The organism is Burkholderia sp. Cy-637, from assembly GCF_011753175.1.
Lineage (GTDB): Bacteria > Pseudomonadota > Gammaproteobacteria > Burkholderiales > Burkholderiaceae > Burkholderia > Burkholderia gladioli.
The window spans coordinates 1-41,838 of record NZ_VWWC01000046.1 but is presented as its reverse complement, the minus strand read 5'-3'; the positions used below and the strand labels follow the sequence as shown (position 1 = coordinate 41,838).

39 protein-coding genes and 1 pseudogene are annotated in these 41,838 nt (G+C 68.5%); 19 read left to right on the top strand and 21 right to left on the bottom strand.

Annotation, left to right across the window (positions count from 1 at the left end):
• From F3J10_RS15045 to andAc, 4 genes are all read right to left on the bottom strand, one after another.
• Positions 1-291 (bottom strand): FAD-dependent oxidoreductase (locus F3J10_RS15045; protein WP_167242391.1); only part of this gene is annotated, 291 nt, incomplete at its 3' end.
• Positions 281-607: an anthranilate 1,2-dioxygenase ferredoxin subunit AndAb gene (andAb, locus tag F3J10_RS15040; RefSeq protein WP_025100420.1), complete on the bottom strand. Its 327-nt coding sequence runs from the start codon at positions 605-607 to the stop codon at positions 281-283. The genes F3J10_RS15045 and andAb, both read right to left, overlap by 11 nt.
• 23 nt (positions 608-630) lie before the next feature.
• The gene (gene andAd / locus F3J10_RS15035; RefSeq protein ID WP_025100419.1) at positions 631-1,107 is read right to left on the bottom strand and encodes an anthranilate 1,2-dioxygenase small subunit AndAd; all 477 of its coding nucleotides are present in this window, start codon (positions 1,105-1,107) and stop codon (positions 631-633) included.
• 20 nt (positions 1,108-1,127) lie between these two features.
• Positions 1,128-2,399: an anthranilate 1,2-dioxygenase large subunit AndAc gene (gene andAc, locus F3J10_RS15030; protein ID WP_013690993.1), complete on the bottom strand. Its 1,272-nt coding sequence runs from the start codon at positions 2,397-2,399 to the stop codon at positions 1,128-1,130.
• A gap of 210 nt (positions 2,400-2,609) precedes the next feature.
• On the opposite strand from andAc, the gene F3J10_RS15025 reads away from it, so the two are divergent.
• Positions 2,610-3,641 carry a helix-turn-helix domain-containing protein gene (locus tag F3J10_RS15025; RefSeq protein WP_025100418.1) on the top strand — a complete coding sequence of 344 codons (1,032 nt, stop codon included), beginning with the start codon at positions 2,610-2,612 and terminating at the stop codon, positions 3,639-3,641.
• Positions 3,642-3,828: 187 nt separating this feature from the next.
• On the opposite strand, the gene F3J10_RS15020 is transcribed toward F3J10_RS15025, so the two are convergent.
• Positions 3,829-4,734, bottom strand: a complete 906-nt coding sequence (locus F3J10_RS15020) for a LysR family transcriptional regulator (RefSeq protein ID WP_017920582.1) — start codon at positions 4,732-4,734, stop codon at positions 3,829-3,831.
• Positions 4,735-4,824: 90 nt separating this feature from the next.
• Between F3J10_RS15020 and F3J10_RS15015 the strand changes: the two genes are divergently transcribed.
• From F3J10_RS15015 to catC, 3 genes are read left to right on the top strand one after another with little or no spacing between them, the layout of a single operon-like run.
• Positions 4,825-5,952 (top strand): muconate/chloromuconate family cycloisomerase, encoded by a 1,128-nt coding sequence (locus tag F3J10_RS15015; protein WP_098182058.1) that lies wholly within the window; start codon positions 4,825-4,827, stop codon positions 5,950-5,952.
• Between the two features lie 49 nt (positions 5,953-6,001).
• A complete protein-coding gene (catA, locus tag F3J10_RS15010; protein WP_167232556.1) occupies positions 6,002-6,910 on the top strand; it encodes a catechol 1,2-dioxygenase in 909 nt (302 codons plus the stop codon).
• 15 nt (positions 6,911-6,925) lie between these two features.
• Positions 6,926-7,216: a muconolactone Delta-isomerase gene (gene catC / locus F3J10_RS15005; protein WP_013690998.1), complete on the top strand. Its 291-nt coding sequence runs from the start codon at positions 6,926-6,928 to the stop codon at positions 7,214-7,216.
• Between the two features lie 88 nt (positions 7,217-7,304).
• Here catC and F3J10_RS15000 read toward each other — a convergent pair whose 3' ends face one another.
• The 8 genes from F3J10_RS15000 to F3J10_RS14965 all read right to left on the bottom strand — a co-directional run bounded on the left by F3J10_RS15000 (position 7,305) and on the right by F3J10_RS14965 (position 17,787).
• Positions 7,305-8,552, bottom strand: a complete 1,248-nt coding sequence (locus F3J10_RS15000; RefSeq protein WP_025100415.1) for an ATP-binding protein — start codon at positions 8,550-8,552, stop codon at positions 7,305-7,307.
• On the bottom strand, positions 8,536-9,279 hold the full coding sequence (locus tag F3J10_RS14995) for a response regulator (RefSeq protein ID WP_025100414.1): 744 nt from the start codon (positions 9,277-9,279) through the stop codon (positions 8,536-8,538). The genes F3J10_RS15000 and F3J10_RS14995 overlap by 17 nt, the downstream gene beginning before the upstream one ends.
• A gap of 295 nt (positions 9,280-9,574) precedes the next feature.
• Complete coding sequence (gene cyoD / locus F3J10_RS14990; RefSeq protein ID WP_025100413.1) at positions 9,575-9,916, bottom strand: cytochrome o ubiquinol oxidase subunit IV; 342 nt, start codon at positions 9,914-9,916, stop codon at positions 9,575-9,577.
• The gene (cyoC, locus tag F3J10_RS14985) at positions 9,917-10,528 is read right to left on the bottom strand and encodes a cytochrome o ubiquinol oxidase subunit III (protein WP_025100412.1); all 612 of its coding nucleotides are present in this window, start codon (positions 10,526-10,528) and stop codon (positions 9,917-9,919) included.
• Complete coding sequence (gene cyoB / locus F3J10_RS14980) at positions 10,528-12,540, bottom strand: cytochrome o ubiquinol oxidase subunit I (protein ID WP_025100411.1); 2,013 nt, start codon at positions 12,538-12,540, stop codon at positions 10,528-10,530. The genes cyoC and cyoB overlap by 1 nt, the downstream gene beginning before the upstream one ends.
• 2 nt (positions 12,541-12,542) lie before the next feature.
• A complete protein-coding gene (gene cyoA, locus F3J10_RS14975; protein ID WP_013691004.1) occupies positions 12,543-13,433 on the bottom strand; it encodes a ubiquinol oxidase subunit II in 891 nt (296 codons plus the stop codon).
• A 246-nt stretch (positions 13,434-13,679) separates the two neighbouring features.
• Positions 13,680-15,233, bottom strand: coding sequence for an NADH-quinone oxidoreductase subunit M (locus tag F3J10_RS14970; protein ID WP_036036816.1), 1,554 nt, complete (start codon positions 15,231-15,233; stop codon positions 13,680-13,682).
• 520 nt (positions 15,234-15,753) lie between these two features.
• Entirely contained in the window at positions 15,754-17,787 is a 2,034-nt protein-coding gene (locus F3J10_RS14965) for an NADPH-dependent 2,4-dienoyl-CoA reductase (RefSeq protein ID WP_167242390.1), read from the bottom strand.
• Positions 17,788-17,892: 105 nt separating this feature from the next.
• Between F3J10_RS14965 and F3J10_RS14960 the strand changes: the two genes are divergently transcribed.
• Complete coding sequence (locus F3J10_RS14960; RefSeq protein WP_167242389.1) at positions 17,893-18,930, top strand: AraC family transcriptional regulator; 1,038 nt, start codon at positions 17,893-17,895, stop codon at positions 18,928-18,930.
• A 351-nt stretch (positions 18,931-19,281) separates the two neighbouring features.
• A complete protein-coding gene (locus F3J10_RS14955) occupies positions 19,282-19,467 on the top strand; it encodes a hypothetical protein (protein ID WP_013691008.1) in 186 nt (61 codons plus the stop codon).
• 51 nt (positions 19,468-19,518) lie between these two features.
• Here F3J10_RS14955 and F3J10_RS14950 read toward each other — a convergent pair whose 3' ends face one another.
• From F3J10_RS14950 to F3J10_RS14930, 5 genes are all read right to left on the bottom strand, one after another.
• Positions 19,519-20,685, bottom strand: a complete 1,167-nt coding sequence (locus tag F3J10_RS14950) for an ABC transporter ATP-binding protein (RefSeq protein WP_025101492.1) — start codon at positions 20,683-20,685, stop codon at positions 19,519-19,521.
• Positions 20,682-21,335 carry an ABC transporter permease gene (locus tag F3J10_RS14945; RefSeq protein ID WP_036036807.1) on the bottom strand — a complete coding sequence of 218 codons (654 nt, stop codon included), beginning with the start codon at positions 21,333-21,335 and terminating at the stop codon, positions 20,682-20,684. The genes F3J10_RS14950 and F3J10_RS14945 overlap by 4 nt, the downstream gene beginning before the upstream one ends.
• A 13-nt stretch (positions 21,336-21,348) precedes the next feature.
• Complete coding sequence (locus tag F3J10_RS14940; RefSeq protein ID WP_025101494.1) at positions 21,349-22,275, bottom strand: glycine betaine ABC transporter substrate-binding protein; 927 nt, start codon at positions 22,273-22,275, stop codon at positions 21,349-21,351.
• Positions 22,272-22,988: an ABC transporter permease gene (locus tag F3J10_RS14935; protein ID WP_166913473.1), complete on the bottom strand. Its 717-nt coding sequence runs from the start codon at positions 22,986-22,988 to the stop codon at positions 22,272-22,274. Before F3J10_RS14935 ends, F3J10_RS14940 begins: the two co-directional genes overlap by 4 nt.
• A gap of 716 nt (positions 22,989-23,704) precedes the next feature.
• The gene (locus F3J10_RS14930; protein WP_166913474.1) at positions 23,705-25,237 is read right to left on the bottom strand and encodes an amino acid permease; all 1,533 of its coding nucleotides are present in this window, start codon (positions 25,235-25,237) and stop codon (positions 23,705-23,707) included.
• Between the two features lie 269 nt (positions 25,238-25,506).
• On the opposite strand from F3J10_RS14930, the gene F3J10_RS14925 reads away from it, so the two are divergent.
• The 3 genes from F3J10_RS14925 to F3J10_RS14915 all read left to right on the top strand — a co-directional run bounded on the left by F3J10_RS14925 (position 25,507) and on the right by F3J10_RS14915 (position 27,515).
• Positions 25,507-26,139: a helix-turn-helix transcriptional regulator gene (locus F3J10_RS14925; RefSeq protein ID WP_017919138.1), complete on the top strand. Its 633-nt coding sequence runs from the start codon at positions 25,507-25,509 to the stop codon at positions 26,137-26,139.
• Between the two features lie 199 nt (positions 26,140-26,338).
• Positions 26,339-26,788 (top strand): response regulator, encoded by a 450-nt coding sequence (locus F3J10_RS14920; RefSeq protein WP_025101498.1) that lies wholly within the window; start codon positions 26,339-26,341, stop codon positions 26,786-26,788.
• Positions 26,751-27,515 carry a helix-turn-helix domain-containing protein gene (locus F3J10_RS14915; RefSeq protein ID WP_017919139.1) on the top strand — a complete coding sequence of 255 codons (765 nt, stop codon included), beginning with the start codon at positions 26,751-26,753 and terminating at the stop codon, positions 27,513-27,515. Before F3J10_RS14920 ends, F3J10_RS14915 begins: the two co-directional genes overlap by 38 nt.
• 129 nt (positions 27,516-27,644) lie before the next feature.
• On the opposite strand, the gene F3J10_RS14910 is transcribed toward F3J10_RS14915, so the two are convergent.
• Positions 27,645-28,331, bottom strand: coding sequence for a TetR family transcriptional regulator (locus tag F3J10_RS14910; RefSeq protein WP_205195458.1), 687 nt, complete (start codon positions 28,329-28,331; stop codon positions 27,645-27,647).
• Positions 28,332-28,433: 102 nt separating this feature from the next.
• Between F3J10_RS14910 and F3J10_RS14905 the strand changes: the two genes are divergently transcribed.
• The 4 genes from F3J10_RS14905 (at position 28,434) to F3J10_RS14890 (ending at position 32,611) form a co-directional block, all read left to right on the top strand.
• On the top strand, positions 28,434-29,342 hold the full coding sequence (locus tag F3J10_RS14905) for an SDR family NAD(P)-dependent oxidoreductase (protein WP_025101500.1): 909 nt from the start codon (positions 28,434-28,436) through the stop codon (positions 29,340-29,342).
• A complete protein-coding gene (locus tag F3J10_RS14900) occupies positions 29,339-30,949 on the top strand; it encodes an NAD(P)/FAD-dependent oxidoreductase (RefSeq protein WP_167233421.1) in 1,611 nt (536 codons plus the stop codon). The genes F3J10_RS14905 and F3J10_RS14900 overlap by 4 nt, the downstream gene beginning before the upstream one ends.
• Before the next feature lie 18 nt (positions 30,950-30,967).
• A complete protein-coding gene (locus F3J10_RS14895) occupies positions 30,968-31,942 on the top strand; it encodes an alpha/beta hydrolase (protein WP_013691020.1) in 975 nt (324 codons plus the stop codon).
• A 246-nt stretch (positions 31,943-32,188) separates the two neighbouring features.
• The gene (locus F3J10_RS14890) at positions 32,189-32,611 is read left to right on the top strand and encodes a hypothetical protein (protein ID WP_025101503.1); all 423 of its coding nucleotides are present in this window, start codon (positions 32,189-32,191) and stop codon (positions 32,609-32,611) included.
• Between the two features lie 37 nt (positions 32,612-32,648).
• Here F3J10_RS14890 and F3J10_RS14885 read toward each other — a convergent pair whose 3' ends face one another.
• Positions 32,649-33,857: an aminotransferase class I/II-fold pyridoxal phosphate-dependent enzyme gene (locus F3J10_RS14885; RefSeq protein ID WP_167242388.1), complete on the bottom strand. Its 1,209-nt coding sequence runs from the start codon at positions 33,855-33,857 to the stop codon at positions 32,649-32,651.
• A 179-nt stretch (positions 33,858-34,036) separates the two neighbouring features.
• Here F3J10_RS14885 and F3J10_RS14880 point away from each other — a divergent pair, with 179 nt between their 5' ends.
• The 5 genes from F3J10_RS14880 (at position 34,037) to otsA (ending at position 39,639) form a co-directional block, all read left to right on the top strand.
• The gene (locus F3J10_RS14880) at positions 34,037-34,888 is read left to right on the top strand and encodes a LysR substrate-binding domain-containing protein (RefSeq protein WP_013691023.1); all 852 of its coding nucleotides are present in this window, start codon (positions 34,037-34,039) and stop codon (positions 34,886-34,888) included.
• A gap of 317 nt (positions 34,889-35,205) precedes the next feature.
• Positions 35,206-36,735 (top strand): diguanylate cyclase, encoded by a 1,530-nt coding sequence (locus tag F3J10_RS14875; protein WP_025101505.1) that lies wholly within the window; start codon positions 35,206-35,208, stop codon positions 36,733-36,735.
• A gap of 103 nt (positions 36,736-36,838) precedes the next feature.
• On the top strand, positions 36,839-37,303 hold the full coding sequence (locus tag F3J10_RS14870; RefSeq protein ID WP_025101506.1) for a zinc-finger-containing protein: 465 nt from the start codon (positions 36,839-36,841) through the stop codon (positions 37,301-37,303).
• 239 nt (positions 37,304-37,542) lie between these two features.
• Positions 37,543-37,917, top strand: coding sequence for a hypothetical protein (locus F3J10_RS14865; protein ID WP_166913479.1), 375 nt, complete (start codon positions 37,543-37,545; stop codon positions 37,915-37,917).
• 309 nt (positions 37,918-38,226) lie between these two features.
• Positions 38,227-39,639 (top strand): alpha,alpha-trehalose-phosphate synthase (UDP-forming), encoded by a 1,413-nt coding sequence (gene otsA / locus F3J10_RS14860; protein WP_025101508.1) that lies wholly within the window; start codon positions 38,227-38,229, stop codon positions 39,637-39,639.
• Positions 39,640-39,929: 290 nt separating this feature from the next.
• Here the strand turns inward: otsA and F3J10_RS36660 are convergent.
• Positions 39,930-40,988 (bottom strand): annotated as a pseudogene (locus tag F3J10_RS36660) (highly repetitive protein); the annotation flags it as partial.
• Between F3J10_RS36660 and F3J10_RS36655 the strand changes: the two are divergent.
• On the top strand, positions 40,873-41,838 hold a 966-nt coding region (locus F3J10_RS36655), incomplete at its 3' end, for a collagen-like triple helix repeat-containing protein (RefSeq protein ID WP_345791211.1). The pseudogene F3J10_RS36660 and the gene F3J10_RS36655 overlap by 116 nt on opposite strands.

Sequence of the window (41,838 nt, the reverse complement as noted above, 5' to 3'; positions counted from 1 at the left end):
GCCGTCGGCCAGGCGCACCCGCTGCGCGGCGCGGTCGATCGCCTCGACGCGCGCGGCCAGGCGCAGCTCGATGCGCTGTTGCGCGTACCAGCCCGGCTCGCGCACGAACAGGCGCGGCTCCTCGGCCGCCGCGAGCAGCGCGTCCTTCGACAGCAGCGGCCGGTCGTAAGGCGCCTCGGGCTCCTCGCCCAGCATCAGGATCGGCAGCGCGGCGTCACGCTCGCGCAAGGCCTCGGCCGCGCGCCGGGCCGCGTGGCCGGCGCCGACGATCACCACCGGATCAGCCGACATGGACCTGCGCCTGCCCGTCGACCATGCGGATCGGATAGCTGCGCACCGCCTCGGTGATCGGCGCGCAGCGCGGCGCGCCGCTGCGGATGTCGACCAGCCCCTGGTGCAGCGGGCACTCCACGCAGCCGTCCTCGACGAAACCCTCCGACAGCCGCGCGTGGCCATGCGTGCAGAGATCGTGCAGCGCGAACAGTTCGTCGCCGAGCCGGAAGATCGCGATCGGCTTGCCGCCGACCACGCGCGCGGCCGGTTCGTCCTCGCTGAATTCGTCGAGCGCGCCGAGCGCGTGCCAGGTATCGAGCGTGTCCTCGGTCATGATGATGTCCTTCCTCCAGCGGTTCAGATCGGCGTCGCGAGCAGGGTCTGCACGCGCGAAGTGTCGTAGATCACGCGCTTGGCGCGATAGCGCAGCCCCTCGGGCGTGCGCACCACGGTGTCGAAGTAGCGGCCCGCCTGGTAGACATGCGATTCTCCGTCGCTCTTGGTCTGCACCACCACGTAGTTGCTCTCGGTGTCGATCTCCTCGCCGCGCACTTCGAGGATGGTCAGGCCCGAGGTCATGTGGCGATAGGTATGCGCGTCGTAGATGTTGGCGTGGCGCAGCGACACCACGCGATCGCGCAGCATGCGCCGGTTGCTGCAGTGGATGATGCCGATCGGCAGGCCGAGATCGGCGTTCTCCTTCGGCACGATTTCATACAGGCAGTCCTCGGTGAACATCTCCGGCCAGCTTTCCAGCCGGTTGTTGTCGAGGTGGCCGAGATAGCGGTTCTGCAGCATCGTCAGTTCGAGCCACAGCGAAATGTCGTCGGTCATGGGTGTGCTCCGCGGGGTTCTCAATAGCCCATCAGCTTCTGGTAGCCGACCCAGAAACGCCGGATCAGGCTTTCGGTGATCACCGTGTCCTGCTGGTCGGGATTGCTGCGCGACATCTCGATCACCGAGCTCGCGTCGGGATCGCGGAAGGTGCCGCGCTGCACCAGCTCGGTGGCCTCGGTGTCCTCCATCGAGATGTAGCCGGCCGGCCCCACCAGGTTGGCCTGCTTGATGCGCAGCGCGCGCAGCTCGGGCGTGTCGTCGGCATAGCCGAAGAAGTGGAACACCAGCTCGAAGTTGCCCGGCCCCTTGGGCAGCAACTGGCGCGCCACCAGCGTGTTGTGGATCTGCTGGATCACCAGTTGCGGGAAGATCGGCTGGATGTGGTTGGTGGTGTCCTCGTCGTATTCGGACACCAGCCCCAGGATCGAATCGTCCTCCAGCGCGAAGCCCTCGTCGAAGGAGCGGATGTTCTGCTGCTTGTAGGCCGCCGAGGTGTCCTCGCCGGTCTTGGTGACGGTGATGATGCTGTGCAGGCCGTGCGTCGCGTCGGGGATCGAGCGCGCCTTCATGCCGACCCGGAAGATATTGAAGGTGGTATGGAACAGGTGCAGCATGCTCGCGTGATACGGGTCCTTCACGTTCTCGAAGTAGAGTTTCCAGTTCGACTTCGAGTATTGCCGCGTGCAGCCGAGGTACTCGATCGGCTTGTGGAAGATGCGGTCGATCCAGGGCCGCATTTCCGCGCCCAGGTACTCGGGCAGCGGCGCGACTTCCTCGCTGAAGCTCGCGAACACCAGGCCGCGATAGCTCTCGACGCGCAGCTGGCGCAACCCGTGCTGCTTCGGATCGAAATCGGGCGGCATGCCGGTCATGCCCTTCTGCCCGCGCCGGAACGGCACGCCGAGCAGGTTGCCGGCATTGTCGAAGCTCCATTGGTGGTAGACGCAGGTATGCGAGCTGGCGTTGCCGCGTGCCTGGCGGCACACCTGCGCGCCGCGATGCGCGCAGCGGTTGACCCAGGCCGAGAGCGTGCCGTCCTCGCCGCGCGTGACCACCACCGGCGTGTCGCCGACGAAGCTGCTCTTGAAATCGCCCGGCTTGGGCAGCTCGGCCTCGAGCGCCACGAAGTTCCAGGTAGGACCCCGAAAGATCCGCTCCTGCTCGCGCTCGTAGACGGCCTGCGAGCTGAACACCTTGTAGGGTACGCGCGAGCCGTCCTCGCGCGGAAAACGCAGTTCGGCCGTGTCGTGACGGTCGGCGAGCCGCACCGGCGTTTCGGTCAGTTCCATGGTGGTCTCCTGGGGACGAGGGTGGATATCACCCGACAGGAACCGATTCTTGAAACGCTAATATTCGGCGTCTATCCGGAAACGGCGGGCGGCCCCCGCTTGCGGCACTGCACTATCCAGTTCCGGCGGCTTTCTGGCGATTGCCGATTATTTTTGCGATAGGATCGCGAAAACGACAGCGGCGCCGAGGCGCCGCTCACCGACACGATCATGTCCCCGACCCTGTTCGATCCGCTCGCGCTGCGCGCGCACCGGCTGTTCGAATCGCGCGATCTCGACGAGACGCGCGAGCGCATCTCGCGCGTGATGCAGCCGCACGCGCTGGTGCCGGGCGGCCGCCGGCACGGCGGCGCGGCCCATATGGATTTCGTGCGGCTCGGGCGACTCGGGCTGGGGGCGATCGCCTTCGGCGAGGCGATGCAGGTGCGCGTGGACGCCGTCGACGGCTACCACCTGCTGATGTTCTGCGTGGCCGGCCATGCGCGGGTGCGCGCCGGCGGGCGGCTGCTCGCGGTGGACGGGCGCACCGGCGTGATCTGCGCGCCCGGCGAGACCTTCGACGCCGAGTTGTCGTCCGATTGCGAGCAGTTCGTGATGCGCATCGACGCAGCCGCGCTGGCGGCGCTGACGGACGGCGCGCCGGGCCTCGACCCGGTGGTCGGCGTGGGTGGTGCCTCGCTGGCGCCGTGGCTCCAGCAACTGATGCTGGTGGCACGCTCGCCGGACCTGCTGGAAGCGGCCTGCGCCAACCCGCGCGTGGCCGATCGCATCGAGCAGTTGCTGCTCGACCTGCTGGTGGACGGCCATCCGGCGCGCGCGGCGGGCCGGCTCGGGCTTTCCGCCCGCGCCCATGCCGCGCTTCCCGTTCCGGCCGGCAATCCCGCCGCCCTCGCCATCGCGCCCCGCCGCCACGATCCCGCGCCCGCCTTCGTGCGTCGCGCCCAGGAATTCGTCGAGGCCGCCTATGCGCAGCCGCTGCAACTGGCCGATATCGTGACCGCGGCCGGCGTGCCGGAACGCACGCTGCGCGAGGGTTTCCTGCAGTTTCGCGGGCTCAGCCCGACGCAGTTCCTGCGCGCCACGCGGCTCGAGCACGCGCGCGAGCGGCTGCGCGCGGCCGGGCCGGGCCGGCGTATCGCCGATATCGCGCTCGATTGCGGGTTCGCGCATCTGGGTCGTTTCGCGATCGCCTATCGCGAGCGCTTCGGCGAATCGCCCTCGGACACGCTGGAGCGGCGCTAGCGAGCGTCTCGATCGCCCCTCTACCTGGCGCCGTAGCGGCTGCATCAGGCCGCATCCGCCGCTTCGGTCAGCTCCGGCGCTTCGATACTTCAGCCGTCTCGGCCAGCCCGGCTATCTGGGCCATCTCCGCCACGCAGCCTGCCCTGCCAGGCGCCTGGCCACTTCACCGCCGCTGCCCCGGCGTGACTCAGGCGCCCGCCGGCCCCTGCGCCAGCGCGAACAGCTCGCGCGCCAGCCGGCAGAACAACGCGGTGGCCGACCCCTCGTCGTGCAGGCGCCGGCTCATGATGATCGGCGAGGTGGCGACCGGCTCGGGCAGCCGCCGGTAGACGATGCCGCGCACGCGCACGCCCTCCACGCCCTCCGGCACCAGCGACACGCCCACCTGGGCCGCCACCAGCCCGAGCGCGGTCTGCAGCTCGCGCACCTCGTGCACGGCGGCCGGCGTGAGCCCGCCGTCGCGCAGCGCCGAGAGCTGCTGGTCGGCGAAGCTCGGCCTCGGCGTGCTGGGATAGACGATCAGCGTGTCGGCGGCCAGCTCGGCCAGCGTGATCGGCACCGCGGGATCGGCGCAGCGATGCCCGGCCGGCAAGGCCGCGATCAGCTTCTCCTCGATCAGGGCCTCGCGCACCAGTTGGTCGTCGTCGAAGCGCAGCCGGCCGAAACCGACGTCGATGCGCCCCCCTTTCAGCGCGCCCAGTTGCTCCAGCGTGAACATTTCGATCAGCGACAGCTCGACGTTCGGCGCGCGCTCGCGGAAGGCGCGGATCACGTCGGGCAGCGCGCCGTACATCGACGAGGGCACGAAACCGATCACGATCCGCTCCGACAACTGCGCGAGCCGCCGCGTGAGCGGCGCCAGCTCGTCGGCCTGCTCGACCAGGCGCCGCGCCTGCGCGTAGAACACGCGCCCGGCCTCGGTCAGGCGCAGCGGCCGCGCGCCGCGCTCGAACAGCGGCAGGCCGATTTCCTCCTCGATCATCTGCAACTGGCGCGACAGCGGCGGCTGCGTCATGTGCAGCCGCTCGGCCGCCCGCGTGATGTTCATCTCTTCGGCGACGGCGATGAAGTAGCGGAGCTGCCGCAATTCCATGCATACCTCGAAAGTATGGAAGTAGTCGGAAACGGTGTTGGACGGCCGCCGGGCTTTTGACCGACCATGAGCGCCAACCGGAGGAATCGCATGATAGCAACTGGCGTGAGCATCGAGCGGGTCGAGACCCTGCTGGTCGACGTCCCCACCATTCGCCCGCACCGCCTGTCGGTGGCGACCATGAACTGCCAGACCCTGGTGCTGGTGCGTGTGCGTTGCAGCGACGGGGTCGAGGGGGTGGGCGAAGGCACCACCATCGGCGGCCTGGCCTATGGCGAGGAAAGCCCGGAAAGCATCCGCGCCAATATCGACACCTACTTCGCTCCATTGCTGCAGGGTATGGACGCCACGCGCCCGGCCGCCGCCATGGCGCGCCTGCGCAAGCTGTTCCAGGGCAACCGCTTCGCCAAGTGCGCGGTGGAAACCGCCCTTTACGACGCCCAGGCACGCCGCCTCGGCGTGCCGCTGTCCGAGCTGTTCGGCGGGCGCACCGCCGATTCGGTCGAGGTGGCCTGGACGCTGGCCAGCGGCGACACCGCGCGCGACATCGCCGAAGCCGAGCAGATGCTGGAGGCGCGCCGCCATCGCGTGTTCAAGCTCAAGATCGGGCTGCGCCCGGTGGAGCAGGATCTCGCCCACGTGGCCGCGATCGCCGCCGCGCTCGGCCCGCGCGGCGAGGTGCGCGTCGACGTCAACCAGGCCTGGAGCGAGACCGAGGCCCTGCGCGCCCTGCCGCGCCTGGCCGAGGCCGGCGTCGGCCTGGTCGAGCAGCCGATCTCGGCGGCCAACCGCGCCGGCCTGGCCCGCCTCACGGCGCTGGCCGCCGTGCCGGTGATGGCCGACGAGGCGCTGCACGGCGCCTTCGACGCCTACGAGATCGCGCGCTCGCGCGCCGCCGACGTGTTCGCCATCAAGATCGCCCAGTCGGGCGGCCTGGCCGGCGCGGCGCAGGTGGCCGCGATCGCGAAGGCCGCGCAGCTCGGGCTGTACGGCGGCACCATGCTGGAAGGCGCGATCGGCACCCTCGCCTCGGCGCAGTTGTTCAGCACCTTCGGGCCGCTGGACTGGGGCACCGAGCTGTTCGGCCCGCTGCTGCTGACCGAGGAGATCCTGGTCGAGCCGCTGCGCTATCACGACTTCGCGCTGCACCTGCCGGACGGCCCGGGGCTCGGCATCGAGCCCGACTGGCCACGCATCGAACGGATGCGGCGGACCTGAACCGCCGCGCCACCCGCCTCGCCCCCACATTCACACATCGGAGACATACATGGACAAGCCCGCCATCGACGCCCTGCTGAAATCCTTCGACGACACCGCCATCAAGCCCGGCAATCCGCGCGTGCGCGCGCTCGTCAACCGGATCACGCGCGACCTGTTCTACACCATCGAGGAACTCGACGTCAGCCCGAGCGAGTTCTGGACCGCGCTGAACTACCTCGGCGAGGCGGGCAAGAGCGGCGAACTGGGGCTGCTGGCGGCCGGCTTCGGCTTCGAGCACTTCCTCGACGTGCGGCTCGACGAGGCCGAGGCCCGCGCGGGCATCGAGGGCGGCACGCCGCGCACCATCGAGGGCCCGCTCTATGTGGCCGGCGCGCCGGAATCGGCCGGCTTCGCGCGACTGGACGAGGACGGCGAGCCGGGCGAGGCGCTGGTGATGCGCGGCCAGGTGCTCGACGACGCAGGCAAGCCGCTGGCCAATGCGCTGGTCGAGGTCTGGCACGCCAACCATCTCGGCAACTATTCCTACTTCGACCCGTCGCAACAGCCCTTCAACCTGCGCCGCTCGATCCGCACCGATGCCGAGGGCCGGTATGCCTTCCGCAGCGTGGTGCCGGTCGGCTACAGCGTGCCGCCGGGCGGCAAGACCGAGCAACTGCTCGACCTGGTCGGCCGCCATGGCCATCGCCCCGCCCATATCCACTTCTTCGTGACCGCCGACGGCATGCGCCGCCTGACCACCCAGATCAATATCGACGGCGATCCGTATCTGTGGGACGACTTCGCCTTCGCCACCCGCGACGGCCTGGTGCCCGAGCTGAAGAAGGCCGAGGGCGCCGAGGGCAAGCCCTATGGCCTGGGCGGCCAGTTCACGCTGATCGACTTCGACTTCCGCATGACGCGCGAGCGTGCCGCCCTGCCGAGCGCCGAGGTCGATCGCGCGCGCGCCTCGGCCTGAGCCCGGAGGACGACCATGCTGTTCCATGTGGAAATGACCGTGAACCTGCCGGCCGAGATGGACCCGGTCAAGGCGGCGAGCCTCAAGGCCGAGGAAAAGGCGATGTCGCAGAAGCTGCAGCAGGAAGGCATCTGGCGGCATCTGTGGCGCATCGCCGGACGTTACGCGAACATCAGCGTGTTCGACGTGGAAAGCCCGGCGCATCTGCACGACCTGCTGAGCCAGTTGCCGCTGTTCCCGTACATGCAGGTGGAAGTGCGCGCGCTGTGCCGCCATCCCTCGTCGATCCGCGAGGACGACAGCTGATCGACGGCGGCATCGGCGCGATGCCGAGATGTCGGCGATGTCGGAAAGCACGAGGCCCGATCGTTTCGATCGGGCCTCGTCGTTTGGCTCAGGCGAACGGGAAGGTCATGGTCACCACGAAACCGCCGTCATCGGCATTCGAGGCGACGAAGCTGCCGCGATGCTGGCGCACCAGCCGCTTGACGATCGCCAGGCCCAGCCCGCAATGCGCGTCGCCGCCGCGCGCCGCGTCGAGCCGCACGAAGGGCCGCAGCGCGCGCTCGAGTTCGGCCTCGGGAATCCCCGGCCCGTGGTCGCGCACGATCAGGCGATAACCCTGCGCGGCCGCCTCGGTGGAAATCTCCACCGGCGGCTCGCCATAGGTCATGGCGTTCTCGATCAGGTTGGTGAGGATCCGGTCGAGATCGACCAGCGGCAGATGGAAACCCTCGCCAGCACGCAGGTCGATGCTCACCAGCCCGTCGTCGAGTTCGCCGCCGTAATGCTGGCGGCAATGCAGGTCGACGCTCGCGGCCGGCGAAGGCTCGCTGCCCTCGCGCGCGAAATCGAGGAACTGCGTGACGATGCGCGACAGCGCCTCCGAGTCGCGCAGGAAACCGGCGCGCGTGGCCGCGTCGGGCAGCAGGTCGGCGCGCACCTGCATGCGCGTGATCGGCGCGCGCAGGTCGTGCGCCAGCCCGGCCAGCATCACGGCGCGCTCCTGCTCGCCCTGCGAGAGCTCGCTGACCATCTCGTTGAAATTGGCGATCACCTCCTTGACCTCGCGCGGCCCGCCGATCGGCACGGCCGGCTGGCGATTGCCGAGCCGGAAGTCGCGCGCGGCCTGCGCGAGCCGCCGCAGCGGGCGCTGGATGCGCCAGGCGCCGAAGATCGCCAGCCCGATGCCGACCAGCATGGTCAGCGAGGATGCGCCGATGAAGCGCGTCACCGAGGGCATGGTCGAGGGCAGCGTGATCCAGTATTTCGCGCCAGGGTAGCGCGCCCACAGCGTGCGCGTGTGACCGTCGGCCACCACGTGGGTGCCGGGCGGCATCGCCTCGCGCAGGTGGCGCTCGAAGGGGCCGTAGGTGTCGGTGCAGGGTTTCGGGCAGCCGAAGGCGACCGCGTCGCGCGTATCGACGAACGAGGTGCCGAGCATCGCGCTCACCGCCAGGCCCAGCGCGCTGCCGCTGGCCTGCGCCTGGGTCGACAGGGCGATCACGCGGCGCGTCTGCTCGACCTCGAGGCGCAGCCGCTCGCGATCGAGCAGCACCAGGCCGATGGCATGGACCACCAGCACCAGTCCGATCGCCATCAGCGCCAGCCGCGCGAACAGGGTGTCAAACGTGCGCTTCATCACCCTCGCCGCCGGGCACGAACATGTAGCCGACGCCGCGCATGGTCTGCACGTAGCGCGGCTGGGCCGGATCGTCCTCGAGCAGGCGGCGCAGGCGCCAGACCGGCACGTCGATGCCGCGCTCGGTCAGGTTCGAATACGGGCCGTGCAGCAGGTCGAGCAGGCGCGTGCGCGACAGGGTTTCCATCGGATGCAGGGCAAACACCTCGAGCAGCGCGTATTCGCCGCCGGTCAGCTTGAGCGCCTCGGTCTCGCGGTACAGCGTGCGGGTGGCGAAGTCGAGCCGGAACGGGCCGAAGCGCAGCGGTTCGCGCCGCTCGGGCGCGGGCCGCGTGCCGATCGCGCCGGCCGGCGCGTGGCGGCGCAGCACGGCGTGGATCCGCGCCAGCAGTTCCTGCGGCATGAAGGGCTTGCCGAGATAGTCGTCGGCGCCGAGTTCGAGGCCGATCACGCGATCGACGCCGTCGGCGCGCGCGGTCAGCATGATCACCGGGATCGGGTCGCCGCTCGCGCGCAACTGCTTGAGCACGGTCAGGCCGTCGACGCCGGGCAGCATCAGGTCGAGCACGATCACCGAGGGACGCTCGCGCTCGAGCCGACGCTCGAGCGTGGTGGCGTCGTGCAGCACCGAGATCTCGATGCCGCGTTGCTGGAAGAAGGTTCGCAGCAGATCGCGCAGCGCGGCATCGTCGTCGATCAGCAGGACCTGGATAGGCGTGTCGGTCATGGTCGCGAGACTGGACGGTCGAGAAGGAACAAGGAAACCAGGAAGCGGCCGGTAAGGATCGGAAACCGGGGGACGGAACGCTCCTCCCCTGCCGGCTTGCAATCCGGTGACTATAAGCGAAGCCGGGCCGGCATGGCTTGCATGATCTTGATTTGCCTTACGGAGTCTTACGGGGCGGCGGCTCGTTCGTCGGCCGCCCGCCAGGCCGCGAATGCCGGGCACGGGAATGGAAAAAGCCGCCTTGCGGCGGCTTTTTCCGAGGCTGCTCGCGGACCCGCCGAAGCGGGCCGCTGCATCAACGCGACATCATGTTCATGCTGACGTTGTGCATGATCCACAGCGAACCGACGATCACGATACCGACCGTCAGCACGGTGTAGACGAACGCGGTCAGGTTCCAGCGCTGGCCCGACGACGTGTTCATGTGCAGGAAGAAAATCAGGTGGACGACGATCTGCACGGCGGCCAGCACGGCCAGCGCGAGGACCATCGTGGTGGTCGACGCGAACCAGCCGCCGAGCACCACGCCGAACGAGGCGGCCGTCAGGATCACCGACAGCACGAAGCCGACCAGGTAGCTGCTTACGGTGCCGTGCGAGGCGTCGTCGTGGCCGTCATGGGCAGGAGAATGAGCCATTTAGATCACACTCACGAGGTAGACAAAGGTAAACACGCAGATCCAGACGATGTCCAAGAAGTGCCAGAACAGCGACAGGCACGTCAGGCGACGGATGTCCTGCTCCGACAGCTGCGGGTTGCGCGCGATCTGGAACAGCAGCACGACCATCCAGATCATGCCCATCGTCACGTGCAGGCCGTGGGTCGCGACCAGCGTGAAGAACGACGACAGGAACGCGCTGCGGCCCGGGCCGGCGCCTTCCTCGATCAGGTGCGCGAACTCGCGGATTTCCATGAACAGGAACGAGGCGCCCAGGATGAAGGTGACGGCCAGCCAGGCGAACACCGCGCCGCGCTTGTTGCGGTGCGCGCCGATCATCGCGAAGCCGTAGGTGATCGAGCTCAGCAGCAGGGCCGCCGTTTCGAGCGCCACGCCCGGGATGTCGAACAGGTCCTTGGCGGTCGGGCCGCCGGCGAACTGGTGCTGCATCACCGCGAACACCGCGAACAGCGAGCCGAACAGGATACAGTCGGTCATCAGGTACAGCCAGAAGCCGAATACCGAGTGCGACGGCGGGTGGTGATGCTCTGCCGCGTGGTGATGACCGGCAGTCAGGGTGGTTTGTGCCATCAGTTGGCCTCCAGTTCCGCTTCAGCAGGCCGTGCCGCGACACGTGCGCCGCCACGCTGCTCTTCGATCTTCCGAACCGTATCGGCCGGAATGTAGTAGCCCTCGTTCTTCTGCGAGCTGTAGATGATCGCGGTCGCAACGATACCGACGAAGCCGAGGATCGCCAGCCACCAGATGTGCCAGACACCGGCGAAGCCCAGCACCAGCGCGAACATGCCGATGAAGAAACCCGCGCTCGTGTTCGAGGGCATGTGGATGTCCTCGTACTGCTGGCCCTTCTCCAGACCGAAGCCCAGGCCGCGTTCCTTGCGGTACGCGACTTCGTCGAGCTCGTGGATGGTCGGGATGATGGCGAAGTTGTACGAGGCCGGCGGCGACGAGGTCGCCCATTCCAGCGTGCGGCCGTTCCACGGATCGCCCGACACGTCACGGTTGCCCGGCAGGTCGCGGTCGCGGATCGACACGTACAGTTGCAGCAGCTGGTGGACGATGCCGATCAGCACCAGCACCGCGCCGAACAGCGCGACCAGCATCCAGGGATGCCAGGCCGGGTTGTCGTAGTGGTTCAGACGACGCGTCACGCCCATGAAGCCCAGCACGTACAGCGGCGTGAAGGCGAAGATGAAGCCCATCTGCCAGAACCAGAAGGCGCGCTTGCCGAGCTTCTCGTTGAGCTTGAAGCCGAAGGCCTTCGGGAACCAGTAGTTGAAGCCCGCCAGGTAGCCGAACAGCACGCCGCCGATGATCACGTTGTGGAAGTGGGCGATCAGGAACAGGCTGTTGTGCAGCACGAAGTCGGCGCCCGGGATCGCCATCATCACGCCGGTCATGCCGCCGACCGTGAAGGTGATCATGAAGCCCAGCGTCCAGAGGACCGGCGCGGTGAATTCCAGGCGGCCGCGGTAGATCGTGAACAGCCAGTTGAAGATCTTCACGCCGGTCGGGATCGCGATGATCATCGTGGCGATGCCGAAGAACGCGTTGACGTCGGCGCCCGAACCCATCGTGAAGAAGTGGTGCAGCCACACGAGGAAGGACAGGACCATGATCGCGCAGGTGGCGTAGACCATCGTCTTGTAGCCGAACAGCGGCTTCTTGGCGTAGGTCGACACGACTTCCGAGAACACGCCGAACGCCGGCAGGATCAGGATGTACACCTCGGGGTGGCCCCAGGCCCAGATCAGGTTCAGGTACAGCATGGCGTTGCCGCCGCCGTCATTCGTGAAGAAGTGCATCCCGAGGTAACGGTCCAGGCCGAGCAGCGCCAGCGTGACGGTCAGGATCGGGAACGCGGCCATGATCAGCACGTTGGTGCAGAGCGCGGTCCAGGTGAACACCGGCATCTTCATCAGCGTCATGCCGGGCGCGCGCATCTTGATGATGGTCACGAAGAAGTTCACGCCGGTCAGCAGCGTGCCGACACCGGAGATCTGCAAGGCCCAGAGGTAGTAGTCGACCCCCACGCCTGGACTGAACTGCAGTTCCGAGAGCGGCGGATAGGCCAGCCAGCCGGTCTGCGCGAACTCGCCGATGAACAGCGAGATCATCAGCAGCACCGCGCCGACCGCCGTCATCCAGAACGACAGCGAGTTCAGGAACGGGAAGGCCACGTCGCGCGCGCCGATCTGCAGCGGCACCACCAGGTTCATCAGGCCCACCATGAAGGTCATCGCCATGAAGAAGATCATGATGACGCCGTGCGCGGTGAAGATCTGGTCGTAGTGGTGCGGCGGGAGATAACCCGGCGCGTCGTACGCGAAGGCCAGCTGGGTACGCATCATGATCGCGTCGGCGAAGCCGCGCAGCAGCATGACCAGGGCAACCACGATGTACATCACGCCCAGACGCTTGTGGTCGACGCTCGTCAGCCACTCGGTCCAGAGATATTTCCACTTACCGAAGTAAGTCACGAGGCCGAACACCAGCGCCCCGATGATGCCGACGCCGAGCGCCGTGATCACGAGGATCGGCTCGTGATACGGAATCGCGTCGAGTGTAAGTTTTCCGAACATGCTTACCCCTTCGTCGTACTGCACGACGCGTCATTGAATTCCATGACGTGGCCGTTGTTGTACTTGCCAACGATGTTATTGAACAGGCGCGGATCGATGGTCGAGAAGAAGCGGACCGGATCCTTTTCGCTCGGCTTGGCGACGCTCGCGTATTCCGTCATGTCCAGGCGCTGCGGCGTGGCCTTGACCTTCTGGACCCATGCGTCGAAGTCCGACTGCGAGGTGGCCAGCGTGCGGAACTTCATGTCCGAGAAGCCCTTGCCGCTGTAGTTGGCGGACAGGCCGGCGTAGTCGCCTGCGTGGTCGGCGATCAGGTGCAGACGCGTCTGCATGCCGGCCATCGCGTACACCTGGGTGCCGAGCTGCGGGATGAAGAACGAGTTCATCACCGAATCCGACGTGATGCGGAAGTTGACCGGCGTACCGACGGGAATCGCGAGCTGGTTCACCGAGGCAATACCCAGATCCGGGTAGATGAACAGCCACTTCCAGTCGAGCGCGACGACTTCGACGTTGATCGGCTTCACATTCGACTCGAGCGGCTTGTACGGATCCAGCTCGTGCGTCGAAGTCCAGGTGAGGATGCCAAGATACAGAATGATCAGCGTCGGAACCGTCCAGATAACGACTTCGATCGCGTTCGAATGCGCCCATTTCGGTGCATACGTCGCGCTGCGGTTCGACGCTCGATAGTGCCACGCAAACACCAGCGTGAGCACGATCACCGGAATCACGACGATCAGCATGACCCACGTCGAAGTCCAGATCAGCGACTTCTCTGCGGCCCCGACGCTGCCCTTCGGGTCCAGTACGTCAAAGTTGCAACCGGATAGACAGACAAGCAATCCGGCGCCCAATAAAAGCAATATGCTTCTAAATGCCTTTCTATTCATCACATTTGCCTGATTTTGCGCGTGGTCGATTGGTGCGAACCGGCTATGCCCCGATTCGCGCAAGCGCACGCATCATAAAGCCGTTGGAGTGGGAAAAAGCGGTGAATCTTAGCAAATGATCCTTACCAAAACTCACCGTGCGACACGTTGCCACATCAAGCAACTTTGTCGGCCGTCGCCCGTGGCAGCCCGCGGACGATAGCACACCGCACCCGCCCCCCTGAGAGCCGGGTCCGGCATCGGCGATCAGGTCGGCGTGCGCGGCGTGCGCGACTCCGTCTGAACGCTGATGGTGGAAGCCGCCGGCGCGCCCGAACCGTCCTGGGCCGCATTGGCGCGCTGCTCGAGCTGCGCGACGATGCTGGCGGCGGCCGGGTCGATCACGTCGGTGAACGGCTTCGGATAAATGCCGATCGCGAGCACGATCACGGCCAGCGCCGCGAACACCACCGACTCGCGGCGGCTCAGGTCGATCAGCTTGCCGACGCGCTCGTGCTTGATCGCGCCGAAAATCACCCGCTTGAGCATCCAGAGCGTGTAGGCCGCGCTCAGGATCAGGGTCAGCGCGGCGATCGCGCCGATCCAGAAGTTCACGCGCACCGCGCCCATGATCACCAGGAATTCGCCGACGAAGCCCGAGGTGCCCGGCAGGCCGACGTTGGCCATCGCGAACAGCACGGCGAACAGCGCCAGGCGCGGCATGGTGTTGACCACCCCGCTGTATTCGGCGATCGCGCGGGTCTTGGTGCGATCGTAGAGCGCGCCCACGCAGAGGAACATCGCGCCGGCCACGAAGCCGTAGGAAATCATCTGCACGATCGCGCCGGTGATGCTCATCTGGTCGAACAGGAACACGCCGAGCGTGACCAGGCCCATGTGGGCGACCGCCGAGTAGGCCAGCATCTTGGCCATGTCCTTCTGCGCCAGCGCCAGCAGGCTGGCATAGACCACCGCGATCAGCGACAGGCCGATCATCACGGGCGCCAGGTAGTGGGCGGCATCGGGCGTGATCGGCAGGGCGAAGCGCAGGAAGCCGTAGCCGCCGATCTTGATCATGCCAAGCGACACCGCGGCGCCGGTCGGGCCGTCGGTGTAGACGTCCTGCAGCCAGGTGTGCACCGGCCACATCGGCACCTTCACCGCGAAGGCCGCGAAGAAGCCGAGGAACACCAGCAACTGCGGCGTGAAGCCGAGGTGGGTCTTCTGCCAGACCGCCATGTCGAACGTGTGGGTCACGCCGAACAGGTAGAGCATCGCGGCCAGCATCAGCAGCGAACCGGCGAACGAGATGAAGAAGAACTTGATGGCCGCGTAGGCGCGGTTGGCGTGGCCCCAGGTGCCGATCAGCACGAACAGCGGGATCAGCGTGGCCTCGAAGAAGATGAAGAACAGCATGCCGTCGAGCGACGTGAACACGCCGATCATCAGCCCCGACAGGATCAGGAAGGAGCCGTGGTACTGGGCCACGCGGGTGGTGACCGATTCCCAGGAGGCGATCACGATCACCAGGGTGGTGAAGGCCGACAGCACTACCAGCCAGAGCGACAGCCCGTCCACGCCCATCCGCCATGCCGAACCGAACGCCGACAGCCAGGGCTTGTATTCGGTGAACTGAGCCGCGGTGTTGTGCGCGTCGAAACCGGCGACCAGCGGCACGGTCACCAGCAGGCCGACGATCGCGCCCACCAGCGCGAGCCACCGAGCCCGATGCGGATAACGATCCGATCCGATGCGCAGGATGGCCACGCCGAACACGATCGGTGTCCAGATCGCGAGGCTCAGGAATGGTACAGATTGCATGGCGGCAAAACCCTATGAAAACCCGGTCAGAGAGTCGTTCGACTGAGACGAAAGAAACGTAAGATTTGTAATGTTCGCCCGCTCAAAACGGCGAAGCGCCCGCAGTGTAATGCAATCGAAAGTTATGTAACAAGAGCGACTACACCGCGCCGGGTTAACGAGGATAAAGGTAAGTGCGACGTTTTGCATCGCAACATTCTGTTGCATTTTTCTCGATGAATCGAAGCATTGATTTTATTGAAGTTTTTTTCGCTTCAGAAACGGGGCGAGATCATCCAAACGGCGTCAAACAGGGGCTTGACAAATCGAAATTTGCTTCAATTTGACGTTTCGAACACGATTCCGAGGTGTTCCGGCGCCTCGCCGAAACTTTCCAAAAGCTTTCAATATTGCTTTCTTAATGCTTTCCTTCCGATCAAAAGAGGTGTCGAAACCACACGCTTGCGCGAAACGAAAATGAAAGCTTCGATTTCCTAAACCGTCAGCGCGATGCGACAGGATAGCGCCGTTCCGCCCGGTCTCAAAGCCTCGCGGCCAGCCTCGTGCCCTGGTCGATCGCGCGCTTCGCATCGAGCTCGGCCGCAACGTCCGCGCCGCCGATCAGGTGCACCGCCAGGCCCGCCTCCAGCAACGCGGCCTGCAGGTCGCGGCGCGGCTCCTGGCCGGCGCACAGCACGATCGTGTCGGCCTCGATCAGGCTCGGCCGCTCGCGCTTCTCGCCGAAGCTCACGTGCAGCCCGCGCGCGTCGATCCGCTCGTAGTTCACGCCGCCGATCATCTCCACCGCCTTCATCTTGAGCGTGGCGCGGTGGATCCAGCCGGTGGTCTTGCCGAGCCCCTTGCCGAGCGGCGCAGGCTTGCGCTGCAACAGCGTGACGCGCCGCGCGGGCGGCGCGACCTGGGCCGGCACGATGCCGCCGCGGGCGCGCGCCGGATCGGTCACGCCCCACTCGGCCTGCCAGGCGGCCAGGTCGAGCGAGGGCGAGACGCCCTCCTGCACCAGGAACTCGGCGACGTCGAAGCCGATGCCGCCCGCGCCGACCACCGCCACGCGCTGGCCGACCGGCTTGCCCAGCGCCAGCACGTCGACGTAGCTCAGCACGTTCGGGCCGTCGCCGCCCGGGATGCGCGGATCGCGCGGCGTCACGCCGGTGGCCAGCACCACCTCGTCGTAGCCGCCGGCGATCAGCTCGGCCGCCTCGACGCGCCGCGACAAGTGCAGCGTCACGCCGCCCAGCTCGAGCTGCCGCCCGAAGTAGCGCAGCGTCTCGTGGAACTCCTCCTTGCCCGGGATCCGCTTGGCCAGGTTGAACTGGCCGCCGATCTGCGCGGCCGCGTCGAACAGCTCGACCCGGTGGCCGCGCCGGGCCAGCGTGGTGGCGCAGGCGAGCCCGGCCGGGCCCGCGCCCACCACCGCGATGCGCTTGGCCTGCGCGGCGGGGCGGATCTCGAGCAGGGTCTCGTGGCAGGCGCGCGGATTGACCAGGCAGGAGGCGATGCGGTTCTTGAAGGCGTGATCGAGACAGGCCTGGTTGCAGCCGATGCAGACGTTGATCTCGTCGACACGCCCGCTGGCCGCCTTGGCGACGAATTCCGGATCGGCCAGGAATGGCCGCGCCATCGATACCATGTCGGCGCAACCCTCGGCCAGGATCCGCTCGGCCACTTCGGGCCGGTTGATGCGATTGGTCGTCACCAGCGGGATGCCCACCTCCCCCTTCATCTTCCTCGTGACCCAGGCGAAGGCGCCGCGCGGCACCGAGGTGGCGATGGTCGGCACGCGCGCCTCGTGCCAGCCGATGCCGGTATTGATCAGGGTCGCGCCGGCGCGCTCGACCGCGCGCGCGAGCCGAACCGTCTCGTCCCAGTCGCTGCCATTGGGGATCAGGTCCAGCATCGACAGCCGGTAGATCAGGATGAAGTCGGGGCCGACCGCCTCGCGGGTGCGCTCGACGATCTCGACCGGAAAGCGCATGCGGTTCTCGTAGCTGCCGCCCCAGGCGTCGTCGCGATGATTGGTGTGGCGCGAGACGAACTGGTTGATCAGGTAACCCTCGGAGCCCATGATCTCAACGCCGTCGTAACCGGCCTCGCGCGCCAGCACCGCGCAGCGCACGAAGGCGCGGATCTGCCGCTCGACGCCGGCCGCCGACAGCGCGCGCGGCGCGAACGGCGAAATCGGCGACTTGATGCGCGAGGGCGCGACCGCCAGCGGATGGTAGCCGTAGCGGCCGGTATGAAGGATCTGCAGCGCGATCCTGCCGCCTTCGGCATGCACCGCCCCGGGAATCAGCCGGTGCCGGCGCGCCGCGCCCGAGCTGGCCAGCGTGCCGCCGAAGGGCTTGGTCCAGCCGGCCAGGTTCGGCGCGAAACCGCCGGTGACGATCAGGCCGACGCCGCCGCGCGCGCGCTCGGCGAAATACTCGGCCAGGCGCGGCAGGGTCTTGCGGCTGTCCTCCAGGCCGGTATGCATCGAGCCCATCAGGACGCGGTTGCGCAAGGTGGTGAAGCCGAGGTCGAGCGGCGCGAGCAGGTGCGGGAACGGGGTCGTCATGGCGGGGAGCAGGTTCTGGTATGCCCTCGATGCTAGGCGGCGCCTCGCTTGAGCGTGAGGGGTCAAACAGCCATAATGCTTGTCATTTGTGGCCAAATCGATGCGATGACACGCTCCCCGTCCAAGGACAGCCTGGGCTTGCGGCGCCCGACCATCCCGGTCGCCTACCCGCGCCTGCTCATGCAGTTGCTCGCCGAGCGCGGCCTCGACCAGCGCGCGCTGCGTGCCGGCACGGGGTTGCGCGACGAGGTGCTGGCCCAGCCCGACGCGCGCGTATCGCCCTCGCAATGGGCGCGGCTGGTGCTCAACGCGATCGCGCTGACCTGCGACGAGGGTTTCGGCTTCGAGCTCGGCCTGCGGCTGCGGCCCTCGGTGCACGGCTTCCTCGGTTATGCCGCGATGACCGCGCCGGACCTGCGCACCGCGCTCGAGGTCAATGCCCGCTACTTCCGCACCCGCAACCGGCAATACACGCTCGCCTACGCCGAGCACGGCGACGGCGCCACGCTGACCCTGGCCGGCGTGCAGTCGAGCCCGGTGCTGCGCCATCACACCTTGTTCGAGTTCGTGCTGGCCGGGCTCGCGCAATCGCTGCCGGCGCTGACCGGCTGCGGCGCGCCGCCGCTCGAGCTGCGTTTCGCCTGGCCCGAGCCGCCCTACTTCGCGCCGTATCGCGAGCGGCTGCCGCCGGTGCGCTTCGATTGCGAGGCGCATGCGCTGTGGATCGCGCGCGAGGCGCTGGGCTGGCCGCTGGCGCTGGCCGACGAGGTCGCGCACCGGCAGGCGCTGGCGCAGGTCGAGCGCGAATACGCGGCGGTGCGGCAGGACGAAGGGGATTGGGTGGAACGCGTGCGCGCCGAGCTGGTGGCGGGCGCCGACGGTTATCCGGACCCGGATGCGCTGGCGCGGCGCCTGCATGTCTCGACGCGCACCTTGCGGCGGCGGCTCGACGAAGCCGGCGCCGGCTATCGCGCGCTGCTCGACGAGGCGCGCTATCGCGACGCGCGGCAGTTGTTGCGCGCCTCCGATCTCGACCTGAAGACGATCGCCGAGCAGTTGCGCTTCAGCGACCCGGCGAACTTCACGCGCGCCTTCCGCAAATGGGCCGGCGTGACGCCGAGCGCCTACCGGCGCGACGCTTGAGATGCAGCGGCTCGCGCCGGCAGCCGCGCAAAATCCGCGCAAAAAAAAGCCGCCCGAAGGCGGCGCCAATAACGATGCACGACGGGGGATCGCGCATCGCCAATGCAGAGACACGGAGATGCCGGGCAAGCAGGAATCACCTTGCCCGACAGCGAACAGTCTCGGCGATCGCGAGCCCACGCTCCATCTGAAAAGTCTGATCTTCGGGGCGGCATGGGCGGATTAGGATGAAAATCAGATCATTCCCATAGCCTTTTATCGGCACGCAACCGACACTCCGGATCTCGTGCCGCCGGCAGCCGTATCGCAAGGCCGGCGGCCCACCTCGATGCATTCCGTGAGGCAACGCCGATGTCCAGCCAAGATCAGCCATCCCGACAAACCGCCCTGCACATACTCAGGCAGGCGCCCGGCTGGGTCGACTGGAACGCGGCCCGCAACGCGCCGAACTGGGTCGGCGGCCGCATCACGCTCGACGGCCGCTTCAGCGTCGACGAATTGCTCGCCCTGCTCGCGCTCTCGCGCATTCCACGCTGATTTCCCCCATCCCCTCGAACCCGCCGGGCCGCGATGGCCCGGCATCCCGCCTCAGGTCCGCGCGGCCAGCGCCTCCGCGATGCGCGGCGGCTGGCCGGTCTGCTGGCGCGAGCGCCCCGAGCTCAGGTAGTCGGCGATCGAGTCCTGCGTGATCTCGCCGACATAGGCGCCATCCGCGTCCAGCACCGGCATCCACGACGAACGGTACTGGTACATCTTCGACAGCACGATGCGCAGGTTGTCCTCGGCGGAAACGGTGGCCGGGAACTCGCTGAGCCGCTCGCCGCAACTGCCGTCCGCGCCGCGCGCGGCACGGCGCGCCACGAAACCCAGCGCGCGCTGCGCCTCGTCGACCACGGTCAGGTAGCGGCTGTCGTTCTCGTCCATCACCGTGAAGGCCTCGGCCAGCGAGGTGCCGGCGCGCGCGGTCGGCGGCTGGGTGGCCGCGTCGCCGGCCTTCACCAGCAGCAGGCGCTTGAGCGTGCTGTCCTGGCCGACGAACTGCCCGACGAATTCGTCGCGCGGATGCGCGAGCAGCGTGTCGGGATGGTCGTACTGCACCAGCTTGCCGCGCCGGAACACGGCCACGCGATCGCCCAGCTTGATCGCCTCGTCGATGTCGTGGCTGACCATGATCACGGTCTTCTTCAACTGCCGCTGCATCTGGAAGAACTCGTTCTGGATCGACTCGCGATTGATCGGGTCGACCGCGCCGAACGGCTCGTCCATCAGCAGTACCGGCGGATCGGCCGCCAGCGCGCGCACCACGCCGATGCGCTGCTGCTGGCCGCCCGACAGCTCGCGCGGATAGCGCTTCAGGTAGAGCTTCGGGTCCAGCGCGACCATCGACATCAGCTCGGTGGCGCGCTCCTTGCAGCGCTTCTTGTCCCAGCCCAGCAGGCGCGGCACCACCGTGATGTTCTCCTCGATGGTCATGTTCGGGAACAGGCCGATCTGCTGGATCACGTAGCCGATCCGGCGCCGCAGGTCGACCTCGTCGAGCGCGTTGGTGTCCTCGCCGTCGATCAGCACGCGGCCCGAGGTGGGCGTGATCAGGCGGTTGATCATCTTCAGCGTGGTGGTCTTGCCGCAGCCCGAGGGGCCGAGAAACACGCAGATTTCGCCTTCCGGCACGCTCAGGCTCACGGAATCGACGGCGCGCACCGGCTGGCCGTCCTTCTGCGAGAAGGTCTTCGTCAGTTGGTCGAGTTCGATCATGTCTTCTGCACTCCCTTCGGTGTCAATGCGCGCTGCAGCCACTGCAGCAGCAGGTCCGCGACGATCGCGAGCACGCTCACCAGCACCGCGCCCACCAGCAGCTTCATCATGCTGCTCTGTCCGATCGCGCGGACGATCAAGGTGCCCAGGCCGCCCGCGCCGATCACGGCGGCAATCGTCATCACGCCGATGTTCATCACCACGGCGGTGCGCACGCCGCCGAGGATCACCGGCACCGCCAGCGGCAGGTCGACCAGCCGCAGCCGCTGCCACGAGGTCATGCCGATGCCGATGCCGGCCTCCTTGATGCCGGCGTCGACGTTCCTCAGCGCCAGATAGGTATTGCGCATGATCGGCAGCAGCGAATAGAGGAACACGGCGGTGATCGCCGGCACCGCGCCGATGCCCTGCCCGAAGCGCGAGAACACCGGGATCATCAGGCCGAACAGCGCGATCGAGGGCAGCGTGAGGATCACGGTGGCCACGCCCAGCAGCGGCGGCGCGAGCCATTCGTGGCGGCTGATCAGGATGCCCAGCGGCACGCCGGCGAGGATCGCGCAGCCCACCGCGATGCCCACCAGGTAGACGTGCTGCAAGGTGAGCTGCAGGAGCTCGGGCCAGTTCGCGGCCAGGTAGTCATGAACGGTCATGGTCGCCTCCGGGTCACGGCAAGGTATGCGTGCGCAGGAAATCGGCCGCGACCTGCTGCACCGACACGCCGTCGATATCGACGCGCTTGTTCATTTCCAGCATCACATCGTTGTTGAGCGCGGCCGACAGCGCGTTGAGCTGCACCGCGAGCTTGGGATGGGCCTTCAGCACCGGCTCGCGCACCACCGGCGTGGCGTTGTAGGGCGGGAAGAAATGCAGGTCGTCCTCCAGCGGCACGATGCCGAAGCCCTTCACGCGGCCGTCGGTGGTATAGACCAGGCCGATGGTCAGCTGGTTGTTGCGCAGCGCCGTGTAGACCAGGCCCGAATCCATCTGCTTGGTCTCCGAGCGGCTGAAGTTCAGGTGATAGGCCGCCTCCAGCGGCTTCAGCCCGTCGGGACGATTGGCGAACTCGGCATCCATGCCGAAGGTGTGGCGCGTGCCCTTCGGATCGGCGGCGATCTTCGCGGCCAGTTGCGAGATGGTGCGAATGCCGGTCTTGCGCGCGGTCTCGGCCGGCAGCGCGAGCGCGTAGGTGTTGTTGAGCGGCGAGGCATCGAGCCAGACCAGGCCGCGCCGCGCGTCGATCGCCTTGACGCGGCGGTACATCTCGTCGGGCGGCAGCTTCTCCTTGATCTTGTCGTAGACCAGGGCCGCGGTGCCCGTGTAGTCCCACATCACGTCGATCTGGCCGTTCTCGAGCGCGCTGCGCAGCAGCACGCTGCCCAGCCCGGTGCGGCTCTGGATGGTATAGCCGCGCGCGCGCAGGTACTGCGAGGTGATCTCGGCGAGCACGTATTGCTCGGTGAAGTTCTTGCCGCCGACCGTGAGCGCCTGCGCCGCGGCGGGAGCCGAGGCCAGCGCGCCGAGCGAGGCCGCCGCCAGCACCACGGCGAGCGCGCGGCGCGCCATGGCGGAAATACGTTCGAAGCCCGTCATGCCGCACCTCCATTGCGCGCCATCACGTGGCGGCTGCCGGCCGCGACGATCGCATCGAGCAGCAGCGCGAGCACGGCCGTCGAGGCGGCGCCGAGCAGCAGCATCTGCTGGTTGTCGAGATAGATGCCGGGGAAGATCAGGGTGCCGAGGCTGTCGGCGCCGATCAGGTAGGCCAGCGGCGCGGTGCCGACGTTGATGGCCAGCGCGGTGCGCACGCCGCCGACGATGATCGGCAGCGCATTCGGCAACTCGACGCGCGTGAGCGACTGCCACGGCGTCATGCCGATGCCGCGCGCCGCCTCGCGCAGCGAGGCCGGCACGTTGCGCATGCCCTCGTAGGCATTGCGCGTGATCGGCAGCAGCGAGGCCAGGAACAGCGCGACGATGGCCGGTATGTCGCCGATCCCGAAGATGCCGAGCGCGATCGCCAGCACCGCGAGCGAGGGCACCGTGTTGCCGATGTTGAACACCTGCATGAAGCGCTCGGCCTGGCGCGCGAAGGCGGGCCGGCTGAGCGCGACCCCGGCGGGAATGCCGACCGCGATGGCCAGCGCCATCGAACAGCCGACCAGCATCAGGTGTCGTCCCGTGTAGTAGACGAGATCGCCCGAATGCTGCCGCCAGGTATCGGCGCCGATCGCGCTGGCGATCCAGCCGAACAGGATGACGGCCAGTAACAGGCTGCCCGCGAGACGGACAGTGCGTCGAGTCATGAGATACGCCTCCTTTCCGGAGCGGCGCGCGCGAATGGCCGCGCGCCGCGAAAACGCCAGACGGCGTCGCGAATGGAAGGTACGGATCCCGGTCGTGCCGGGATCGAACCGACAAAAACGGCATCGCAACCGGCACGGAAAAATCCTGTCCGGTGTCCTGCGTGAGCGCTACCGCGCTCGTTCGATTGTCATGTTCAGCCCACGTAGCGCGCGTGCGCTACTCAGGCCAGGCACCATCTTGCGATGGCAAGGATGCGGCCGCACGAATGTGCCGGCACCGCAGGAGCTGGATGCTCCGATTGACGGGAAGGTTTGCGCGACTTTCGCACTTGCCGCGATCTTGCATGCATCGGCATGCAACTCACTGCGAAAGTCGAGGACATGCGCCGCAGTATAACGGCAATTTCTCGCCACCGTAAACCCTTGAGGGCAGGATCGCGCAAATTGGATGCCCGCGCCATGCGAGGTGCGAAGCCGCAAGGCGCGATCCGAATCCGCGAGACGGCGCATCGCGTCGCCACTCGAATTGCTCAGGATCGCGAATGATCGGGAAAGGGATCGGCTTCGCCGGTCGTGCCGTGCGCGAAGCATCGATTGGGGGAAAGCTGCGGGGCAGGAAAAGCACGGCGCGGCACGCATCGCGCTCGCCGCAAACCAGGACGGGATACAGCGCGAACCACGCGCGGCAGCCGCCGCGCGCGGTCGTAAAGCCAGCCTCAGGCCGTCTCGGCCGGGCTACCCTGCCTGCGCGCCTCGCGATGCGCGCCGCCCTCCAGCCAGGGCGCGATCTCCATGTCCTCGTAGCGCACGAAGCGGCTCTTCTTCAGCAGCCGGTAACCGAGCCAGACCAGCAGGAACAGCGGGATGCCGACATAGGTGGCCAGCACGCCGACCCAGTCGATCCGGTTCGACAGGAAGGCCTGGTAATCCTGGCCGAAGGCAATCACCAGGCACAGCACGAAGGCGAAGATCGGCCCATAGGGGAACAGCCGCGAGCGATACGGCAGTTGCGAGAGCGCGAAGCCCTGCTTCTCGAAGCCCTTGCGGAAGCGGTAGTGGCTGACCGCGATGCCGAGCCAGGCGATGAAGCCCGTCATCCCCGAGGTGTTGAGCAGCCAGAGATAGACGGTCTTGTCGCCGTACAGCGAGGACAGGAAGCACAGCGCGCCGACCGCGGTGGTGGCATACAGCGCATTGCGCGGCACCCCGCTGCGGGACAGCTTCGCGAACAGGCGCGGCGCGCGGCCCTCGGTGGCGAGGTTGTAGAGCATGCGCGTCGAGGCGTACATGCCCGAGTTGCCGGCCGACAGCACGGCCGTCAGGATCACCGCGTTCATCACGCCGGCCGCGAAGGCCAGCCCGGCGTGACGGAACACCAGCGTAAACGGGCTCACGCCGATATCGGTCACGTCGCTCTTGAGCAGGCTGGGATCGGTATAGGGCACCAGCATGCCGATCACCAGGATCGCGAACACGTAGAACAGCAGGATGCGCCAGAACACCTGGCGCACCGCGCGCGGGATGGTGGTGCGCGGGTTCTCCGATTCGCCGGCGGCCACGCCGATCAGCTCGGTGCCCTGGAACGAGAAGCCGGCGATCATCGCCACCCCCATCATGGCCGGCAGGCCGCCCGCGAACGGCGCGTCGCCGATCGCGAAGTTGGCCCAGGCCGGCGACGGGCCGCCCTTCAGGATGCCGAAGATCATCAGCAGGCCGGTGGCGATGAAGGCCAGCACGGTGACCACCTTGATCAGCGCGAACCAGTATTCGGCCTCGCCGAAGCCGCGCACCGTCATCACGTTGAGCAGGAACATCACGCCGAGGAACAGCGCGCTCCACCAGACGCCCGGGACATGCGGGAACCAGTAGTTCATCACCAGCTGCGCGGCCACCAGTTCCACCGCGATCGTCACGGCCCAGTTGTACCAGTAGTTCCAGCCGAGCGCGAAGCCGAAGCCCTCGTCGACGTACTTCGCGCCGTAGGTCGCGAAGGAGCCCGACACGGGCATCAGCGCGGCCATCTCGCCCAGGCTCATCATCAGGCAATAGACCATCAGCCCGATCAGCAGGTAGGCGAGGATCGCGCCGCCGGGGCCGGCCTGCGAGATCGAGGCGCCCGAGGCGACGAACAGGCCCGTACCGATCGAGCCGCCGATCGCGATCATCGTCAGGTGACGTGCCTTGAGGCTGCGTTTGAGTTGCGGAGAAGCGGCGGAGGCGGGCTCGGAATGCGTGGATTGTTTTGGCATGGATGACGGACAAGAGGCAGGCGGGCAGCGTCTCGGCACGCGGCCAGGGCCGCCCGGATGGGGCGGCGCGGCCACGCGCGGGCGCCGGCGCGTCTCGCGCGCAGCGCGGATTCTACCCGATTCGAAGTGGCCGGCCGCCGGCTTCGACGGGCCGCGGGCCAGTCCCCGGGCGGGCGGCGCGCGGATCGGCCGGCCCGGGTGGATCGCTTTGCGCAATGCCGGGGGGCGCGTGGTTACAATACCGTCGAATCCCGGATAAATCGTCCAATATGACCCGCAAGTCCTCCCCGTCGGAACAGGCATCGCTGATCGAGCAGGTCCGCAACATCGCGCAAGGGCTCGGCGAGATGTTCGCGCCCTTCACCGAGGTGGTGGTCCACGACCTGCGCACGCCCGCCAACTCGATCATCGCGATCCACAACAACCTGTCGGGCCGCGCGGTGGGCGACCCGACCACCGAACTCGGGCTCGCGCGCATCGCCGACGACGACTATCCCTCGGTGCTCGCCAACTACGCCAACCGCTTCCCCGACGGGCGCACCGCCAAGAGCACCTCGATCGGCATCAAGGACGCCAACGGCCACTACGTGGCCGCGCTGTGCCTGAACGTCGACGTCACGCTGTTCCGCGGCATCCAGGGGCTCCTGAACCAGTTCTGCCAGATCGGCCCCGACAGCGTCGGCGAGACGCTCGACCCCGCCAATGCCGAGGCGATCCGCGAACGCATCGACCGCTTCGCGATGACGCTCGCCACCACGCCGCGCTCGCTGAAGACCGAGCAGCGCCGCGCGCTGATGCAGGAACTGAAGGACGACGGCTACCTGGAGGTGCGGCGCGCGATGGAGATCATCGCCCAGCACCTGGGCGTGTCGCGCGCCACCGTCTACAACGACGCGAAGTGAGGCCCCCCGGCGAGGGCCGATCGCGGGACGATCGGCGCGATCGTTGCGGCGGGCACGGCATTCAAGGGCCGGCGACTTTCCGATCGTTCAGCGATTCGTCATACCTGTAGGAATCGGCCTACAGCTTTCAGCGAATCACCTACCGGCTTTTCATCTGACGCCGATTTCGCGGCGCCGGCCCGGCTGTAATACTTGCCGGATGGACGCCACCCTCCTCCGTGTTTATGTCGTCGAGCCGGCCGCCGCGATACGCCGGCGCGTCGCCGCCTTGCTGGAGCCGCTCGCCGGCGTGGCGGTGGTCGGCGAGTCGGAGGACCACGCCATGGCCTTCGCCGGCATCGTCTCGAGCCACGCCGACGTGGCCGTGATCGAGCTGCGCCTGCCTTCGGGCAGCGGGCTCGAACTGCTCGGCGCGCTGGCCCGCTTCGCGCCGCAGGTGGTCACGGTGATCCTGACCAACCTGTCCGCGCCGGCCTTCCGTGCCGCCAGCCACAAGGCCGGCGCGCACTACTTCTTCGACAAGACCACCGAGTTCGAGCTGGCGTGCCACACCATCGACGCGCTGGCCCGAGCCCGTGCACGTCGCCCTCAACCTGTCCAACGAGCCCACTATGCCGACTGCCACGACGCCCGCTACGATCGCCCATGACGTGCCGCCGCCCGCGGCCGTCCCGTTCGACGCGCCGAAACAGCCCGGCGCGCGCTGCTCGAATTGCGCCACGCGCAACGTCTGCATGCCCTCGGCGCTCACCCATGCCGAATACCGGCGCCTGGACGCGCTGATTTGCACCACGCGCCAGGTCAAGCGCGGCGACGCGCTGTTCCATGCCGAGGATCCCTTCACCAGCCTCTACGCGGTGCGCAGCGGCTCGTTCAAGACCGTGGTGATGCATCGCGACGGCCGCGAGCAGGTCACCGGCTTCCAGATCACCGGCGAGACGCTCGGCCTGGACGGCGTCTGCGAGGGCGTCCACCACTGCGACGCGATCGCGCTCGAGGACAGCACCGTGTGCGTCATCCCGTTCGCCCAGCTCGAGGCGGCCTGCCGCGAGATGCGGCTGCTGCAGCAGCACGTGCACCAGTTGCTGGCGGGCGAGATCGTGCGCGAGTCGCGCGCCATGATGCTGCTCGGCACCATGACGGCCGAGCAGCGCGTGGCCTCGTTCCTGCTGAACCTGTCGGCGCGCTTCAAGGCGCGCGGGTATTCGCCGGCCGAGTTCAACCTGCGCATGACGCGCGAGGAGATCGGCTGCTACCTGGGGATGACGCTGGAGACGGTCAGCCGCATGCTGTCGAAGTTCCAGCGCAACGGGCTGATCGATTCGCGCGGCCGGCAGATCCGCATCAACGACGCGCAGGGGCTGGTGCAGGTCTGACGGCGGGCGCGGTTTGGGGTGTTTGAACCGCCGCTTGGGCCGCTTGAGCCGCTTGGGCCTCCATCGTCTTCCGAGCGGGCCAACGCGCCCGCCGGCCCTCCCTCTCGCCCCGCGCGCGCCTTCCCCGCCTCAGCCCGCCTGGCCGTCGGCCTGCGCGACACCCTCTCGCTGCGCATCGAACCTCGCCAGCGTACCGAGCAGCACGTGCCGGCAATTGCGCACCATGCGCGCCTCGGGATCGCGATAGCCGGTCAGCAGCCAGGCCGCGCCGACATTGGTCATCGCGCCGACCAGCGCGAGCCCGGTCAGCCGCGCGTCGGCGCGCTGCTCCGGATCCTCGGGATCGGTCACGCGCGCCACCGAGACGATCTGCCGGCCGAATTCGAGCAGGTTGCGCTGGTAGGTCATGTCGGTTTCCGCGCTCACGCCCATCACCTCCAGCAGCAGCACGCGCGCCGCGCAGGTATCGCGCAGGAAGGCGAAGAACGCGCCCAGCCCGGCATCGACTCGCGCCTCCAGTCCCGCCTCGCCGGCCTTCGCCAGCGCCGCGCCGACGGCCGCGCGCAGGCGCTCGGCATGGTGCTGGTAGGTGGCCTGCAGCAGCGCGTCGGTACCGGCGAAGGCCGCGTAGAAATAGCGGTCGTTCAGCTTCGCCTCCTGGCAGAGCGCGCGCACCGTGGTCTTGCGAAAGCCCAGCGTGCCGAACAGGCGCGTTCCGGCCCCGATCAGCGCCTCGCGCCGTTCCGCGGCGCGCGCCTCGGCCGCCACGCCGCCATAAGGGCGCCCCTTCCGGCGAGTTTCGAGTGTTTTCTCCATTCCGCTATTTGACATCGCTCAATGGCATGATTAAATTGGTGACGCTCAACACCACATTTAAGCCGTGATTCCACAGCCCGGCAAGCCCCGTGAGGAGATGCGATGAAGAATTTCACGAACAAAGTGGCCGCGATCACCGGCGCCGGTTCCGGCATGGGACGCAGCCTGGCCGTGGAGCTTGCCCGTCGCGGCTGCGATCTCGCCCTGAGCGACATCAATGAAATCGCGCTCGCGCAAACCGTCTCGCTGTGCAACGCGCAGGGCGTGCGCGTCACCGCGCAGCGCCTGGACGTGGCCTCGCGCGAGGCGGTGTTCGCCTGGGCCCGCGCCACCCGCGAGGCGCATGGCCGGATCAACCTGATCTTCAACAATGCCGGCGTGTCGCTGACCGCGCCGGCCGAGTCGGTGAAGATCGAGGATTTCGAGTGGCTGATGGGCATCAACTTCTGGGGCGTGGTGCATGGCACCCAGGCCTTCCTGCCCTACCTGCTCGAATCGGGCGACGGCCACGTGATCAATACCTCCAGCCTGTTCGGGCTGATCGCGATGCCGACCCAGAGCACCTACAACGCCAGCAAGTTCGCGGTGCGCGGCTTCACCGAATCACTGCGCATGGAGCTGGAGATCGAGGGCGCGCCGGTCAGCGCGACCTGCGTGCATCCGGGCGGGGTAGCCACCAATATCGTCAACGCCTCGCGCATCGACGAGAAGATCCTCGCGCTGACCGGCCAGGACGTGGAAGCGCATCGCCGCTCCGCCAACAAGCTGATCAACGCCACCAGCGCCGACGAGGCCGCGCGCCAGATCCTCGCCGGCGTCGAGCGCAATGCGCGCCGCGTGCTGGTGGGCGCCGACGCGCGCCGCCTGGACCGCCTCGCACGCCTGTTCGGCTCGGCCTACCAGGTCTTCGTGCTGCGTTTCGTGCGCCAGTCGCGCCAGCGCAACTTCCAGCGCCACGGCTCGGGCCGGGCGAATCCCGCTTCGTCGACCACCACCAGGGACGCCGCATGAACACCACCACCGGCTGGCAGCCGTCCGCGACGGCCAACCCGGGCGCCGCCCGCCCCACCACGAGTTCCACCGCCGCCCGCGCCGCCGGCGAGGGCGAGGCGCAGGCCGGCACCGAGCTCGACGTGCTGATCGTCGGCGCCGGGCTGTCCGGCGTGGGCGCCGCCTGGCACCTGCGCGAACGCTGCCCCTGGGCGAGCTTCGCGATCCTGGAGAGCCGCGCCAGCCTGGGCGGCACCTGGGACCTGTTCCGCTACCCCGGCGTGCGCTCGGATTCCGACATGTTCACGCTCGGCTACAGCTTCCGCCCCTGGCACAGCGACAACGCGATCTCGGAAGGCGCGGCGATCCTCGACTACATCCGCGACACCGCGCGCGAATCCGGCATCGATCGCGAGATCCGCTACCGGCACCGCGTGACCGGCGCGAACTGGGATTCGGCCAGCGCGCGCTGGAGCGTCGACGTGCTGCGCGGCGAGGGCGACGAGCAGCAGGCGCTGCGCTTCACCTGCCGCTTCCTCTACATGTGCAGCGGTTACTACGACTACGAGAACGGCCACGCGCCGAGCTGGCCCGAGATGGACCAGTACCACGGCCGCATCGTCCATCCGCAGCACTGGCCGCAGGATCTCGACTACCGCGGCAAGCGCGTGGTGGTGATCGGCAGCGGCGCGACCGCCGTCACCCTGGTGCCCTCGATGGCGCGCGAGGCCGCCCACGTGACCATGCTGCAGCGCTCGCCCACCTACATCGTCTCGCTGCCGGCACGCGACAAAGTGGCGATGCGGCTGCGCCGCTGGCTGCCGGCCGGGCTCGCGCACCGCCTGGTGCGCACCAAGAACGTGCTGCTGACGATGTACCTCTATCGCCTCTCGCGCCGCCGCCCGGAAGCCACCAAGCGCTTCATCCTGAACGCCGCGAGCCGCCAGCTCGGCCCCGACTTCGACATCGCCCGGCACCTGACGCCGCGCTACCAGCCCTGGGACCAGCGCCTCTGCCTGGTGCCGAACGGCGACCTGTTCAAGTCGATCCGGGCCGGCCAGGCCTCGATCGTCACCGACGAGATCGAGCGCTTCACGCCCGGCGGCCTGCAGTTGAAGAGCGGCCAGACGCTGGAGGCCGACGTGGTGGTGACCGCCACCGGGCTCAAGGTGCGCATGCTCGGCGGCGCCGCGGTGAAGGTCGACGGCCGCCCGGTCGAGTTCGGCGAGGCCGTCTCCTACAAGGGCATGATGGCCAGCGGCGTGCCGAACCTGGCCACCTCGTTCGGCTACACCAATGCGTCCTGGACGCTCAAGGCCGAGCTGATCGCGCTCTACGTCTGCCGGCTGCTGAACCACATGCGCGCGCACGGCTACGACAGCTGCACGCCGACGCTCGACGATCCGGCCATGTCGCGCATGCCGGCGGTCGACCTGAGCTCGGGGTATATTCAGCGGGCCGCGGCCCTGCTGCCGAAGCAGGGCCTGCGCAATCCCTGGAAGTCGCACCAGAACTACGCGCGCGACCTCGCGCTGCTGCGCTTCGGCTCGCTGACCGACCCGGGAATGCGCTTCGCGCGTCGCCCGGCCGCGCCGGCCGCCGCGCGCGCCACGTCCGAATCCCTCTAACGAGACAAGGGGAATGCCGTGATCGCTCAACTGATCGCCATCGTCGTCGCCATCTACGTCGTGCTGTTCGGCTTCACGCAGTTCACCGCCTACCAGGTGCGGCGCCGCTTCCCGCCCGAGGGCAAGTTCGTCGACATCGACGGCGACCGCCTGCACTACGTCGACTACGGCAGCGGCCCGCCGATCGTGATGGTGCACGGCCTGTGCGGCCAGCTTCGCAACTTCGCCTATCTCGAGCTGCCGCGCCTGGCGCAATCGCACCGCGTGATCGTGGTCGACCGCGCCGGCTCCGGCCGCTCGACGCGCGGCCCGGGCTCGCAGGCCAACGTCTATGCCCAGGCGCGCACCATCGCGCGCTTCATCGCCACGCTCGGGCTCGAGAAACCGTTGCTGGTGGGGCACTCGCTGGGCGGCGCGATCGCGCTCGCGGTCGGTCTCGACCATCCCGACAGCGTGAGCCGGATCGCGCTGATCGCGCCGCTCACGCATACCGAGACCGAGCCGCCCGCCGCCTTCAAGGGCCTGGCGCTGCGCTGGCCGCTGCTGCGCCGCTTCGCCTCGCTGACGATGGGCATCCCGGTGATGATCCTGCAAAGCCGCAAGGCGATCGACGCGATCTTCGCGCCCGAGCCGGTGCCGCGCGATTTCCCGATCAAGGGCGGCGGCCTGATGGGGCTGCGTCCCGAGGCGTTCTACGCGGCCTCGTCGGACCTGGTGGCCGCGCCCGAGGACCTGCCCGAGATGGAGCGCCGCTACCCGACGCTGGGCGTGCCGGTCAGCGTGCTGTACGGCCGCCAGGACGCGATCCTCAGCTACCGCAAGCACGGCGAGGCCTTGAAGCAGAAACTGCCGGGTATCGAGCTGACGCTGGTGGAAGGCGGGCACATGCTGCCCGTGACGCAGCCGGTGCAGACCACCGACTGGATTCGCGAGGTGGCGGCGCAGGCGGCCGAGCCGGCGGCGCCCGTGGCGCGGGCCGCGGCAGGACGCTGAGCCGCATCGACATGGCAAGGCGGCGAGTTCCGCCGGGGCCGTGCGCGCCACACTGATCCGGTCGAACCTCGCCGCCGGCCCGGGCGCTCGCGCACCCGGGCCTGCCACTTCATAGAACACCGCCGGCCGGCGGTTTATTCCATCGCGCGGGCCAATCCCCGCCCGCTTCCCATCCCCGCCTCGCGAACGCCCGGCGCGCGATCCGATTACAATCGCGCACTTCGAACCGTCACCGGGATTCGCACCATGAAGCCTCTGATCGCATCGGCCCTGACAGCGGCCTTCTCCGTGGCCCTGAGCCTGGCCGCCACGGCCGCGCTGGCCGATACCCCCGACGGCGGCGGCGCGGCCAGCCAGCCGAGCCAGCCCTGCGCGATCGGCATGGCCAACGGCGTGGCCGGCACCACGGCGAGCCTGCGCGAATACCTGTCGCTGCCGGAGCGGGACCGCTTCCGCTACCTGATGGACAACCAGCTCAGTTGCAAGATCTCCGACGAGGGCCGCGCCTCGGGCTGCGCCGGCCTGACCAACCTGCGGCGCGATCGCGTCAGCGTCTACGACGACAGCGACAGCACGGTGACCACCGTGGTCGCGCGCGTCGATCTCGACCAGGGCACCTTCCCGGTGATGGTCGACCTGCCCAAGGCCAATCTCAAGTGCGAGCGCTGAGCGCGCGCCCGATCGCGCGCGACGCCCGCCAGCGGGCTCAATCGATTTCCAGCGCGCGCCGCACCGACACCGCGATCGCATCGGCGGCCAGCCGCACCTCGTCGAGCGAGGGGAAGGACGGCGCGATCCGCAGGTAGCTGTCGTCGGGATCCTCGCGATACGGGAACACCGCGCCGGCCGGCGTCAGCACCAGGCCGGCCTCGCCCGCCAGCGCGACCACGCGCTTCGCATGGCCCGGCGGCAAGGCCAGGCCGATGAAGTAGCCGCCTTCGGGCCGGCTCCAGCCCACCCCCGCCAGGCCGCCGAGCCGCGCGGCCAGCCCTTCCTGCACCGCATCGAACTTCGGCCGCAGGAGCGCGCGATGGCCGTCCATCAGCGCCTCCAGGCCGGCGCGATCGCGCAGCGCATGCACGTGCCGCAGTTGATTGAGCTTGTCCGGGCCGATCGAGCGCGCCCCCGCGTGACGCGCCCACCAGTCGAGATTGCGCGTCGAGGCGGCCAGGAAGGCCACGCCGGCGCCGCCGAAGGTCACCTTCGACAGCGAGGCGAACACGAAGGCGCGATCGGGATGGCCGGCCGCCGCGCAGGCCGCCAGCAGGTTCGGCGTGGCGTGCCGGGTCTCGCCCAGGTGATGGAAGCGGTAGGCGTCGTCCCAGACCAGCCGGAAATCGGGCGCCGCGGCGGGCATCGCCGCCAGCCGGTTCACCGTGCTCGCCGAATAGATCGCCCCGCTCGGGTTGCTGTAGAGCGGCACGCACCAGATGCCGCGAATCGAGGCGTCGTCGCGCACCAGCGCCTCGACGATCTCCATGTCGGGGCCGTCCTCGCGCATCGGCACCGCAATCATGCGGATCCCGAGCGTCTCGCAGATCGTGAAGTGGCGGTCGTAGCCCGGCACCGGGCACAGCATCGCCACCTCCTGGCCGCGCCAAGGCGCGCCGCCCGGCAGGCCGTGCAGCATCGCGAAGGCGAGCACGTCGTGCATCAGCTCCAGGCTCGAATTGCCGGCCGCCACCACCTGCTCCGGCTCGACCTCGAGCAGCGCCGCGCCGAACTCGCGCGCTTCCGGCAGGCCCAGCCCGAAGCCGTAGTTGCGGCAATCGGCGCCGTCGCGCGCGAGATATCCGGGGTCGCCGGCCTCGGCGAACCGGCGCGTGGCCAGGTCGAGCTGGGCCGGCGCGGGCTTGCCTCGCGACATGTCGAGGCGCAGCCCGCGCTGCCGGAATTCGTCGTAGTTCGAGAACATCGCTTGCATCTCCCCGCCGCGTCGCGCGGCATCGCGTGTGATGGAACGGCCGGCTGTCGAATCGCGTTCGATCCTGCCTCGATCGGGTCGCTTCGACGACATGAGGCCCAGTATGCGCAGCGGTCAGCCATCAGACAAACGCGTTATATTGAAGCTTTCGTTCAGTTTTTCTGAAGACAATGAAATCCCTCGATCTCGACGTGCTGGCGATGGTGGTGGCGGTGGCCGATGCCGGCAGCTTCGTGCGCGGCGCGGCCCGCGTGCATCGTTCGCAATCGGCGCTGAGCATGCAGATCCGCGCGCTGGAGCAGTCGCTCGGCAAGCTGCTGTTCGTGCGCGGCGCGCGCAGCGTGGTACCGACGCCCGACGGCGAGACCCTGGTCGCCTACGCGCGGCGCCTGCTGGCGCTGCGCGACGAGGCCTGGGCCGCGATCGTCCATCCCGAGGTCAAGGGACGCGTGACGATCGGCGTGCCCGACGACTACGCCTCCTCGCTGCTGCCGCCGGTGCTGCGCAAGTTCTCGGCGCGCTACCCGAAGGTCGAGATCCAGGTGGTCGGCCTGCCGAGCCGGGCACTCGCGCCGCTGCTCAAGGACAACCGCATCGACCTGGCCTGCGTGACGCGCATGCGCGGCCTGAACGGCGCCTTCGTGCGCGCCGAGCCGATGGTCTGGGCCGGGCCGCCCGGCGGCGGCCCGGTATGGGACGAGCGCCCGCTGCCGGTGGCGCTGTTCGGCACCGGCAGCGTCGCGCGCGCCAACGCGATCCGCGCGCTGGAGGCGGCCGGCATCGCGTTTCGCACTTCCTACGAAAGCCCGAGCCTGATGGGCCTGTTCAGCATGGTCGAGGCCGGGCTCGCGATCGCGCCGCTGGCGCGCTGCGCGGTGCCGGCGCATTTCTCGCAGCAGGGGCCCGCGCACGGCCTGCCGGCGCTGCCCGATCTCGACATCGTGCTGGCGCGCAGTGCGCGCTCGAACCGCCCGCCCTGCGATTTCCTGGCCGACCAGTTGCTGTCCGAGCTCAGTATCTGAGCTGCCGGACAGACGAAAGCCTGCGGCCGAAGCCGCAAGCGGAAACGCGAATTCCCGTCGCCGGGCGCGAAGCCCTGTGCCGCGCGCCGGCGCGGGTTTCATTTCGTGCGCATCGATGCTGCATCGCATCAGGCACGCGCCTGTCTCTCTCTCGCCACTAAATCGCCGATGCCTCGCGCGCGCGCCCGATTTGCTCCGATAATCGGGCTGGATGCGCGCCGGGCCGGCGCCGCGGCCGCCGAGCCCGGCGCGAGGCCGGCCGCGAGCCGCCTCGCGAAGCGCCGTTCATCGTTCGTTCCGTCGCACCCGCTCACCTCATGCCCGATCGCCTGTCCGATTCGCCGCGCCGTGCCTGGAAGCTGCCCGCGGCGCGCCTGCTGACGCCGCCCGGCGTGCTGGTCGCGGGCGCGCTGCTGCTGGTGTTCTTCTGGGCGCTCAGCGCGCTGGTGCTCTACCAGTCGCGCTCGGACGCCTACCAGCGCGCGGCCGGCAATTCGCGCAACCTAGTGCTGGTGCTGGAGCGCGACATCGCGCGCAGCATCGAGCAGTACGATCTCTCGCTGCAGGCCGTGGTCGACGGCATGCGCCAGCCGGCGGTGATGGCCCTGCCGCCGCACCTGCGCAACCTGGTGCTGTTCGACCGCGCCACCACCGGCCGCTACCTCGGCACCATCTACGTGGTCGATGCCGAGGGCCGGGTGGTGATCGACTCGCGAGCCGATACGCCGCCGCCGACCAATCTCGCCACCCGCGACGACATCGCGATCCACCGCAGCCATCCCGGGCTGGGGCTGTTCATCAGCAAGCCCTACGCCTCGCCGCTGCACGGCGGCCAGCCGATGCTGACGCTGTCGCGCCGCATCGACAATCCGGACGGCTCGTTCGGCGGCGTGGTGGTGGGCGCGCTGAGCGTCGACTACTTCCGTTCGCTGCTCGACGGCCTGCAGGTGGGGCCGCACGGCTCGGCCGCGGTGCTCGGCACCAACGGCGCGCTGATCACGCGGCTGCCCTACGACCCGTCCATGGTGGGCCGCGACGTCAGCCGCGCCACCGTGTTCCTCGACGCGATGCGTCATCCCGAGGGCGCCGTGGCGGGCCTGGCCTCGCTCGACGGCACGCGCCGGCTGTATGTCTACAAGCGCCTGCCGACGCTGCCGATCATCGTCGACGTGGCGCCGGCCGAAAGCGACATCTACATGGAATGGCGGCATCGCGCGGAGCGACTCGGCGCGATCGTGCTGGTGTTCTCGCTGGTGGTGGCGGCCGGCTCGGTGCTGCTCTCGAACGAGTTGCGGCGGCGCCAGCGCGCCGAGGAACAACTGCGCCGGCTGGTGCGCACCGACGCGCTGACCGGCCTCGGCAACCGGCGCTCGTTCGATACCACGCTGCATGTGGAATGGTTGCGCACGCAACGGACCGGCCGGCCGCTGTCGCTGCTGTTCGTCGATATCGACCAATTCAAGGCCTATAACGACCATTACGGCCACCCGGCCGGCGACGAGGTGCTGCGCGAGGTCGGCCGGGTGCTGACGCGCTGCGCGCAACGCCCCTCGGACGACGTCGCGCGCTACGGCGGCGAGGAATTCGTGGTCACGCTGCCCGATACCGATGCGCGGGGCGCCGCCCAGTTCGGCGAGCGCGTGCGCCGCTCGATCTACGATCTCGCGATTCCGCACGCGGCCAGCCATTACGGCCGCGTCACGGTCAGCATCGGCATCGTCACCTCGGGCGAGGCGGCGGCATCCAGCGACGCCGCCTTCGTGAACCTGGCCGACACCGCGCTCTATCACGCGAAAACCGCCGGTCGCAACCGGATCTGCGACCCGCAAGGCGTGGTGCTGGCCTAGCCGGGCCACCGCGCCCGGTTTGGGCATCCGTTTGGGGCATCCGGCGGGCCGCCGTATACTGTGGCCTGCTTCCACTCCGATCCCGCTCGCCGATCCCCAGCCCATGCGCGTTGGCCGTCCCGTTCCCGCCCTGCCTCAACCCGTCTGCGACTATTGCGGCGAGAAGGCATTGCTCGCGCGCTTCGGCGATGCCGCCTACCCGTATCGCGACGAGCACGGCGAACTGTGGGTCTGCCCGCCCTGCGACGCCTGGATCGGCATCTTCCCGCGCAGCCGCCGCCACGTGCCGCTCGGCCGGCTGGCCAATGCCGAGCTGCGCCAGGCGAAATCGGACCTGCACGCGGCGCTCGAGCCGCTGGTGGCCGCCAAGATGCGCCGCGACGGCTGCAATGCCTTCGAGGCGCGCGCCAAGGGGATACGCTGGCTGGCCACGCAGCTCGGCCAGGATCCGGCCACCACCCTCCACGGCTTCGATCTCGAGACCTGCCGCGCCGCGATCGCCCTGGTCAGGGAGTTCCTGGCGAACCGCCAGCGCGGCGAGGCGGCGGATCCGGTCGACGGCGGCTAGCGGGCGCGGGCGGCGAGCGATCGGCGCCGGAAAGTCGACTGGGCTGGATACGTTTCAGGCACGCCAATTGCTCCATTGATTGCTGCAGCGAATCAATTTCCCCCTGGCAGGCACCTCGCATCCGGCCGCCAACCGCGATTGCCGCTTCTTTGCTGCGCCCGCCCATATTTTTGCAAGACGTTTACGCGGCGGCGCGTACCTTGAGGCTGTGTTCGTAACCGCGGCTCTCCGCCGACATCATGCCTGCTACCCGCAACGCCACGTCCACCTCCCAGACCACCGGCCGACAGGCCCGCCCGATCGTCTCGATCGGCCCGGCACGAGCGCGCCAGACGCGCTCGTCGATCTCGCTGAGCACGCCGCTCGCCCGCGACAGCGCCCCGCGCGTGCTGCTGCCCGTCACGCTCGAGGGCAGCGCCGACTATCTCTGCGCGCAACGCCGCGCGCTGCTGCGCTCGCCGCTCGGCGTCTACGTCTCGCATATCGACGCGCATCGCGCCCGCATGGCGGTCTGGTTCGACCTGGCGCGCGCCGATGTCAGCTTCGCGATCCACACCCTGCTCACCACCGTCCCCGACGCCACGCTCGGCTGCCTGCGCCCGCGCCTGTCCTGAACGCATGTCTTATTGATGGTGTACGCTGGGCCCGTTCCTCTTCCGGCAACGGCCCGGCGTCCCGCGCAAGGCTGCTGCCCGCGTGCCGGGGGCTCGCCCGCCGACGTGCATCGGCGGCCCGCGCCGGAACGCATCGTCGTCTCGTCCCGTCCGATCCGCCTCGCGAGGCCTGTATCGGCCAGTGCCCCCGGCCCGCGCCGGCGCCCTGCCCGATGCCTGCTGCCCGTCCAGCGCGCCACCCACCGGCGCGGTGCACGCCGTGGCGGCGGATCGCGTCCTCATCCGCATCGTCATCACCAGGAGGTATCCGTGAGCCGTCTCATCGTCGTATCGAACCGGACAGCAGACCCGGACAACGAAGCCGCCGGCGGCCTGGCCGTCGCGCTCAACGACAGCCTGCAGCAGCGCGGCGGCATCTGGTTCGGCTGGAGCGGCAAGCTCGCCGAGGCCGACAGCGATCCCGGCCGCCAGGAGGTGCAGGTTCGCGAATACGGCAACATGGAACTCGCCACCATCGACCTCTCGCAGCGCGACTACGACGCCTACTACCTCGGCTATTCGAACAACGTGCTCTGGCCGGTGTTCCACTACCGGCTCGACCTGGCCAACTTCGACGTGCAGTTCAGCGAGGGGTATCGCCGCGTGAACCGCCTGTTCGCGCGCAAGCTGATGCCGCTGCTCAAGCCCGACGACGTGATCTGGGTGCACGACTACCACCTGATCCCGCTGGCCACCGAGCTGCGCGCCCAGGGCTGCCGCAACCGGATCGGCTTCTTCCTGCACATTCCCGTGCCGCCGCCGCAGATCATGGCCGCGATCCCCGAGCACGAATGGCTGATGCGCTCGCTGTTCGCCTACGACCTGGTGGGCTTCCAGGCGCATACCGACGTCACCCATTTCGTGCGCTACGCGGAAGCCGAGGCCGATGCGCAATTCATCGACGGCGAACGGCTGCGCGCCTTCGACCGGACCATCCGGGTGGGCACCTTCCCGATCGGCATCGACGTGGACGGCTTCGCGCAGATGGCCAGCGACGACGACGGCCTCAACATCTACGAGCAGATGCGCGACGAGTATTCGCGCCGCAAGCTGCTGCTCGGCGTGGACCGCCTCGATTACTCGAAGGGGCTGCCGCAGCGCGTGCAGGCGTTCCGCGAGATGCTCGACCGCTACCCGGAGATGCGCCAGAGCGCGACGCTGATCCAGATCGCCGCGCCGAGCCGCGAGGACGTCGATGCCTACGATCACCTGCGCCAGGAGATGGATACGCTGTGCGGCTCGCTCAACGGCGACTACGGCGAACTCGACTGGATGCCGGTGCGCTACATCCACCGCAGCCTCGACCGCAGCTCGCTGCCGGGGCTGTACCGCGCGAGCCGGGTGGCGCTGGTCACGCCGCTGCGCGACGGCATGAACCTGGTGGCCAAGGAGTTCATCGCCGCGCAGGACGGCAAGGACCCCGGCGTGCTGGTGCTGTCGCGCTTCGCCGGCGCCGCCGAGCAGTTGACCGACGCGCTGCTGGTCAATCCCTACGACATCCAGGGCACCGCGCGCGCGATCCAGGCGGCCCTGACCATGCCGCTGGACGAGCGCGTGCGGCGCCACACGGCCCTGCTCGCCGAGATCCGCAAGCACGACGTGCACTGGTGGACCACCGGCTTCCTCGGCGCGCTCGACGACGCGCCGATCCCGCCCACGCGCCGGCCGGCCGGGCTGGTCTGAGGATCCGCTGAAGCCGGGGCGGCGCCGCGCGTGACGCCCCCGGCTCGTTACGGCAGCTTGCCCGGCGTTACGTAGCACCACGCGGAACATCGGGCTCGCCGCGTTAACAATTGCGGCGCGGTTTCGCGTATTGCGCTCGCTTTCCTTCGATTGTTCGCAGGAAGTTTCACGAAGCCCACGCTCCGCGCATGATGGATATGCGTGGTCCGGATTTTGCAGCAAGCCCCTCCAGAACAACATTTTTTCTGTGAGGATGCTATGCGCGCGCTATTCAAGAAATCCGCGATCACCGTCGGCGTGTCGTCGCTGCTCGCGTTGCAGGGTTGCGGCGGGACCGACGCACTGACCACGCCGCCGGGCGGCAATCTCGGTATCGCGACCTCGGGTACCTCGGGCGGCTCGTCGGGGACCTCAGGTACGTCGGGTGGATCGTCGGGGACGTCGGGCGGCGGGTCGTCGGGGACTTCGGGTAGCTCGGGCACTTCCGGTACTTCGGGCACTTCCGGTACTTCGGGCACCTCCGGTACCTCGGGCACGTCTGGTACTTCGGGCACTTCCGGTACTTCCGGTACTTCCGGCACCTCCGGTACTTCAGGCACCTCCGGTACTTCAGGCACCTCCGGTACTTCGGGCACCTCTGGTACTTCGGGCACTTCCGGTACTTCCGGCACCTCCGGTACTTCAGGCACCTCCGGTACTTCGGGCACGTCTGGTACCTCGGGCACCTCCGGTACTTCGGGCACTTCCGGTACCTCGGGCACTTCCGGTACCTCGGGCACCTCCGGTACTTCGGGCACCTCCGGCACTTCAGGCACCTCCGGTACCTCGGGCACGTCTGGTACCTCGGGCACCTCCGGTACTTCGGGCACCTCCGGTACCTCGGGCACGTCTGGTACTTCGGGCACCTCCGGTACTTCCGGCACCTCCGGTACTTCGGGCACTTCCGGTACCTCGGGCACGTCTGGTACTTCGGGCACCTCCGGTACTTCCGGCACCTCCGGTACTTCGGGCACTTCCGGTACCTCGGGCACTTCCGGTACCTCGGGCACTTCCGGTACTTCGGGCACCTCCGGTACTTCGGGCACCTCCGGTACCTCGGGCACGTCTGGTACTTCGGGCACCTCCGGTACTTCCGGCACCTCCGGCACTTCCGGTACCTCGGGCACTTCCGGTACCTCGGGCACTTCCGGTACCTCCGGTACTTCCGGCACCGGCACCAGCCCGCTCGGCACCATCATCAACCAGCTCGGCAACATCGTCACCGCCACCGGCCAAACCGTCGCCGACGGCGGCACGCAGGTCGCCAGCAGCGGCATCCCGATCGTCAGCACGGGCACCACCACCGGCATCGGCAACGCGGTCAACAGCCTCGGCAACGGCATCGTCTCGCTCGGCAACGGCCTGGGCGCCGGCCTCGGCCAGATCGGCACCTCGTCGAACCCGCTCGGGCCGACGCTGAGCTCGGCGGCCAACCTGGTGTCGAACGTGGCCAACTCGGTGCAGTCGCTCGGCGGCGCCGTGTCGAGCCTCGGCAGCGGCCCGCTCGCGCCGCTCGCCCCGCTCACGCAGACGCTCGGCACCGTGGTGAACTCGCTCGGCGGCGTGGTCGGCAACGTCGGCACCGGCCTCGGCACCGTGCTCGGCAGCGCCCCGGTCCAGCAGATCGAAACCGGCGTCAGCTCGCTGGTCAACCCGATCACCAACGCCGTCACCAACGTCACGCAGACGGTCGGCTCGGCCACCGGCCTGGGCGCGCCCGTCAACAGCCTGCTCGGCACCATCGGCGCGGGCCTGGGCAGCGCGGGCGCGGCGATCTCGAATGCCACCGGCAACCAGGTCGGCAAGGATCTCGGCAACGTGGTCACCCAGCTCGGCAACACCGTCTCGAGCACCGGCGGCCTGCTGACCGGCTCGACCACCAACCCGCTCGCCCCGCTCTTGAACCTGACCGGTTCGCTGGGCCTGAACCTGGGCCTGGGCGCCACCATCGGCGGCGGCTCGAGCAGCGGCAGCAGCACCTCGGGCTCGGCCTCGTCGGGCACCTCGGGCACCAGCACCGCCGGCCTCGGCGCCCTGCTCACGCCGGTCACCAACCTGCTCGGCGGCCTGACGGGCAGCGCTGGCGGCGCCGCCGGCGGCAGCGCCTCGGCCGGCCTGGGCGGCCTGCTCGCGCCCGTCACCAACCTGGTGGGCGGCCTA

What these genes read in the sequence shown, in the direction of transcription:
- andAb (WP_025100420.1), bottom strand. Translation starts at nt 607, where the DNA reads ATGACCGAGGACACGCTCGATACCTGGCACGCGCTCGGCGCGCTCGAC.
- andAd (WP_025100419.1), bottom strand. Translation starts at nt 1,107, where the DNA reads ATGACCGACGACATTTCGCTGTGGCTCGAACTGACGATGCTGCAGAAC.
- andAc (WP_013690993.1), bottom strand. Translation starts at nt 2,399, where the DNA reads ATGGAACTGACCGAAACGCCGGTGCGGCTCGCCGACCGTCACGACACG.
- F3J10_RS15025 (WP_025100418.1), top strand. Translation starts at nt 2,610, where the DNA reads ATGTCCCCGACCCTGTTCGATCCGCTCGCGCTGCGCGCGCACCGGCTG.
- F3J10_RS15020 (WP_017920582.1), bottom strand. Translation starts at nt 4,734, where the DNA reads ATGGAATTGCGGCAGCTCCGCTACTTCATCGCCGTCGCCGAAGAGATG.
- F3J10_RS15015 (WP_098182058.1), top strand. Translation starts at nt 4,825, where the DNA reads ATGATAGCAACTGGCGTGAGCATCGAGCGGGTCGAGACCCTGCTGGTC.
- catA (WP_167232556.1), top strand. Translation starts at nt 6,002, where the DNA reads ATGGACAAGCCCGCCATCGACGCCCTGCTGAAATCCTTCGACGACACC.
- catC (WP_013690998.1), top strand. Translation starts at nt 6,926, where the DNA reads ATGCTGTTCCATGTGGAAATGACCGTGAACCTGCCGGCCGAGATGGAC.
- F3J10_RS15000 (WP_025100415.1), bottom strand. Translation starts at nt 8,552, where the DNA reads ATGAAGCGCACGTTTGACACCCTGTTCGCGCGGCTGGCGCTGATGGCG.
- F3J10_RS14995 (WP_025100414.1), bottom strand. Translation starts at nt 9,279, where the DNA reads ATGACCGACACGCCTATCCAGGTCCTGCTGATCGACGACGATGCCGCG.
- cyoD (WP_025100413.1), bottom strand. Translation starts at nt 9,916, where the DNA reads ATGGCTCATTCTCCTGCCCATGACGGCCACGACGACGCCTCGCACGGC.
- cyoC (WP_025100412.1), bottom strand. Translation starts at nt 10,528, where the DNA reads ATGGCACAAACCACCCTGACTGCCGGTCATCACCACGCGGCAGAGCAT.
- cyoB (WP_025100411.1), bottom strand. Translation starts at nt 12,540, where the DNA reads ATGTTCGGAAAACTTACACTCGACGCGATTCCGTATCACGAGCCGATC.
- cyoA (WP_013691004.1), bottom strand. Translation starts at nt 13,433, where the DNA reads ATGAATAGAAAGGCATTTAGAAGCATATTGCTTTTATTGGGCGCCGGA.
- F3J10_RS14970 (WP_036036816.1), bottom strand. Translation starts at nt 15,233, where the DNA reads ATGCAATCTGTACCATTCCTGAGCCTCGCGATCTGGACACCGATCGTG.
- F3J10_RS14965 (WP_167242390.1), bottom strand. Translation starts at nt 17,787, where the DNA reads ATGACGACCCCGTTCCCGCACCTGCTCGCGCCGCTCGACCTCGGCTTC.
- F3J10_RS14960 (WP_167242389.1), top strand. Translation starts at nt 17,893, where the DNA reads ATGACACGCTCCCCGTCCAAGGACAGCCTGGGCTTGCGGCGCCCGACC.
- F3J10_RS14955 (WP_013691008.1), top strand. Translation starts at nt 19,282, where the DNA reads ATGTCCAGCCAAGATCAGCCATCCCGACAAACCGCCCTGCACATACTC.
- F3J10_RS14950 (WP_025101492.1), bottom strand. Translation starts at nt 20,685, where the DNA reads ATGATCGAACTCGACCAACTGACGAAGACCTTCTCGCAGAAGGACGGC.
- F3J10_RS14945 (WP_036036807.1), bottom strand. Translation starts at nt 21,335, where the DNA reads ATGACCGTTCATGACTACCTGGCCGCGAACTGGCCCGAGCTCCTGCAG.
- F3J10_RS14940 (WP_025101494.1), bottom strand. Translation starts at nt 22,275, where the DNA reads ATGACGGGCTTCGAACGTATTTCCGCCATGGCGCGCCGCGCGCTCGCC.
- F3J10_RS14935 (WP_166913473.1), bottom strand. Translation starts at nt 22,988, where the DNA reads ATGACTCGACGCACTGTCCGTCTCGCGGGCAGCCTGTTACTGGCCGTC.
- F3J10_RS14930 (WP_166913474.1), bottom strand. Translation starts at nt 25,237, where the DNA reads ATGCCAAAACAATCCACGCATTCCGAGCCCGCCTCCGCCGCTTCTCCG.
- F3J10_RS14925 (WP_017919138.1), top strand. Translation starts at nt 25,507, where the DNA reads ATGACCCGCAAGTCCTCCCCGTCGGAACAGGCATCGCTGATCGAGCAG.
- F3J10_RS14920 (WP_025101498.1), top strand. Translation starts at nt 26,339, where the DNA reads ATGGACGCCACCCTCCTCCGTGTTTATGTCGTCGAGCCGGCCGCCGCG.
- F3J10_RS14915 (WP_017919139.1), top strand. Translation starts at nt 26,751, where the DNA reads ATGCCGACTGCCACGACGCCCGCTACGATCGCCCATGACGTGCCGCCG.
- F3J10_RS14910 (WP_205195458.1), bottom strand. Translation starts at nt 28,331, where the DNA reads ATGGAGAAAACACTCGAAACTCGCCGGAAGGGGCGCCCTTATGGCGGC.
- F3J10_RS14905 (WP_025101500.1), top strand. Translation starts at nt 28,434, where the DNA reads ATGAAGAATTTCACGAACAAAGTGGCCGCGATCACCGGCGCCGGTTCC.
- F3J10_RS14900 (WP_167233421.1), top strand. Translation starts at nt 29,339, where the DNA reads ATGAACACCACCACCGGCTGGCAGCCGTCCGCGACGGCCAACCCGGGC.
- F3J10_RS14890 (WP_025101503.1), top strand. Translation starts at nt 32,189, where the DNA reads ATGAAGCCTCTGATCGCATCGGCCCTGACAGCGGCCTTCTCCGTGGCC.
- F3J10_RS14885 (WP_167242388.1), bottom strand. Translation starts at nt 33,857, where the DNA reads ATGTTCTCGAACTACGACGAATTCCGGCAGCGCGGGCTGCGCCTCGAC.
- F3J10_RS14880 (WP_013691023.1), top strand. Translation starts at nt 34,037, where the DNA reads ATGAAATCCCTCGATCTCGACGTGCTGGCGATGGTGGTGGCGGTGGCC.
- F3J10_RS14875 (WP_025101505.1), top strand. Translation starts at nt 35,206, where the DNA reads ATGCCCGATCGCCTGTCCGATTCGCCGCGCCGTGCCTGGAAGCTGCCC.
- F3J10_RS14870 (WP_025101506.1), top strand. Translation starts at nt 36,839, where the DNA reads ATGCGCGTTGGCCGTCCCGTTCCCGCCCTGCCTCAACCCGTCTGCGAC.
- F3J10_RS14865 (WP_166913479.1), top strand. Translation starts at nt 37,543, where the DNA reads ATGCCTGCTACCCGCAACGCCACGTCCACCTCCCAGACCACCGGCCGA.